The 56,588-nt window shown below is 69.0% G+C and carries 51 protein-coding genes and 6 pseudogenes (2 of these 57 running past the window's edge); 24 read left to right on the top strand and 33 right to left on the bottom strand.

All coding sequences use genetic code 11. The features are described 5' to 3' along the window. The 4 genes from AB0D85_RS38025 to AB0D85_RS38010 all read left to right on the top strand — a co-directional run. Nucleotides 1-780 carry the 3' portion of a cyclase family protein gene (locus AB0D85_RS38025; RefSeq protein WP_362330776.1) on the top strand. Its footprint begins 231 nt before the window's first position, so 780 of the gene's 1,011 nt are visible here — the last part of the coding sequence; its start codon lies beyond the left edge, outside the window; the stop codon is at nt 778-780. Nucleotides 781-1,183: 403 nt separating this feature from the next. After that, nucleotides 1,184-2,092 carry a methyltransferase domain-containing protein gene (locus AB0D85_RS38020; protein ID WP_362330773.1) on the top strand — a complete coding sequence of 303 codons (909 nt, stop codon included), beginning with the start codon at nt 1,184-1,186 and terminating at the stop codon, nt 2,090-2,092. A gap of 650 nt (nt 2,093-2,742) precedes the next feature. Next, nucleotides 2,743-2,967, top strand: coding sequence for a hypothetical protein (locus AB0D85_RS38015; protein ID WP_362330770.1), 225 nt, complete (start codon nt 2,743-2,745; stop codon nt 2,965-2,967). 285 nt (nt 2,968-3,252) lie between these two features. Next, nucleotides 3,253-3,969, top strand: a complete 717-nt coding sequence (locus tag AB0D85_RS38010; RefSeq protein WP_362330767.1) for a G1 family glutamic endopeptidase — start codon at nt 3,253-3,255, stop codon at nt 3,967-3,969. Nucleotides 3,970-4,167: 198 nt separating this feature from the next. Here AB0D85_RS38010 and AB0D85_RS38005 read toward each other — a convergent pair whose 3' ends face one another. Continuing rightward, a complete protein-coding gene (locus tag AB0D85_RS38005; protein ID WP_362330764.1) occupies nt 4,168-4,593 on the bottom strand; it encodes an HIT domain-containing protein in 426 nt (141 codons plus the stop codon). A 407-nt stretch (nt 4,594-5,000) separates the two neighbouring features. Here AB0D85_RS38005 and AB0D85_RS38000 point away from each other — a divergent pair, with 407 nt between their 5' ends. The 3 genes and pseudogenes from AB0D85_RS38000 to AB0D85_RS37990 form a co-directional block, all read left to right on the top strand. Next, a complete protein-coding gene (locus AB0D85_RS38000; protein ID WP_362330761.1) occupies nt 5,001-5,240 on the top strand; it encodes a hypothetical protein in 240 nt (79 codons plus the stop codon). Continuing rightward, complete coding sequence (locus AB0D85_RS37995) at nt 5,240-5,620, top strand: toxin Doc (protein ID WP_362330758.1); 381 nt, start codon at nt 5,240-5,242, stop codon at nt 5,618-5,620. The genes AB0D85_RS38000 and AB0D85_RS37995 overlap by 1 nt, the downstream gene beginning before the upstream one ends. Before the next feature lie 219 nt (nt 5,621-5,839). Then, a pseudogene (locus tag AB0D85_RS37990) lies at nt 5,840-6,221 on the top strand (IS630 family transposase); the annotation flags it as partial. Between the two features lie 34 nt (nt 6,222-6,255). On the opposite strand, the pseudogene AB0D85_RS37985 reads toward AB0D85_RS37990, so the two are convergent. The 3 genes and pseudogenes from AB0D85_RS37985 to AB0D85_RS37975 form a co-directional block, all read right to left on the bottom strand. Then, nucleotides 6,256-6,598, bottom strand: a pseudogene (locus AB0D85_RS37985) (DUF664 domain-containing protein); the annotation flags it as partial. Then, nucleotides 6,595-7,092 (bottom strand): SRPBCC family protein, encoded by a 498-nt coding sequence (locus tag AB0D85_RS37980; RefSeq protein WP_362330755.1) that lies wholly within the window; start codon nt 7,090-7,092, stop codon nt 6,595-6,597. The pseudogene AB0D85_RS37985 and the gene AB0D85_RS37980, both read right to left, overlap by 4 nt. Nucleotides 7,093-7,283: 191 nt before the next feature. Then, nucleotides 7,284-7,418 (bottom strand): annotated as a pseudogene (locus AB0D85_RS37975) (ATP-binding protein); the annotation flags it as partial. An 89-nt stretch (nt 7,419-7,507) separates the two neighbouring features. On the opposite strand from AB0D85_RS37975, the pseudogene AB0D85_RS37970 reads away from it, so the two are divergent. Together AB0D85_RS37970 and AB0D85_RS37965 are read left to right on the top strand one after the other, a co-directional pair. After that, nucleotides 7,508-7,918, top strand: a pseudogene (locus AB0D85_RS37970) (ATP-binding protein); the annotation flags it as partial. A 69-nt stretch (nt 7,919-7,987) separates the two neighbouring features. Further along, nucleotides 7,988-9,580 (top strand): ISL3 family transposase, encoded by a 1,593-nt coding sequence (locus AB0D85_RS37965; protein WP_362330751.1) that lies wholly within the window; start codon nt 7,988-7,990, stop codon nt 9,578-9,580. A gap of 252 nt (nt 9,581-9,832) precedes the next feature. On the opposite strand, the gene AB0D85_RS37960 is transcribed toward AB0D85_RS37965, so the two are convergent. Both AB0D85_RS37960 and AB0D85_RS37955 read right to left on the bottom strand, forming a co-directional pair. Next, on the bottom strand, nt 9,833-10,498 hold the full coding sequence (locus tag AB0D85_RS37960) for a nitroreductase (RefSeq protein WP_362330748.1): 666 nt from the start codon (nt 10,496-10,498) through the stop codon (nt 9,833-9,835). Nucleotides 10,499-11,284: 786 nt separating this feature from the next. Then, nucleotides 11,285-13,168 (bottom strand): DUF4157 domain-containing protein, encoded by a 1,884-nt coding sequence (locus tag AB0D85_RS37955; protein ID WP_362330744.1) that lies wholly within the window; start codon nt 13,166-13,168, stop codon nt 11,285-11,287. A 916-nt stretch (nt 13,169-14,084) separates the two neighbouring features. Between AB0D85_RS37955 and AB0D85_RS37950 the strand changes: the two genes are divergently transcribed. The 3 genes from AB0D85_RS37950 to AB0D85_RS37940 all read left to right on the top strand — a co-directional run bounded on the left by AB0D85_RS37950 (nt 14,085) and on the right by AB0D85_RS37940 (nt 17,427). Beyond that, nucleotides 14,085-14,594: a winged helix DNA-binding protein gene (locus AB0D85_RS37950; protein ID WP_362330741.1), complete on the top strand. Its 510-nt coding sequence runs from the start codon at nt 14,085-14,087 to the stop codon at nt 14,592-14,594. Further along, nucleotides 14,585-15,841, top strand: coding sequence for an MFS transporter (locus tag AB0D85_RS37945; RefSeq protein ID WP_362330738.1), 1,257 nt, complete (start codon nt 14,585-14,587; stop codon nt 15,839-15,841). The genes AB0D85_RS37950 and AB0D85_RS37945 overlap by 10 nt, the downstream gene beginning before the upstream one ends. 404 nt (nt 15,842-16,245) lie before the next feature. Next, on the top strand, nt 16,246-17,427 hold the full coding sequence (locus AB0D85_RS37940; RefSeq protein WP_362330735.1) for an IS110 family transposase: 1,182 nt from the start codon (nt 16,246-16,248) through the stop codon (nt 17,425-17,427). Here AB0D85_RS37940 and AB0D85_RS37935 read toward each other — a convergent pair. The 4 genes from AB0D85_RS37935 to AB0D85_RS37920 form a co-directional block, all read right to left on the bottom strand. Further along, nucleotides 17,388-18,155, bottom strand: coding sequence for a hypothetical protein (locus AB0D85_RS37935; RefSeq protein WP_362330732.1), 768 nt, complete (start codon nt 18,153-18,155; stop codon nt 17,388-17,390). The genes AB0D85_RS37940 and AB0D85_RS37935 overlap by 40 nt on opposite strands. A gap of 277 nt (nt 18,156-18,432) precedes the next feature. Continuing rightward, nucleotides 18,433-19,995 (bottom strand): MFS transporter, encoded by a 1,563-nt coding sequence (locus tag AB0D85_RS37930; protein WP_362330729.1) that lies wholly within the window; start codon nt 19,993-19,995, stop codon nt 18,433-18,435. A 570-nt stretch (nt 19,996-20,565) separates the two neighbouring features. Further along, nucleotides 20,566-20,973 carry a hypothetical protein gene (locus AB0D85_RS37925; protein ID WP_362330726.1) on the bottom strand — a complete coding sequence of 136 codons (408 nt, stop codon included), beginning with the start codon at nt 20,971-20,973 and terminating at the stop codon, nt 20,566-20,568. A gap of 266 nt (nt 20,974-21,239) precedes the next feature. Then, a complete protein-coding gene (locus AB0D85_RS37920; protein WP_362331000.1) occupies nt 21,240-21,407 on the bottom strand; it encodes a hypothetical protein in 168 nt (55 codons plus the stop codon). Between the two features lie 91 nt (nt 21,408-21,498). Here AB0D85_RS37920 and AB0D85_RS37915 point away from each other — a divergent pair, with 91 nt between their 5' ends. Next, a complete protein-coding gene (locus AB0D85_RS37915) occupies nt 21,499-22,161 on the top strand; it encodes a hypothetical protein (RefSeq protein ID WP_362330723.1) in 663 nt (220 codons plus the stop codon). A 116-nt stretch (nt 22,162-22,277) separates the two neighbouring features. On the opposite strand, the gene AB0D85_RS37910 is transcribed toward AB0D85_RS37915, so the two are convergent. From AB0D85_RS37910 to AB0D85_RS37900, 3 genes are all read right to left on the bottom strand, one after another. After that, nucleotides 22,278-22,412, bottom strand: a complete 135-nt coding sequence (locus AB0D85_RS37910) for a hypothetical protein (protein WP_362330720.1) — start codon at nt 22,410-22,412, stop codon at nt 22,278-22,280. Nucleotides 22,413-22,751: 339 nt separating this feature from the next. Then, nucleotides 22,752-23,831 carry an MBL fold metallo-hydrolase gene (locus AB0D85_RS37905; protein ID WP_362330717.1) on the bottom strand — a complete coding sequence of 360 codons (1,080 nt, stop codon included), beginning with the start codon at nt 23,829-23,831 and terminating at the stop codon, nt 22,752-22,754. 112 nt (nt 23,832-23,943) lie between these two features. Then, a complete protein-coding gene (locus tag AB0D85_RS37900; protein ID WP_362330714.1) occupies nt 23,944-24,723 on the bottom strand; it encodes an oxidoreductase in 780 nt (259 codons plus the stop codon). A gap of 85 nt (nt 24,724-24,808) precedes the next feature. Here AB0D85_RS37900 and AB0D85_RS37895 point away from each other — a divergent pair, with 85 nt between their 5' ends. Together AB0D85_RS37895 and AB0D85_RS37890 are read left to right on the top strand one after the other, a co-directional pair. Then, complete coding sequence (locus AB0D85_RS37895) at nt 24,809-25,243, top strand: MarR family transcriptional regulator (RefSeq protein ID WP_362330997.1); 435 nt, start codon at nt 24,809-24,811, stop codon at nt 25,241-25,243. Nucleotides 25,244-25,721: 478 nt separating this feature from the next. Beyond that, nucleotides 25,722-25,976: a hexameric tyrosine-coordinated heme protein gene (locus tag AB0D85_RS37890; protein WP_362330711.1), complete on the top strand. Its 255-nt coding sequence runs from the start codon at nt 25,722-25,724 to the stop codon at nt 25,974-25,976. 162 nt (nt 25,977-26,138) lie between these two features. On the opposite strand, the gene AB0D85_RS37885 is transcribed toward AB0D85_RS37890, so the two are convergent. From AB0D85_RS37885 to AB0D85_RS37855, 7 genes are all read right to left on the bottom strand, one after another. Beyond that, nucleotides 26,139-26,396 carry a hypothetical protein gene (locus AB0D85_RS37885; RefSeq protein ID WP_362330708.1) on the bottom strand — a complete coding sequence of 86 codons (258 nt, stop codon included), beginning with the start codon at nt 26,394-26,396 and terminating at the stop codon, nt 26,139-26,141. Beyond that, entirely contained in the window at nt 26,393-26,818 is a 426-nt protein-coding gene (locus tag AB0D85_RS37880) for a DUF1622 domain-containing protein (protein ID WP_362330705.1), read from the bottom strand. Before AB0D85_RS37880 ends, AB0D85_RS37885 begins: the two co-directional genes overlap by 4 nt. 79 nt (nt 26,819-26,897) lie before the next feature. Then, on the bottom strand, nt 26,898-27,125 hold the full coding sequence (locus AB0D85_RS37875) for a hexameric tyrosine-coordinated heme protein (RefSeq protein ID WP_362330702.1): 228 nt from the start codon (nt 27,123-27,125) through the stop codon (nt 26,898-26,900). Nucleotides 27,126-27,248: 123 nt separating this feature from the next. Further along, nucleotides 27,249-27,653: a tautomerase family protein gene (locus AB0D85_RS37870; RefSeq protein ID WP_362330700.1), complete on the bottom strand. Its 405-nt coding sequence runs from the start codon at nt 27,651-27,653 to the stop codon at nt 27,249-27,251. Between the two features lie 24 nt (nt 27,654-27,677). Continuing rightward, nucleotides 27,678-28,487 (bottom strand): MBL fold metallo-hydrolase, encoded by an 810-nt coding sequence (locus tag AB0D85_RS37865; protein ID WP_362330697.1) that lies wholly within the window; start codon nt 28,485-28,487, stop codon nt 27,678-27,680. 139 nt (nt 28,488-28,626) lie between these two features. Next, on the bottom strand, nt 28,627-29,571 hold the full coding sequence (locus AB0D85_RS37860) for a LysR family transcriptional regulator (protein WP_362330694.1): 945 nt from the start codon (nt 29,569-29,571) through the stop codon (nt 28,627-28,629). Nucleotides 29,572-29,919: 348 nt separating this feature from the next. Further along, nucleotides 29,920-30,789, bottom strand: coding sequence for an acyl-CoA thioester hydrolase/BAAT C-terminal domain-containing protein (locus tag AB0D85_RS37855; protein WP_362330691.1), 870 nt, complete (start codon nt 30,787-30,789; stop codon nt 29,920-29,922). A gap of 194 nt (nt 30,790-30,983) precedes the next feature. Here AB0D85_RS37855 and AB0D85_RS37850 point away from each other — a divergent pair. Continuing rightward, a pseudogene (locus AB0D85_RS37850) lies at nt 30,984-31,172 on the top strand (hypothetical protein); the annotation flags it as partial. On the opposite strand, the gene AB0D85_RS37845 reads toward AB0D85_RS37850, so the two are convergent. Beyond that, nucleotides 31,169-32,974: a protein kinase gene (locus tag AB0D85_RS37845; protein WP_362330688.1), complete on the bottom strand. Its 1,806-nt coding sequence runs from the start codon at nt 32,972-32,974 to the stop codon at nt 31,169-31,171. The pseudogene AB0D85_RS37850 and the gene AB0D85_RS37845 overlap by 4 nt on opposite strands. A 77-nt stretch (nt 32,975-33,051) precedes the next feature. On the opposite strand from AB0D85_RS37845, the gene AB0D85_RS37840 reads away from it, so the two are divergent. Then, entirely contained in the window at nt 33,052-33,600 is a 549-nt protein-coding gene (locus AB0D85_RS37840) for a TetR/AcrR family transcriptional regulator (RefSeq protein WP_362330685.1), read from the top strand. Between the two features lie 8 nt (nt 33,601-33,608). On the opposite strand, the gene AB0D85_RS37835 is transcribed toward AB0D85_RS37840, so the two are convergent. Beyond that, nucleotides 33,609-35,042: a serine/threonine-protein kinase gene (locus tag AB0D85_RS37835; protein WP_362330682.1), complete on the bottom strand. Its 1,434-nt coding sequence runs from the start codon at nt 35,040-35,042 to the stop codon at nt 33,609-33,611. A gap of 93 nt (nt 35,043-35,135) precedes the next feature. Here AB0D85_RS37835 and AB0D85_RS37830 point away from each other — a divergent pair, with 93 nt between their 5' ends. After that, nucleotides 35,136-35,729 (top strand): TetR/AcrR family transcriptional regulator, encoded by a 594-nt coding sequence (locus AB0D85_RS37830; RefSeq protein WP_362330679.1) that lies wholly within the window; start codon nt 35,136-35,138, stop codon nt 35,727-35,729. 200 nt (nt 35,730-35,929) lie between these two features. Here the strand turns inward: AB0D85_RS37830 and AB0D85_RS37825 are convergent, their stop codons facing one another. Both AB0D85_RS37825 and AB0D85_RS37820 read right to left on the bottom strand, forming a co-directional pair. Next, the gene (locus AB0D85_RS37825) at nt 35,930-39,229 is read right to left on the bottom strand and encodes a tetratricopeptide repeat protein (RefSeq protein ID WP_362330676.1); all 3,300 of its coding nucleotides are present in this window, start codon (nt 39,227-39,229) and stop codon (nt 35,930-35,932) included. A 39-nt stretch (nt 39,230-39,268) separates the two neighbouring features. Beyond that, nucleotides 39,269-39,595, bottom strand: coding sequence for a trypco2 family protein (locus AB0D85_RS37820; protein ID WP_362330672.1), 327 nt, complete (start codon nt 39,593-39,595; stop codon nt 39,269-39,271). A gap of 639 nt (nt 39,596-40,234) precedes the next feature. On the opposite strand from AB0D85_RS37820, the gene AB0D85_RS37815 reads away from it, so the two are divergent. After that, the gene (locus AB0D85_RS37815) at nt 40,235-41,470 is read left to right on the top strand and encodes an acetylhydrolase (RefSeq protein WP_362330669.1); all 1,236 of its coding nucleotides are present in this window, start codon (nt 40,235-40,237) and stop codon (nt 41,468-41,470) included. Between the two features lie 542 nt (nt 41,471-42,012). Here AB0D85_RS37815 and AB0D85_RS37810 read toward each other — a convergent pair. Then, nucleotides 42,013-42,498 (bottom strand): annotated as a pseudogene (locus AB0D85_RS37810) (GNAT family N-acetyltransferase). Between the two features lie 446 nt (nt 42,499-42,944). Between AB0D85_RS37810 and AB0D85_RS37805 the strand changes: the two are divergent. Together AB0D85_RS37805 and AB0D85_RS37800 are read left to right on the top strand one after the other, a co-directional pair. After that, nucleotides 42,945-43,760 carry an aminoglycoside phosphotransferase family protein gene (locus tag AB0D85_RS37805; RefSeq protein ID WP_362330666.1) on the top strand — a complete coding sequence of 272 codons (816 nt, stop codon included), beginning with the start codon at nt 42,945-42,947 and terminating at the stop codon, nt 43,758-43,760. A 103-nt stretch (nt 43,761-43,863) separates the two neighbouring features. Next, nucleotides 43,864-44,349: a hypothetical protein gene (locus AB0D85_RS37800; RefSeq protein ID WP_362330663.1), complete on the top strand. Its 486-nt coding sequence runs from the start codon at nt 43,864-43,866 to the stop codon at nt 44,347-44,349. 1,117 nt (nt 44,350-45,466) lie between these two features. On the opposite strand, the gene AB0D85_RS37795 is transcribed toward AB0D85_RS37800, so the two are convergent. Both AB0D85_RS37795 and AB0D85_RS37790 read right to left on the bottom strand, forming a co-directional pair. After that, nucleotides 45,467-46,426 (bottom strand): alpha/beta hydrolase, encoded by a 960-nt coding sequence (locus AB0D85_RS37795; RefSeq protein WP_362330660.1) that lies wholly within the window; start codon nt 46,424-46,426, stop codon nt 45,467-45,469. Nucleotides 46,427-46,703: 277 nt separating this feature from the next. Next, complete coding sequence (locus AB0D85_RS37790; protein WP_362330657.1) at nt 46,704-47,849, bottom strand: NAD(P)/FAD-dependent oxidoreductase; 1,146 nt, start codon at nt 47,847-47,849, stop codon at nt 46,704-46,706. A gap of 250 nt (nt 47,850-48,099) precedes the next feature. Between AB0D85_RS37790 and AB0D85_RS37785 the strand changes: the two genes are divergently transcribed. Further along, a complete protein-coding gene (locus AB0D85_RS37785; RefSeq protein WP_362330654.1) occupies nt 48,100-48,693 on the top strand; it encodes a TetR/AcrR family transcriptional regulator in 594 nt (197 codons plus the stop codon). A gap of 750 nt (nt 48,694-49,443) precedes the next feature. Here AB0D85_RS37785 and AB0D85_RS37780 read toward each other — a convergent pair. The 6 genes from AB0D85_RS37780 to AB0D85_RS37755 form a co-directional block, all read right to left on the bottom strand. Continuing rightward, complete coding sequence (locus tag AB0D85_RS37780) at nt 49,444-49,716, bottom strand: transposase family protein (RefSeq protein WP_362330994.1); 273 nt, start codon at nt 49,714-49,716, stop codon at nt 49,444-49,446. A gap of 217 nt (nt 49,717-49,933) precedes the next feature. After that, nucleotides 49,934-50,185, bottom strand: coding sequence for a hypothetical protein (locus tag AB0D85_RS37775; RefSeq protein WP_362330651.1), 252 nt, complete (start codon nt 50,183-50,185; stop codon nt 49,934-49,936). Nucleotides 50,186-50,227: 42 nt separating this feature from the next. Further along, nucleotides 50,228-50,671 (bottom strand): hypothetical protein, encoded by a 444-nt coding sequence (locus tag AB0D85_RS37770; protein ID WP_362330648.1) that lies wholly within the window; start codon nt 50,669-50,671, stop codon nt 50,228-50,230. A gap of 451 nt (nt 50,672-51,122) precedes the next feature. After that, nucleotides 51,123-53,951 carry a SpoIIE family protein phosphatase gene (locus AB0D85_RS37765; RefSeq protein ID WP_362330645.1) on the bottom strand — a complete coding sequence of 943 codons (2,829 nt, stop codon included), beginning with the start codon at nt 53,949-53,951 and terminating at the stop codon, nt 51,123-51,125. 144 nt (nt 53,952-54,095) lie between these two features. Beyond that, a complete protein-coding gene (locus AB0D85_RS37760; protein WP_362330642.1) occupies nt 54,096-54,521 on the bottom strand; it encodes an ankyrin repeat domain-containing protein in 426 nt (141 codons plus the stop codon). A gap of 287 nt (nt 54,522-54,808) precedes the next feature. Next, nucleotides 54,809-55,393 (bottom strand): 3'-5' exonuclease, encoded by a 585-nt coding sequence (locus tag AB0D85_RS37755; RefSeq protein WP_362330639.1) that lies wholly within the window; start codon nt 55,391-55,393, stop codon nt 54,809-54,811. Nucleotides 55,394-55,651: 258 nt separating this feature from the next. On the opposite strand from AB0D85_RS37755, the gene AB0D85_RS37750 reads away from it, so the two are divergent. Both AB0D85_RS37750 and AB0D85_RS37745 read left to right on the top strand, forming a co-directional pair. Next, nucleotides 55,652-56,233: a hypothetical protein gene (locus tag AB0D85_RS37750; RefSeq protein ID WP_362330636.1), complete on the top strand. Its 582-nt coding sequence runs from the start codon at nt 55,652-55,654 to the stop codon at nt 56,231-56,233. 44 nt (nt 56,234-56,277) lie between these two features. Continuing rightward, nucleotides 56,278-56,588 carry the 5' portion of an alpha/beta hydrolase gene (locus AB0D85_RS37745; protein ID WP_362330633.1) on the top strand. It continues 388 nt past the right edge of the window, so 311 of the gene's 699 nt are visible here — the first part of the coding sequence; it begins with the start codon at nt 56,278-56,280; the stop codon falls past the right edge of the window.

Below are 56,588 nucleotides of genomic sequence, written 5' to 3'. Positions count from 1 at the left end.
CCCGCGGAGCACCACATCTTCGAGCGGACCCCGTTCCATCGCGACGAATGGCTCGACCGCTTCTACCCTCAGTACGGCTCCCAACTCGACGGCCTGCGCCACATCGCGCATCCCGAGCACGGCTTCTACAACGGCGCCGACCCGGCCCGCCTCACCCCCGGCGACGACCTGCTGAGCATCCATCACCTCGCGGCGGTGCCGATCGCGGGCCGCGCGGTGCTGCTCGATGTCGACCGCTTCCTCCGGCGGGCGGGCCGTCCGCTGGACCAGGAGGGCGGTCACGCGGTCACTGCCGAGGACCTGGAGAACACGCGGAAGGCGCAGGACACGACCGTTCACCCCGGCGACATCGTGCTGATCCGCTTCGGCTGGCTGACCTGGTACCGCGAGTCGGCGGCCGAGGAGACCCGCGCCAACCTGAAGCACACCCTGGTGCACCCCGGCCTCGACCAGTCGCACGACGTCCTCGCCTGGCTGTGGGACCACCGCGTCAGCCTGGCGGCGGCGGACAACTTCGCCTTCGAGTGCTGGCCGGCCAGGCCCGACAGCCCGTTCTTCACCCGCGCCGAACGCGAGGAAGGCCACCGCGACCCACACTCCGGCATCATGCACCGGGCGCTGATCGGACTGCTCGGCATGCCGCTCGGCGAGCTCTGGGACCTCGACGCGCTGGCCGAGGCCTGCGCCGCCGACGGCCGCTGGTCCTTCCTCCTCACCGCCGCGCCGCTGTCGATCGTCGGAGGCGTGGGATCTCCCGCCAACGCGATCGCACTGCGCTGACGCACCGTCAACGGACCCAGGCCTGATGGAGGTTCGATTCCCCGAGAGGACCGAGTCATGGTACGTCGTCCCCCTGCCCACCCGAGGCTGTCGCAGCCAAGCCGCGGATCGATGCGGCTGAGACGGCGCGGACCTGAATCCCCAAGGGCGGAGCCACGGCGGCCGGCGGCCCGGACTCCACCGCGTCCATCGAACGGCAGCGGCGGCAGACCCGCGAGGGCCGCGGGGCGGACCCCGGAAGGTGGCGGCGAGGTCGATCCCCAAGCTCACTGCACAGGAGGGGCACACCGCGGGGTACTCAGCGCGAGGCAGGCTGCGCCTCACCTGGACCAAGACAGGGGGCCGCCCGAAGCGCCGGAAAACCGGTGGAACCGTCGGAGCATGTGTCCGTACCGTCCCTGGGGTGACCTACCTGAGTCCTCTGGGATATCTGCTGGGCATCGAGGGCGCCGCACTGCTGCGCGCCGTCCGGGAGGGAAGCGGCGACCGGGCGTTCGTCGAGGCCCGGATCGCCGAGATCCGCGCCCTCCTGGACACGCCCGCCCTGGCGCACGCCGAGGGCGTGACCGCGAGTGAGGGCACGATCAGCACGGCCGACGTCTACCGTTCCTGGGCGGCGTACTACGACGCTCCCGGCAACCGGATGATCGACGTCGAGCAGCCCGCCGTCCGCCGCATCCTGGACGGCCTGCCCGTCGGCACCGCGCTGGACGCGGCCTGCGGCACCGGCCGTCACACTGCCTACCTGCACGAACTCGGGCACCACGTGATCGGTGTGGACGCCTCGCAGGAAATGCTTGCCCTGGCCCGAAAGCGCCTGCCGGATGTCGAGTTGCACGAGGCCGATCTGCACCGGCTGCCGGTGCCCGACAACGCGGTCGACACAGTCGTCTGCACGCTCGCCCTGACCCACGTCCCCGACCTGGCCCCCGTGCTGGCCGAGTTCGCGCGCGTCCTGCGCCCCGGCGGACACCTCGTGCTCTCGGATGCCCACCTGCTGGTGTCCTATCTCAGCCCGACGCTGGCCCGCCGTCCCGGCCCGGACGGCAGCCCGTCCCTCCTCGCCGAGTACCACCGCCCGCTCAGCGCCTACCTCGCCGCGGCCCTCCCGCTTGGCTTCCAGGTCGTGCACTGCGAAGAACCCCGCCGCCCGCGCCACTCCTTCGACCCCGACACCGCCCCGGACCCGCTCCCGACCCACGTGTCCTGGGACCTGCTGCACTGGTGTCCGGAAGCGTCGGCCGCGGCCCTGGACGATTCCCCGATCGCAGTCATCTGGCACTTCCAACTCGAAGGCAACGGAAAGAGCTGAGGGGCGGGCGCTGACGGAGCAGCGTGGTGCGGAACTCCTCGATCACGGAACTCACCTGCCGCATCAGGGAAGTCCGTTCCAGCAGCCCGAGCTAGAGATTGCGGCGGGCCAGTCCGGGCAGGTCCACAATGGGGGGCTCCAGCAGGCGGACCGGACGACCATGCCATCGGACGGTCCCGCGGCGGGCTGACCACGAACAACCATCTCACGGCCAGGGCACCCACCACTCCGCCGCTTGGCGGGACGACCCGGCTACCGGCTCTTCTCGACCGCTCCGGCCTGCCCCAAGAACTGGAACGACTCCTTTCGGGTCGTCCCGGTGCTGCCAGTAGGCGCCTCTACCGGGCTCTCGAAACGATCACGACCCTGTGCCGGATCCCGTGCGCCGCGACCGCCGCTCCCGGCTTCCGCTCCGTCACACCGACTTTCACGTCGCCCTGTGAAACACCCACGACAGCCGTCGGCGCGGTACCGCTTCCCGGCGGCGCGCGACCAGGAGTGTGGGGCCCCGGACCGCGCTCCTGTTTTGTTCCGGTAGTTCTTCCGGTGGTTCGTCCGGCACTTCCTCCTGGTGTCCCTGTCCCTCTCGATGTTCTGCTGTACGGGGTCACAAGCCACCGCTCCTCGTCGAGTACGGGAACGTGTCGCCCATGAATGACCTCGGCTCCCGAACTCCACAGGAGATCTTCCAGAGCCACGGCAAGACGCTCCTCGCCGAAGACCTCGACGGGATCGTCGCGAACTACGGCCCCGGCGCCGCCATCACCCCGGACGGCGTCCGGCACGGCCGGGACGGCGTCCGGGAGGGTTCGCCGACTCCCATACCAATCGGGCTCAGCACGGCGTGGACACCTTGGTCTTCCGCGACGGGCTGATCCGGACCCGGACCGTCTGCTGCGCGCTGACCCCGAAGAATTGAGGAGGTCGGACTCACGAGTGGGAGGTTCGTGAGCTCATGCCAGTTTCGGGGCTCTGTTGGAGTAAGGCCGGATACTCGGCCAAGAGGTCGTCCGGGTACGACTTACGTTCGCTCATCCCGCCACACCGGCGGATCACCGGAAGCGGACCGGAAAATTCCGCCTGTGCCACACCATCGCGCGACGACAGAACCACTCAACACCTCGTGGACCGCCCTCACTCACTGCCCAAGGAGCACAAACATGTTAAGAACCCTGCGCATCTTCCTCGTCGCCCTCGGCCTCGCCGCCGCGGCAGCGCTGCCGCTGGCCACCAGCGCCAACGCCGCCGTGGCCATTCCCGACTCCGGGTACATCTCCATTAGCTCCACCACCAGTTACTACGCAGCCAGTGCCGAGTGGAACCAGCCGACGGGCAGCTGCACCTCTGTGGATTCGGCCGCCAGGTTCTGGGTCGGCGTGGGCGGCTTTGACAGCGACCCGGCCGCATGGGTCGGCACGGACAGCGACTGTTCGGGCGGGAGCCCGGTGTGCTACGGCTGGTACAGGCCCCCGGGCTCGTCGGACCTTGTTTCTTTCGGGAACGCGATCAGCGCACACGACGTGATGGTGGCGTCAGTCTCCTGCAGCAGCACCACTTGTACTCTCCAACTTGAGGACAGCAGCGCGAACTGGACCGTCAGTACGACCCAACCGCTCTCCGGCACGCCGCACAGCGCCGAAGCCATGATCTCAGCCGGCGCCCTGCCGCTGACGAATTTCGGCACCGCCACGCTCGCCAATGTGCTGTTCAACGATCAGCTGGCTACCTCGTTCAGCCCGGTCCCGCTGATCATTACCCGAGACGGCCGGGCTCTGGACTCCGTCAGCGATCTGCACACCTTCACCTACAGCGTCCCTCTCACCGGCTACTCCAACACCTTCAACTACTTCAGCGGCACCTGGGTCAGTGCCACCTAGGAGGTTTCGCTTTGATCAAGGGTTAGGGGCGGATCGATGGACAGTGAAGGGGCGTCCGACTGCAGGTTGATCTCGCCCCAGTCGCCCAGGATCCTGTAGCTGTCGCCGACCCTGGTCAGAGAGTCGACTGATCCGTAGTCGGCGGTGCCGCTAGCGTCGATCGCTGGCGTGATGACGCTCTGGCCCGTCCAGTGCAGGTCATGGACGGATGAGAAGACGACCGTGGCCTGCGGCGGCCAGTTGCGTGCCTGGATCGCCGGTGGGGCGGCGGCGGGACTGCCCGGTCGGCCATGTCGAGATCCCGTCGTCCACCCACCGAGGAACGACGTGGAAGTGTAGGTGGGGAACGGACTGTTCCGATCCCGGTCCGCTGGCGCTCAGGATGTTGACGCCCGAGGCGCCCAGGGCAGTGCGCATGGCTGCTGCCACACGCTGGACCAGTGTCATCGACGCGGTCAGGACATCGGGCGGGGTGTCGAACACGTCCGTGAAGTGGCTGGTGGGGACAACCAGGGTGTGCCCCGGCGCGAGCGGGTTCACCGGGATGAAGGCACAGCTCTCAGCCTCGCGGACCACCCAGCGTGCGGTGCCGTCACGGATGAGCCGGCAGAAGGCGCAGTCCACGCGGCCAACCCTGTCACAGTCCGCCCCGAGGTGCAGGACTGGGCAGGCGCGACCGTAGGCCTTGATCTCGCCCAGGCTCACATCCGGCGCCGCGACTTCGGCAGCGCGATCAGGGTGAGACGGGCCCGATCAAGGTCCGAGCCCTCCTCTCCTGCTGTCACGAGAGCTTGGCCCGGCAGGCCGCCGACCACGGGAGCACCAACGCCCTGGTCCGCCTGGCCGGAGGGGAGAGAGAAGGGGTGTTTTGACGCACGCGTTTCCTGTCAGGACGGGGCACGTCTGCCGTCGGCGGAGGCAACAGAGACATGCCCAGAAACTCGCGACGAACGCGCTCGGTCGGGCTCCCGGGAGCAAGGGTCCGGCTGCCCCGCTTCACGCGCATGGCACCTAGTAGGTACCATCACTGCATGCCATCCCTGAACGTGTCCTTCACCGAAGAAGAACTCGAGGGTGTCCGGGCTGCGGCCGCTGCCGAGGGCAAGAGCCTCAAGCAGTACCTGCACGACCTCGGAATCCGCGAGATGCAGCGCAAGCAGTTCGTCGCCGGCGCGGCCGACTGGGCTGAGCGGCTGCGCGGCGAGTTCGACGAGGCTTTCCCCGACGAAGTACCGTCCGCCGAGCGCGGTGACGGAGCTGCTGCAGCCTGATGCCGCCCCTGTACATCGATGTCTCCTGGCTGCTGGATGTCCAGGAGAACGCGCTCGGCCACGACGACCTGACCGTCTCGGACTACTCCGCGATGGTCGCCGCCGTCGCCCGCCACAAGACCCGCCTGCCCACCCTTGCGGCTGCTGACCCTGACGCGGCCTGGCGGGCCGCGGCACTACTGCACACGATTGTGCGCCTTGAGCCGCTCCCGCACCGCAACAGCCTGTACGCCGCGTTCATCGCCGCCCAGTACATGGCGCAGGCGGGTGAAGGCATCGATCCGCCGTACGGTGCGCTGTCCGACCTTGTCCGCAAAGTCCGCGACACCCGCATCGGCGTCCAGGACGTTGCTGAGCGGCTGCGCAGCTGGAAGCTGTAGTCCCGGCCCGCGCGGTCGCGAGGAGTCTTCAGCCGGGAGCGCCCCACGGCAGGCGGAGCAGCAGGCTGCGTCGGTCCGCCTCCTCTGCAGGATGGTCGACCTACGGTGCCTGTCATTGAGCCGGGGGACTCTGCCCAGGAAGGTTCACCGGGTAGGTGGCCGGAGCGGTTGGACATGGCGTGTCCTCCGATCCGACTGCTGGGGGTGTGGCGGCTGAGCCCGCTCGGGATCCGTCCCGCGGCCTGATCATGCTGGGCCGAGCAGGATCGGCCTGAGCGGCACCCCGCGACCTACTACCGCACCACGGGGTGCGCTACTCCCACGGCTGCTAGTCGGTCGGTGATGACACCCTGTGGGCGTCAACCGCAGGAAGAAGGGCGCTGCGAACACACTGGCCGCGCTGAGGTCAATTGGCAGTTCACCGTCGCCAACTCCCAATCACCGCAACTACACCGCGCAGCCCCAGGCCCTGCAGGCCTGCCTGCGCTGGCGCAACGCCAACGACGCCCGCCACCCCGACGTCCAGCGCCGTGAACGCGCCCGTATTCGCAGCCAGGGAGGCATCCGCTGGGGCGTACGCTCCCTCGCCACCGCCGCCTGAAGACCCCGGCGAACCTCATCCGGTCACAGAGCTGGCCGACATAGGGGTTGCCGCCGAGCCAGGTGGTGCCGTCGATCAGTTCGCGGACAGCGTCCAAGTGACCACTGTGATAAGCGACTTCGGTGAGCACGTGGATCAGGATGTGCCGCACGTCGGGCAGCCGCCAGGTCGGCCATATCCGGCTCGCCCGCGATCACCCCGGGGAACCAGAAGTGTTCGACATCCAGGGTGAGATGGCGCAGCAATGCCAGACTGCTCCAGCCGCTGGGCAGCACCGGCCGCCGTAGATCCTCCTCCGAGAGCCCTTCGAGGATCCCGACGACGTGGTTGCGCTGGCGGTCCACGGCGCCCTTGAGGGCGTCGAGTTCGGCGTTCACCGGGCGGTGCACAGTTCGGCGAGGCGTTCCAGGGTGCTAGCCATCTGCGTCTGCCACCAGGCGCGCCCGCTGTCCACCTCTGCGCGTTTGTCCTCCGGCATGCGCGAGCCGTCGAAGATCTCGGTCACGACCGTCGCCTCGGCCCCGTCCGGGAGCAGATCGAAGATCCACCGGTGGCCCCACGCGGCGCCGGGCGCGGTGGCGTCCGGGTGCCCGCGACCGGGCCTCGGCTCCCAGCCGATGCGGCGGGCCGGCTCATACTCGACGACGTGGTTGTTCATCTCGTAGTCGCCGTAGCGCTCGTAGTGCATCCGCATCACGAAGACATCCCCGACGCCCGAGACCACGGCGTCGAAGTCGCCACCACGTAACATGCCGGAGCCGTCGAGGTCGGGGTGCCGACCGGGATCGGCCAGGATCCGGAAGATGTCCTCCGCCGGAGCCTTGATGCGCCGGGACACCGTCACCACGGCCTCGCCTGTCGTCCCCGTCATCCGCGCGCCTCCGTCAACCGCAGAGCATGAGCCTGACTCCGACTTGGACGCTACACCGGGGGTACGACAACGCCTGGCCGCGCACGTACGAGCCTCGCCCTGCGCTCACTCCCACCGAACCTTCCGGGAGCACTGCCGCCGGCGTGTGGCCCGCCTCCGCCATCGGCTGCCGCACCCTGGTCAGCGGCCGGCTGCGGATCGCCGAACAGCGGGAGCATCCACTCATCCGGCATCAGCCACAGCGCGTTGTGCTCCTTGGCCAGCTGTCGAGCTCTCGTGCTCTTTCCGGCCCCGGGTAGGTCAACCGTCAGGAACAACGTCGTCACGCCCAGTTCTTGTCACGAAGGCCAAGTGATCACGGCTTGAGTCAAAGGCGAGGGAGAAGAGCCATGACCGTCAAACGTCACCGTGGCCTGACCGAGCAGACCGCCGGCGCTCCGAGCGTCGGAGCAAAGCCGAAGCCGCCTTATTCCCCTGGGAATGGTCCCTGCGTCAATTCGATTTGGACGCCAACCTGAAAATCCACTGCACCGTGATCGGCACTCTCGCTTCCTGTGAATGGGTGAAGAAGGAGATTCCGCTCTGCCTCATGGGAGGCTCCGGAACCGGCAAGTCCCACGTGTTGATCGCGCTGGGCACCGAAGCCGCGATCTCCTCGCGATCGATGAGCTGGGATACATGGAACTCGACAAACGATTCCGACCCCCGGCTCTGGGCAGCCGTCGTCGACCGTCTCGCCTACGGCGAGAACATCATCGAGACCGGCACCGACTCCTTACGTCCCGCCCAAACCCGAGCCCGCAACGAGCGTGTCGGCAACGGCTGAATTTGGGTTCTGGATCACATTTGGTGCCGGGGCCACGGAGGGTCACCAGCTCGGCGATCATGAACGGTCGTGACCCACGACCTGCTCCAGGAACTCTGGCTCCACCAAACCACCGACGTCGCGGTCAGCGCCGTCACCATCAGCGCCAACCACATCACCGTCCACGCCGCCACGACCAGGGCGGGTGCGGAGTGTCCGTCGTGCGGAACGTCCTCGGGTCGCGTCCACAGCAGCTACGTGCGGAGGCTCGACGACAGCGCCGCGGGCCAGCGCCGGGTCGTGGTCGAGTTACGGGTCCGCCGGTTCCGGTGCCGTCAACCAGCGTGCGAGCGGGCGACGTTCGTCGAACAGGTCGAGGGCGTCACCTTCCGGTACGGACGGCGAAGCCAACAGCTCCAGGCGGCGCTGCAGCGGCTCGGGCTGATGCTCGCCGGCCGGGCCGGCTCCCGCCTGGCCGAAGCGTTCGCCGTCCCGGTCAGCCGCTCCACGCTCCTCCGCCTCATACGCGCGCTGCCTGAGCAAGCCCCACCCACGCCGCGTGTGCTGGGGATCGACGAGTTCGCCCTGCGCAAGGGGCACGTCTACGCGACCATCCTGGTCGACATCGAGACCCGCCGACCGATCGACCTGCTGCCCGACCGAACCGTCGAGACCGTCCGCTCCTGGCTGGCCGCCCATCCGGGTGTGAAGGTCATCTGCCGTGACCGCTCCGCCTCTTATGCCGAGGCCGGGCGGCTCGGCGCCCCGGACGCCATCCACGTCGCCGACCGGTTCCACCTCTGGCAGAACCTCGCCGACGCCGTCGAGAAGACCGTGCTCCAGCACCGCGCCCTGCTGCCCGAACCACCGCCGCCCGCCGGTCCCGCCCAACCGGTGTCCCTGCCGGTCACCGCTGCTGAGCCCCGCCGGACCGGGCGCCTGTCGGACCGCGTGCGCGAGCAGTACGCAGCCGTCCACGCCCTGATCCGCGAGGATGTCAGCCTGCGCGCCATCGGCCGGCAACTGGGGCTGGCCCGCGGCACCGTCCGCCGCCTGGCCCACGCCTCGGATCCGGACGAACTGCTGGTCGGCCGCTGGACCGGACGCACCAGTGTCCTCGACCCCTACAAGCCCTACCTCAATCAGCGGTACTCCGAGGGCTTCACCGTCGCCCGGCGGCTGTTCGAGGAGATCCGGCAGCGCGGGTTCCCAGGCCAGGAGCAGATCGTCCGTGTCTACGTGCGGCAGCTGCGGGAGACATTCCCGCACCAGGATCCACCCCGCCGCAAGCCCTCCGTCCGGGATGTGACCGGGTGGATCACCCGCCACCCCGAGAAGCTGGCCGACGACGATGCTCTGCAGCTCAAGGAGATCCTCGCGCGCGTCCCGGTGCTCGCCCGCACCTCCGCGCACGTCAGGGCATTCGCCGAGCTGATAAACGACCGTCGAGGCCACGAGCTCAAAGACTGGATCACCCGTGTCCAACAGGACCAGGTCCCCGCGCTGCAGAGCTTCGCCACCGGCCTCCTGCAGGACCTCGACGCCGTCGTCGCCGGGCTGACCCTGCGCTACAGCTCCGGCGCGGTCGAGGGCCACAACAACAAGATCAAGATGATCAAGCGTCAGATGTTCGGCCGCGCCCACTTCGACCTGCTACGCAAACGCGTCCTCCACGCGGCATGAGACGGGTCGTGGCGGCGTGGACGGTGATGTGGTTGGCGCTGATGGTGACGGCGCTGACCGCGACGTCGGTGGTTTGGTGGAGCCAGAGTTCCTGGAGCAGGTCGTGGGTCACGACCGTTCATGATCGCCGAGCTGGTGACCCTCCGTGGCCCCGGCACCAAATGTGATCCAGAACCTCGTTTCGCCCGTTGCCGAGAGAGCGGATCGACAGGGACCGACGGACGTCTGCAGCAAGAATCACTGGTCAGCGGGTCACGTTCCGATGAAGCTCACTGTTTCAGCCATGTCCGCCCGCGCGGTACGCAGCCGCGGCACGCCTTCCTTCTCGAATCCCACAGCGACTCCGCAGAACAGTGCGAGCTTGTCATCGGCTCCGACTATCTGGCTGACGGTCTTGCGATACATCGTCCACATCACCTGGGGGCAGCTGTGCAGCCCTTCCGCCCTCAGCAACAGCATGACCGTCTGCAAGTACATCCCCGCGTCTCCCCACTGCCCGGGTCCCATCGTCCGGTCGAGGTAGCAGAACAGTACGACCGGCGCCCCGAACGCCTCAGAGTTCAAGGCGGCGATCTTCACGGGCCTGTCGGGGTCGTCGCGCTCGATTCCCAGCGCTTTGTACCGCTGGGCGGCCGCAGCGGAAAACCGATCGAGATACGGTGACGCCAGTCCGGCCGGGTACATCGGATACTCCCGCTCATCACCCGGGTCTCCGGCCCGTGCCCTGGCTGTCGCGCGTCTCTTCAGTTCGGCCAAGGGCTCGCCGGTCACGACATACGCATGCCACGGCTGGAGGTTCCCGCTCGACGGAGCCCGCGTCGCTGCGGCCAACACTCGTTCGAGCACGTCTTTGGACACGGGCTCATCGCTGAATGCCCGTACGGCTCTTCGGCTGTCCACGGCTTCATACACATCCACGTCTTCTCGTCCTCTCACTCCATGGCGGCAGCGAAGACACGGGGATGATCATCGCACCAGGCGAGCAGACCGGGCGGAGTGTTGGTGCGGCCAAAACTGGAACACCCGCCCACACTGCGGCCGATCCGGATGCCGAGACCTGGGGCGGGGCGGGGTCAAGACCGCCCGGACCTTGGCTGGCGACAGGCCCCCGCGTCGTCACCGGCATCCGCGCCCAAGCCGACCGGCTGGGTTCGTCCGCAGTTCAACGGGCCGCAGCCGACGAGGCCTGCCGCTACCAGGAGAAGGACGCCGCCCATTTCCAGCACGAAAGCGCTCTCACGGCCCGACGGTCGATTGCTGACGGCACCGTCGAAGAAGCGCGTAACCCGCGGAGCCGGTTGCTGCGGCACCGGCATGCGCGGCAGCAGAAGCAGAGCCGTACTGCGGGGCACCAGGCGCGACCACCTCTCCTGCCGGGCGGGCGCAGAACGGGCAGACCAGCCGCCGTATGCGCAGCCACGCGAAGACCCGGCGACCCTCTACCGGCAGGCTCGTCACGGTCCGGGCATGACAGCCGTGCACCTTCGCCGTCGGTGTCCCGGGCATCGGGCGGGACACCGGAGCGTTCAGTCCCGGAAACAGCATTGCCACAGGGGAGTTGGCGGTCTCGTCAATGAGATCTCGACGATCACGGTCGTCGGCCGTCATCATCGGCTACGGAACAGACCCTGCATTTGACGGACCGGCCAACGCCCATGCATCACCAACGGCATCCGTTTGTACGGGCCAAGAACCGCACCCTGGTTACTTCGTGGGCAGGGCGGAGAACGCCGCCAGGGTGTGGCTGACGAAACTGCGCAGTCGGCGGTCCGTGCCGAAGGCCGGGTCGTTCATCATGCCCAACAGCTTCAGCCAGGGGTCGATGTCACCTACTGGTACCCGTTTGTCCTGTACTTCCAGTCGGTGGGCGTAGAGCCAGCCCTTGCCCACGGTCCTGAGCTGGGTGAGCGGACTGACCGCCGCGGCGCCGGTTGCCGCCGTGTACGCGGTGCGCAGTTGGTCGTCGGTCTGGTTCGCGAACAGGCCCGGCAGTTGGACGGAGTAGCCCGGGCCGGTCAGGTTCGTCCGTACGGTCAGCGGGTTGGTGAAGGTCTTCACGCCGTTGGGCACCGGCCGGTGCGTGGTGCCCGCCGGCTTTGCCGCGTCGTCCGCGAGGACTGCGTTGACGGGGCGGACCGCGGCCGAGGTCCAGGAGCCGTGGAAGGTGTGGCCGAGCGGGGCCGCGGCATCGGTGTCGTACATCTGGAAGTAGTGGCCGATCCGGGCTCGGGCGTCGTCGCTGGGCGCGCCCTCCCTGTTACGGGCGTAGTTCTCCAGCGTGATCACGTCGTTGCCGTCCCGCGCGACCACGCTGGCGTAGTGGGCGCTCCAGAACGAGGTCAGGTCCAGGACCGGGGCTCCGATCCGGCTGTGGTCGGTGCTGAGTGCGGCGTGCGCCAGATCACTTCCGGGGGGTACGTCCTGCAGTGACATGGTCATGAACGCCTCGCCGACGTCGGGCTGCACGTACTGGTTCACTCCGAACCTGCGGTTGGCCGGTACCCCGGAGACCATCCGCCAGGTGCCGGTGCGCAGTGCGGTGCCGTATGCCACGGCGATGACCCGGGCGGCGTCGGCTTGCTGGGTACTGAGATTTGCCCCGGTGACCGCTGATGGAGCCGGGTTGACGAGGAAGCGGGCGATCTCGAATTCCGGCAGCTGTGCGGGCAGTGCGCCGATGCCATCGGGCGCGGCGATCTCCAGTTGGCCGGCGCCCAGGGCACTGTTGACGATGTCGTTGCAGTTCTGGGAACCCACCGCGGCGATTCCGCGCCCGCCCCAGTCGGCTTGGCGGGCGGTCACCCGGCGCAGGACCTGCCCGTTCACCGTGATGGTCTGGTTCTCGAGCGCTGAGTCGGGCACCAGCTCGACGGCCTCCTTCAGTGCGCGCCGCCAGGCGTTGCTCTCGTCGATGAGTCCCTGGGTCGCGTAGAAGACCTTGGGTTGGCGGGCTGTGAGCTGACAGTCCTCGATCGCCAGCCGGCCGTTCGCCGACACACGCAAGGTGACCCCGGCCGGGTCGGCCGAGACCAGGCGGAGCTGTCCGGCAGGGTTGAGGAACGACACCAGCGGATCGGCTGGGGCGGGGGCCGCGGTGTAATTGATGTTGTTCTGGCCGATGAAGGCGTCCTGCGTAGCCGTCGGGGACGACCAGACGGAGGCGCCCACGACCACGCTCGCGGCTGCCCGCTGGCCCGGCGTCACCTGGTTCCACCCCTGGACCGAGGGCGTCGGCACCGCCCTCGCACCGCCGGGACCGTCGGGTAGCCGTACCGGCAGCCCCCGGGCGTAGCGTCGGCCCGCAGTGTGTGCCTCCGCCTCCAGTGCCGCACGGTCACATCCTGGCCCGACCCGGCCCGCTCGTTGCTGCACCACGTGTGCCACCTCGTGCCCCAGCACCCGTCGGCCCCAGGCCGAGCTGGGCTGCCAGGCACCGGGCGTCAGGTGAATGTCGTCGCCCAGGGTCCAGGCCACCGGCCCGCCCGGGGGAGCCGTCGCGTGCAGATGCACCCGTACGCCTGCGAGCCCGGTCCCGAACGTCGCCTCCAGTTCCCCTTGTAGGCCGGCCGGTAAAGCAAATGCTGTCATCGGTCCCCCCTTGTTGTGCCTGTGGAGGCGCCCCACCGTGGCGCGTCCACCGATGGGTGGTCAGCCTAGAGTCGATTGGCGCGGTATGCCCCGCTCCGTCGCCAACAAGCCCCGAAACGGTTGCGGGCGCGGACTCGCGGTGCGGACAGTGCTTTCCGGGGCGAAGGGATTGATGACACTGACGGGCCAGGTGTTGGTGCCTGCGCTACGAGAGACAGCCGTCCGGCCACCAGGTGCCGATCAACGACAAGTCCGCATCGCCGAAGATGCCATCGCTCAGCCCGCCTCTGGCCTGACCCACCGTTCCGCCGCCCACCCGTCGGCGGCCAGGGCCGACAGTTCAGTTCCCTTGCCCTGTTCTCGGCGTCTTCCTCCACCCGTTCATGGGGCAGGGGCAGTGCTTCGGTACGGGAGAGGGAATCGATGAGACAAGTGAGGAAAGAAGTGGCTCGGTCGAAGGGATAGATCTCGGTCATCGTCGCGCGCGTGATCTCCGGCCGAAACGGCGCTGCCTCCCGGTCAGGGAGACGCCTGGTCAACTCCTCGATCCGGTCCCGCAGTCCGCCGATCTCCTCCCATGCGACAGCCTTCCGCCGATCGAGCTCCTCCCATCACGACACCATCGCTGCCTCGAAGACGACGCCCTGGGACACGACGATCCGCAGTCCGACCATGAACGGCAACGGCGCACGGCATCATCCGCTCTCTGCGGACGAGCCGCACCCAAACGAGCGCTACGCGGGGCCGCGGGTGGGCTGGTGGCCACGGCGGGTGGGCCGTTGTGGCCGAGCCTCACCGCATGCCCTCCGGACAGGCGCACTGACCTCGCCGCATATGTCGTCGACAGACTTGATGGCCTGGCGCTGACACAATCAAAAGCAACAGCGCTTATATAAGCGCTGTTACGATGCGTCTCATGGCCGACCCCGATGCACTCGACGCACTCGACCCGACGCGGCAGAGCCTCTGGCGCCCCCTGCGCCTGCTCCAGGCGTCGATGGACGCCGACATCGCCCAGATCTACTCCGAGCGGCAGATCGACGGGCTCAAGCCCAGTTTCGTCATGGAGTTGCTCCGGCTCCACGCCCGCGGTCCCATGACCATCGCGGAACTGGCCGAGTCGGTTCAGCGCACGCATTCGGCGCTCAGCCAGAAAGTCGCGGCGATGCGCAAGGCCGGCTGGGTCCAGGCCGTCGTGGGCGACGACGCGCGCACCAAGAAGGTGATGCTCACCGACAAGGCTCGTCGCGTCGTCGACCGTCTGGCGGCTGAATGGCGGGCCACCGAGGCTGCCGTCGCCGACCTGGAAGCCGAGGTTCCCTACCCGCTCTCCCGGGTCGTCACCGATATCGAGCGGGCTCTGGAGCGCAAGAGCTTCCATGACCGGATCGCCGAGAAGCTGGCGGAGGATCCGGCGTGGGGCTGAAGCGCACGCTGATGGACGTGACTCCGTTACGGTCGTCACCACCGTTCCGGCGGTTGTGGCTCGGCCAGACCATGTCCGGTTTCGGCGGCCAGATGACGCTCGTCGCTGTGATGTTCCAGGTCTGGCGGATGACGGAGAGCCCCACGTGGACGGGTGCCGTCGGGCTGGCCCAGGCGGTTCCGCTCGTCGCGCTGGGGCTGTTCGCCGGGTCGCTCGTGGACCGGGTGGACCGCCGGAAGGTCTACCTGCTCACGATCAGCGGACAGGCCGCGTGTTCGCTCCTCCTCGCGCTCCAGGGCTTCCTCGGGCACGTTCCTGCCGTCGGCGTGCTGGGACTGGTCGCCCTCCAGTCCTGCTTCGGCGCGGGCAGCGGCCCCGCCTCGCGCACCTTCATTCCGCACCTCCTGCCCAAGCACCAACTGGCCGCGGGGCTGGCGCTGCGACGCGTCGCCTTCCAGGGAGCCATGCTGCTCGGTCCCGCACTGAGCGGATTGATCGTGGGCGAGCTGGGAGTCGGCGCCTGCTACCTGATCGACGCCCTGACCTTCATCGCCGCGCTCTACGGTGCGTTCGGCTTGCCGCCGATGGACCCCGGAGATGAGCCCGCACGGCCCGGCCTGCGCGGAGTGCTGGACGGTCTGGCCTTCCTGGCGCGCTCCCCCGTCATTCGCGGGGCCTTGCTCACCGACCTGGCCACCACCGTGCTGTCGATGCCCATCAGCCTGTTCCCCTTGGTCAACACCGAACGATTCGGCGGCAGCCCCCGCACGCTCGGACTGTTCCTCACGGCCATCGCCGTCGGTGGCGTCGCAGCATCGCTGTTGTCCGGAACCTTCACACGGTTGCCCCGCCCCGGCCTGGTCATGCTCGGCGGATCCGCCGCCTGGGGCGCATCGTTGACGCTGTTCGGACTGTCGCGGAACCCCTGGGGCGGTTTGGCGTTCCTCGTCATAGCCGGCGCCGCCGACACCGTCTCCGTCGTCTCCCGGAGCACTGTCGTCCAGATGCACACCCCACACGAACTACTCGGCCGTGTCGGTGCTGCTGAACAGATCGTCGGGCAAGCGGGACCCGACATCGGCAACATGCGCGGCGGTTTCGTCGCAGATGCCACCTCGGGGGCAGTGGTCCTCGTCAGCGGTGGCCTGCTTTGCCTCGGTGTCGTCGTCGCCGTGGGCGCTGCCACGGCGGACCTGCGCAGTTCCTCCGCACCGCCTCATCGACGTACAGCCGAAGCCGGCCCGTGAGCTCTGGCCCCGAGGCGCGCAGTCACTGGTTCCAACACTCGTGACCAGGTTCCAGCCATCGTGTCCCGGCCCACCCTGCCAGCCACCTGAAACGCGCGCACCGGCCGCGTAGGCCGCTCAGGGGCCAATCGAAACACTCAGAGCCACAACAGCTGTGACGCGCAGCGATAGTTGGCCTTACGTTCCTGGGACGGGATGGCCGAGCCCTTCGTATGGTTGGGCCGCCCAGGGGTGCCGGGTGTGGCTTCTAGTTGGCTGCCGTCCGTGGCTGCAGTGGCTTGGCAGCCCGGCGCCCCACGACGACCCGGCCGCCAGATTGGGAAGTGCGACAAAGATCGCTGCGTAAGGCCATGCCGGCGAGGTCGTCTACGGCTGGACCTGCACGCTCGATCGTCTGGAGCACGATGAACCGGATCTGGGCCGGAATCGACAGCGGCAAGACCCACCACCACTGCGTCGTCATCGACCAGGACGGGACGAAACTGCTGTCCCGACGGGTGCCGAACGGAGAGCCTGAGTTACTCCAGCTCCTCCAGGACATCCTCGCTCTGGCGGACCACGTCACCTGGGCCGTCGACATGGCCGGCGGGGAACCCGCACTCCTCCTGGCCCTGCTGACCGGTCACGACCAGGAGCTCCTCTACATCCCCGGCCGGGTCGTCAATCGGGCCAGCGACGGATACCGCGGTGAGGGCAAGACCGACGCCCGCGACGCCCTCGTGATCGCGGACCAGGCCCGCATCCGCCGCGACCTCAAGCCGATGCGGCCCGCCGACGAGGCCACCATCGAGCTGAAGATCCTCACGAACCGTCGCACGGACCTTGTCCGTGACCGGACCCGGTCGATCAACCGCCTGCGTTCCACGCTGACCGACATGTTCCCCGCACTGGAACGCGCTCTCGCCCTCACCAGCACCGGCCCGCTCGTGCTCCTCGACGGCTACCAGAACCCGGCTGCGATCCGCCGCATGGGGATCGCCCGACTGACCCGCTGGCTCCGCGCTCGCGGCGTCCGCAGTCCGGAGGAGCTCGCGACGACGGCAGTCGAGGTCGCCGAACAGCAGCACACTGCCGTCCCCGGCGAGGCGGTCATCGCCCAGCTCGTGCGGACCCTCGCTGCAGACGTGCGGGTGCTGAACGAGAAGGTCGCGGAGGTCGACCGGCTCATCGAGGACCGCTTCCGCGCCCGCGATCTGGCGGAGATCATCACGAGCCTGCCCGGCATCGGACCTCTCCTCGGCGCCGAGTTCCTCGCCGGGGTTGGCAGCGACCTCACCGTCTTCGCGACCCCAGACCGGCTGGCTGCCTTCGCCGGCCTCGCGCCAGCACCGCACGACTCAGGAAAGAAGAGCGGCAACCTCCACTATCACCGCGGCCTCCAGCGCGTCTTCTACATGTCCGCCCTGACCAGCGTCCGCTACGACCCCAACTCCCGGACCTTCTACGACCGCAAACGAGCCGAGGGAAAACGTCATACCCAGGCGGTGATCGCTCTCGCCCGCCGCAGAGTAAACGTCTTGTGGGCCTTGATCCGGGACCGGCGCCTCTACGAGGTTGTGCCGCCGAGGGCCACGGCGTCGCTCTGATCGTGGTGCTGCCGTCCGTCCAGGACTGCCTGCACTTGACGGTGACCAGCTTCCTCGCGAGACCAGACGAGCGTCCGGCGGCGCGGATTCTGGTGGTCCCAGCTGTCGTAGTCCATGACGGCAACGCTGTCCGACAGCCGCCACCGCGAGGAATCCCACGAGGCTTCAGGTACCTCCACCAGGCCGTCGAGGAGTTCGATCGCCGAGGCGGCAAGACTGTCCATGGGCCATGGCCTCCACGTTGCGACGGCGTCAGTGAGAGCATGTGATTCGATCAGATGCGGGAGCGACGGGGCGATTGGGAGGTAGGGACTGCCGCCGTCGACGTCGGTGCCCACACTGCCGTCGGTGTGCATCAAGTCCCGGCACGGCTTCGACACACGCTCGCCGGTCCATTCGAAGTACCAACCCCCTCTTCCCGGGTCCTGCCATGCTGCCGTCTGCAGACCGAGGTGGTCGTACTCCCATCTGCGGGTGGTCTCGTACCGGTCCCCGTTCACAACCCAGCTACGGCGTACCTCGTAGCGCAGACCTCCGAACTTCTGCTCGAATCCCTCGCACCGGATGATGAGATCCATGGGGGCGGGGACGAGGTTCCCAGCGTGGTCGCGCACGCGCCAGAGCTCTATCGGCAGCCCGAACCGAGTGGGGCACTCACGACGGCCTGTTCGACGCAGAAGGTCTTGTGCGCGCGCCGAGAGCTCGGATGGATCTTCCAGGATGTGCATCCTGAACTTCTTTTCCAAAGGAAGGTCTGGCTGTCAGGCAGTCACGTTACCGGCCGTCAGCACGGGCCCTGCGGCTTGACTTCTCCATTGGGAAGCCACTCTCGCCGTGCTACTTGGCCACGATGGAGTCTTGGGCGGCACCGATAGAGTCGGCCGGTGACCGAGCGCATTGTCCAGCCGTCCCTGCCGACCCGAGACTCTGCAAGCGGCTGTTCGTCGAAATTCGACAATGGGCAGCGCTGCGGCGGGCCTGAGCCCGGGTTCTGCCATCGCACTCTCAGACGGAGCTGCGGGCCTCTTCGCAGTCCGGCTCCGGTATCGGACCCTTCCTCTTACCGACAGAGGGCAAGGTAATCAGCAGCACAGCTGCCCCGAGGAGTGTGATGACCGCGATCCAGCCCGCGCCAACGTGCATGGCATGGATGAACGCATTATCGGCAGCCTGAGCAAGGGCGGGCCGGTGGACAGCGGTGGCGACGTGGCGGGCCTGTTCGGCAGAAACTCGCGCCTGATCCTGCACCGGACCGGGTGCACCCTCCAGCGAAGGTTCGATCGCACGTCGGTACACGATCGACATGATCGTGCCGCCTACTGCGATGCCGATCACACTGCCGGTTTGTCGCATGGTGTTGGTGAGGGCCGATCCCGCACCGGCCTGTTCCAACGGCAGGTTGCTGATCAATGCGGCCGTAACGGGGCCGATCACCATGCCGACCGAGAGACCCTGTATCAACAACAGGATCTCGATCCAGACGAGTGGAGTTTGGAGCCCGAGGAACCCGTACCCGCCCATGGTCAGCGCAGCCATGGTTAGCGCCGGCACGGTGACAGGGCGTATCGACAGGCGGCGAACCAGGCGCGAGGCCAGGGGCGCCCCCACGAGCGCGCCGAATGCGGTCGGGATATTGGCCAAACCCGCCGTCATCGGCGAAAATCCGAGCGCGCCTTGCAGGTAAAACGCGTTGTAGAAGGTGATGGCGGCCACGGCGAAGAGCAGTAATCCGAGCGCGGCATTGCCGCCGCCGAATGTGCGTTGCGCGAGGAGTCGGGGATCAAAGCTGGGCGCCTTGGCCCGCAGTTCGACGAGTACGAAAACGGCCAGCAGAACCAGACCGACAACGATCGGCGCCCAGACGTCGGTAGGGCTCCACGCGGTCACCTGCCCCGCCCGGATCAACCCGTAGGCCAATGCCACGAGCCCGCTGATCGACAGCAACATTGCAGCGGGGTCCAGCGGTCGCGGAGTAGGGCTGCGGAAATTCGGAACCAGCACCGTGAGACCGACCAACGCCAATGCCGCGACCGGAACATTGATCAGAAAGACCGAACCCCACCAGAAATGATCGAGCAGGAATCCCGCCAGCACGGGGCCGACAGCCATTCCGACACCGGCTGACGTCGAGAAAATGCCGATCGCGGCAGCCCGCGCGGGGCCGTTAAAGGTCCACATAAGGATGGCCAAGTTGGCGGGCGTGATCAGCGCGCTGCCCACCCCCATCACAGCTCGAGCTGCAATCAACTGGCCCGCATCGCTTGCGTACGCCGCCCACAGAGAGGACCCGGCGAAGATCACCAACCCGCTGGAAAACACAGTCCGATGACCGAATCGATCGCCCAATGTGCCTGCGGTGAACATCAATGTGGCGAAGGCCAGAGTGTACGAACCGGTCGCCCATTGCAGCTGCGCGGGATTGGCCCCCAGTCCACGGACCGGGTCTGCAAGGGTCTCCAGTGTAGTACTCAGGACGGTATTGTCCAGCCAAATCAGCAGCGAACACAACATGAGAACGGAAAGAATTAACCGCTGCCTGAATTTGGGCAGCGTTGGAGGCGTGGTCATGAACACCTTCGGATATCGATCTGTGGGAACTTGGACGACTGGACCCTAAACAGACTCGGTGAGGCTGTCAAGCTTGAATTTTCTTGCCAAGGCTGTTGCGGTCGAGCGGACTATATGTCCTCCGCCGGATTTGCGTACTGAACAATTTTGTGCCCTCTGGTGGATTTACGATTTGAAGGATTTCGTGACTTGCGGAGGGTTGCGACTGAGCGCATTTCATGCCCTCCAGTGAGCTGTCGCACCGCGTCCTGCGCCCCCGGTTCGGTGCCCACACCAAACCGCAGCTCCTGCCCGCCCAAGACTGCCGGAACACCGGCACTTACCTGACGCATTGCCGGGCACCATTTCTGAGCCACTCACCATGGCCTTCAGAACTCAGTCCCGGCGTACGCGGTGCCGCGTAGTGGTCGAGCGGATCGGGTCGTGAGAGCTGGGACCATGTGCTGCTGCGCCGGAGGTGCCAGCCCAGCTGACACCTGGGGGTTGCTCCGCTTCGAAAGCGGACGCCTCCCGACGCTTGCGGCCGTCCATATGGGAGTGGATGGGGCCAGGGACTGGCGGCAGGGCAGTTCAGCGATGGTTCCGGCGGTGGGGCCAGGGCGCCCAGTGCAGTGCCGTCACCACCCGCTGGTCGGTGAAGTGGGAGAGCGCGTTCTCCGCCGGGCGATGTGTTGGCAGCCTGGCCTTCCCGTTCTGGAGCCCCGCTCCTCGCCGGTCCTCCATCTGCACGGTGCTGCCGACCTCCGGGCCGTCGCCGGAAACGGTGAGCGTCGTGCCGTCGCCGAGACGGACTTTGGCCGTGTTGTCGTCGTCGCTGGTTCTGGTGACTACGCCCGTGGCCGTCACCCCGCGGTCGTGCATGGCTTGCTGGTCGGCGTCGTGTCCGCCGAGACTGCTTGTGATCCAGTAGCCGACGCAGAGGAGAACAACACCGGCCCAGCTGGCCACGGGGTGCCGCGAGGTGTCCGAGAACAGCACGGCCCCGGCGATGAGGATGAGGATTTGCAGGCCGACCCCGAACAGAGAGGCCAGAATGGAGTGCCCACCGCGCCACAAGGCCAGCGTGAACCGTGGTCACAACAGCGAGGCCCCCGCCGGGACGGCTGCCGCCAGCCCGTACAGCACCGTCCACCGCAGCGCCCGCGCCGCCCTCTGCATCCAGGTGCCCCCCATCCCGCCAGCACGGCCGACAGCTGGGGCATCCGCAAGATCGCGACCTCCCGGGAGCCCGTCGCGCGTCACGCCTAGGCCGTGTTAGAGAAGTCCGTGATCTGTTTGGCTGGCCGTCCGGGGAAGTCGCGGGCGGCCATCCAGATGGTGAGGTCGCGGGCGATGTCGTTGATGCTGGTCGCGGTCAGCATGGCGCGCGGAACCGACAGTTCAGGCCGGTCATAACCCTTCGCCGCCGTCAATGAGCGGCTGTGAGAATCCGGCGAATCGCCAGGGCCGATGGGGCCCGACAAACCGGTCGAGAATGCCTTTGCGGGCTGTCGCCCTGGCTAGATGTTGCTCAAGCTGACCGGATCCAGCGGCGCGGGCAAGACCACGCTCGCCTTCGCCGTCACCGACCGACTGGACGGGGTCGTGGTGCACGACTTCGACGAAGTCGGTGTTCCGGACCCTCCGATCCCTCCCCACTGGCGCAACCGCATGACCGAGGTGTGGGTGCGCCGCGCGCTGGAGTACCAGGACCGTGGAATGGACCTGCTGCTGTCCGGGAACTCACCGCTGGGCGAAGTCCTGGCCGCCCCCTCGGCCCCGTCGCTGAACGGGATCGCCGTCTGCCTGATCGACGTCGCCGACCACGACCGGCGCGACCGACTTGCCGCACGCGACGGCGGCCGATGGGACCAGGCCGCCACAGACGCCTTCTGCGGCTGGGCCGCCTGGCACCGCGGGCACGCCCGCGACCCGCGTTTCCGGCCTGACATCATCATCGACGGAAGCTGGCCGGAGATGGCCTGGCACCGATGGACCAAGTGGACCGCCGAGGACCCGCGATGGCGCACCCACCTGATCGACACCACTGGCCAGTCGCTCGCGACATCCGTGAACCAGGTCGAGCGATGGGTCACCGAACAGCGCAAGGCGCACCGGTCAGGCCGACTGGCTCTGCCCCGAGGCTGGACGGACGAGACGCCCGGCCCAGCCGACCACGATGCTTGATCCACTTCTGAAACACGCCCAAAGCGACTTCAGTGGTCAGTAGTGATCCGCCAAGAGTCCCGACCAGGGCGTTCACAGCGTCTGATGAAGATTGCGTCCGTTCCAGGAGCGAACCCTCAGTCGCGTTTGGGGTGCTCGGGGTTCGACTGTTGTGGTGGAGGTGGTGGCGGGAACAGGTGGTCTTCCAGAGCGGGCAGCCCGAACAGCATGAGGAGCAGCACCACCGGGAACAGCAGAGCTATCACGATCACGGCGCCTCCCTGCGGGCCGGCGATCACAGCTGCTACCTGGTGGCAAGCCGGCCACGTTCACCGTGCGACTGAATGGGGGACGCCGCACACGGGGACGGGGCTCGCGTAGGCCGAACGGGTGATTTCTTGCCGTACGAATGCGCGATCGGGCGGCGGTGGACCGCGGCGGCTCATGCGCTGTCGGGTGTCAGCCGCCAGGAGTACCGGCACCCGACCCCTTCGCCCCGTTCGGTACCCGCTCGAAGGGGGATGGGGAGCGCCGTGAATCTGGCGTCGTCCGGTCCCCGGCAAGCCGACTGTGGTAGGGCCCGGCCGGCATGCACGGGCGGGCCGCGCTGGCTACTCCTGGTGGCCCAGCCTCACGATCATGGTCGGGTGGCGCTCGCTGAGCGACTTCAAGGCGAGCAAGCTCTTGATGCTGGGTTCGCGCTCCTGCATGTAGGTTCCGGGCTCGACGCCGTTGTCCCAGCCCCAGCGCGTGTGGCTGACGTCACCGGTCATGAGCACCGGACCCGCCGCGGTGCGGGCGAGGTAGGAGACGTGTCCGGTGGTGTGCCCCGGGGTGAGGATCGCGAAGAACGAGCCGTCGCCGAACACGTCGTTGACACCTTCGAGCCTTCCGCCCGAGTCCTTCGTGAACTGGAGTTCCTCGAGCGGCGGCCGTCCGGCCAGGAGATGGTTGTTCGTTCCCTGGGCGAACAGGTTCAGGAAGAGCGACGCCTCCGCCTCCTTGGCGCCCGTGTAGATGGGGACGTCCTTGGGAACGTCCGGGAGCCCGGAGACGTGATCGAGGTGGAGATGGGTCATGAATACGCCGTTCAGAGGAACTCCCTCCGCTTCGATGATCTCCGCAGTGCCCTGCTGGGGGCGCATGTTCTCGATTCCCCCGTATTTCCTCAGCAACATTCCGACCCCCACGTCTGCGGGGTCCTCCACCAGCCGCCGTGAAACACCCGTGTCCACCAGGAAGAAACCCTGCGCGGGGTGCCGCACGACGTGGGCGTAGATCTTGATCGGCTCCTTGTGGTCGGTGATCCCCGCCGCAACCGCCTTCGGGTGCTTGATGTTGAGCAGCCCCGTGATGGGGGCCTCCCAGTCCGCGCCGATCGTCTTGACCTCGACCGGCCCCGGCTCGTCGATCACGGACTCCATGGCCGCCGCGCTGATCGGCGCGCCGATACGGGCAGGCTTCGCCTTGTGGGTCGTGGTCTTGAAGGCCAGCATTTTCATGGTTGAGCGCCTATTCCTTGATGGCTGATGGCTGATGGCTGATGGCTGGTCCTGACCGTCCCGCACGCCGTGAGGCTCCGGGCCTCCGTTCGAGTCGACGTGCCGCTGCTGCCCGACGCGCTGCTCGCGGGCACGGGCGTCGAGCCCGGCGATGTCGGTCTCGCCGTCAAAGCTGGAGGTGATGTTCACCAGCGCCTGCTCGCCTTGCGGGGGCACGGTCAGCGTCGTAGCGGGGCCGGAGCTGTTGGTGTCGGGCTGGGCCAGGGGTCTGTCTGCCGGTGGGGCGGGCTTGATGGCTGGTTCAGACCGTCTTGATGGTGCCGCCGTCGATGACGTAGTCCGCGCCGGTGATGTTGCCGGCCACGTCGGACAGCAGGAATGCGATCAGGGCCGCGACCTCCTCTGCTTCGCTCATGCGGCCGGTCGTGATGTTCTGGGCCTTCGCGATCTGCTGGACGAAGTCGGGGAGGCTGACACCTGCCGCCGCGGCCAGCTGGGCGACCGGGCCGTTGGGGTCCTCGTATACGGCGGTGCGGACCAGGCCGGGGGAGACGGTGTTCACGCGCACGCCCTGGGGGCCGAACTCCTCGGCCAGGGACTTGCCGAGCGCGGTGACCGCCGCCTTGACGGCGCTGTAGCTGGCCGGGACGCCCAGGGGCATCCGGGCGACGGTGGAGGAGATGTTGACGATCGCCCCGCGACGCTCGATCAGGCTGGGCAGGGCCGCACGCGAGGCGCGGACGGTGGCGAGCACGTTGATGTCGAACATGCGGGTCCATTGGGTGTCGTCGGCGTCGAGGAAGCCCATGACGGCCTCGTCCCCGCCTCCCACGTTGTTCACCAGCAGGTCGATGCCGCCCAGCTCGGCGAGCGCGCTGTCGATCAGGGTGGAGACCCCTTCCGCGGTGCTCAGGTCCGCCGACACGGCGTGGGCCCCGGTTTCCTTGAGTTCCGGCGTGATGGTGCGGGCGGCGCCCACGACGCGGACGCCTTCGTCGGTCAGGGTCCGGACGGTGGCCAGTCCGATGCCCCGGCCGGCACCGGTGACGACGGCGGTCTTGCCCGTCAGGTTGAGGTTCATGAGGCTCCTCCAATGCTTATGACTTTAATGCTTCAAGTCATATCTATCATGGCTTGAATCAGTTTGCTAGCCTGGAGCCATGGCGATGACGGAGGCGCAGGCGGAAGCGCAGTGGGAGCTGGGCAAGCTGGTGCACGACCTGGACATGCAGAGCAATGCGCGCATGCGTGAATGGGTGACCGGGCTCGGTCTGACCGTCGCGCAGGCCTCGGCTCTGCGTGAGATGATCGGTCCGATGACCATGCGTGAGCTTGCCGGGCGGATGAGCTGCGAACCGTCCAATGCCACCGTTGTGATCGACAAGCTGGAGAACCTGCGGCTGATAGAGCGCCGTCCCCATCCGACCGATCGCCGGGCCAAGCAGCTTGTTTTGACCCCGGAGGGCACCGAGCTGCGGGAACGGCTGCTGACGGTCTTGACCGAGGAACCCCTGTTCACCGGCCTGACGCAGGACGAGCAGGACGCGCTGCAGGGTCTGCTCAAGCGGGCCCTCTCCCGCGCTGAAATCCTCCAGGCCTGACGGCGTCAGATGGCCTGGGCCTCGGAGCAGGCCTGCCGCCGAGCGCCGATGGCAGGGCGTGAATGAGTGGGGCGGGCAGGTGCTATGTCTCGGCGTCCTCTCCGTCCGTCGGCGGCTCACGCAGCGTGCGGTGCCCCGCCTGCGCGGGGCGGAAGCACGCGTAGCGCCCCAGGAAGTCGATGCGGTCGAACTGGCGCGGCGAAAGGCGCGGCGAGCAGGTCGTCGGTCACGGGGAAGCCGTCGGCCCCGAGTTGCATGGCGGCGCGTACCTGTAGCGCTCGCCGCGGTGTATCCGCAGGCGAGAGGCGGCGCGGCGACAGGCGCGCAGCTGCATGCCGTCTGCGTAGGGAAGAGATGCCGACGACGCAGGTGGACGCGTGCTCATCGCCTCCCCTTGCGGCTCCGGATTGGTCACTCCTTCGGCTCCGTGGGGCGTGTCAGGGAACCTCCGGGCTCAGGCCGAGGGCACATTGGCGTCATGAACCGAGTACCCGAAGAAGGCTTGGTCCTGGTCCCCGGCAACTCTCTGATCACCAGTTCGCCGGAAGAAGGACGTGCCCTGGCTCTGACGCTGGCCCGTCACACCGTTCACAACATTCAGCCCGACCTGGACGTCCTGAAGGGAGGTCGGCCGAACTACTCCACCACCCCGGACAGCCTTGTGCTCGCCACGCACGTGGTGGCCATCGAGTTCCAGACGATCGCGGCCGCCAACAACTACTGGCGGCCCTGAGGAACGACGAGCGGTCTGGGAGCCGATGAGGCCAGGCGTCCAAGGGCGATGAGGTCGTCGGCTTCGGACCGCCCGCCGTGCCTCGCCCTGTGGCCGCCGTAGAAGACTCACGAGCCACAGACCGACTCGACTCACATCGAGTTTCACCTTGGGTTTCGGGTTTCACATCGAGTGTTGCCGATCCGGTCGTACCCTGAGGCTGGTGTTGACCATCAGCCGTACGCCGATCACGGCGGAGGCGGTGGCGAGGGACGCCCAGGAGGGCTGGCCCGCGAGGCGGATGAGGCCGGCGGCTACGAGGAAGTCCGTCAGGACCGCCACGCCGGGCTGTACCCGGCGGAGCCGAAGGCTGACGGACACCGCGCTGACCAACCCGAACGCCGTGACCAGAACGGCGGCTTGCGTCAACAGCACGGTCACGGGGCGGTCCCCGGGGCCGTGGCAGTGGCCTGAGGGGAGAGCCGCTCGATCTCCCGGCGTTCTTGTTCGATCTCCCGGCCTAGGAAGTAGTTCAGCCCTGTTCGGATCGCGGCGATCGCGGCCAACTGGCCGATCTCCGTGAAGGACGGCGCGACGGCGGTGCGCAGGATGTCTCCGGCGAGCTGGAACTCAAGACCGAGCGCCAGGAAACGGCCGAGGGCCAGCCGGATCCGGTTGAAGCCGAAGACAGCTTCCGCGGCCCCCCGCCGCTTGCGCAGGCCGACTGCGCCGTAGCCGATGAACTGGACGAACGCCCAGGCCGCGCCCACGAAGATGATCAGAGCGCCGGCGAACTCGACCAGACGCACGGCCAGGTCGACGACGTCACGCAGCGTTGCTTCCCGCAGGAGACCCGTGTCCATGGGGGCATTGTCGGCTCACCTGGGCGCCGCTTGGCACTCGCCACCCCAGGGCTGAAGGGAACGTGCCGGATCGGGCGCGTCAGCGCCAGTAGTCGTTGGCGGCGGCGATGGTGGCGAACTCGGTGGCGACCACCTGGGCTATGACGATGAGGGAGTCGGGATTCTCCGCGTACACGGGGCGCAGCCGCGTGCGGACCTCGGCGTCGGGCTGAGTCGCCTTGATCACGAGACGGGCCATCTTGAGGGCGAGTTCACGGCCCTCCTGGGGAGTTGCGGTCTTGAGTGAGTTGTTGGGAACGAGTTCCATGACGGTGCTCCTGCGGGTGGGAACGGACGGTTGCGACCGTCCGGTCGAGGTGGGGAGGGTGGTGCCACCGCGCGCGGTCTCCCTGTCGGGTAAGTGACCACGCGCGGTCCGGGGCGGGCGCGGTCAGTGACCGGGGACCGGAAGGTCGCCCTCGACGTACTGGGCGCGGCCGTCGGCGAACGACCAGTCCTCGGGCCCGTTCTCGAAGTAGCTGATGAACAGGTCCTTGCCGTCGACGCCGACTGCGGCGAGCTGCACGGCGAGCGTCTTGTACAGGTGCTGCTTGTCCTTGGTGCCGCGGCCGCGCTGGGTGAAGATGTGGACGATGACGGTTCCGGGGGTGCGCTCGAAGCCGAGTCCGGCGTCGAGGGCGACGATCTCGTCCGGGTCGTGCTGGGTGAGGATCTGGAAGCGGTCGCGCTCGGGGATCTCCAGGACGTCGATGAGGGACTGCTGGACGGCGTCGGCGATGGCCCTGATGTTCTCGGGGCTGCGGCCGCGGATGAGGTCGATGCGTACGAGCGGCATGGCGGGGGTCCTTGGGGCGTGAGGTCAGGGCGTGAGGGGGAGCCAGGTGCCGTGGTCGGCGATGGCCAGGACGGGAGTGAGGCCCGCGTCGTCGAAGGCGTGTTCGATGGCTTCGCGGCCCTCGGTGAAGTGGGCCCAGCCCGTGTAGTGGGCGGGGATGTTGACAGGGGCACCGAGAACGGCGGCGGCCGCGGCGGCTCGGACGCTGTCCAGGCTGACGGGCCGTTCGCGGAACTTGCCCGGGACGCGGGCGGCGCCCGCGTGGAGCACGGCCGCAGCGATGCCGGGGATACGGCGGGCGATCTCGGTGACGGTGCGGATCGAGGCGTTGTCGCCACTGATGTAGACGGTGGGCAGGCCGTCTCCGGCGAGTACGAAGCCGATGACCTGGCAGTTGACGTCGCCGTCCGGGTCGCGCTCGCCGTCTTCAGGGCCGTGTACGGCGGGCACGGCGGTGACGGTCAGCTCGCCGCCGTCCGGGCGCCGGAGGCTGTGGGTGTCCCAGGCGGCCAGGCCCTTCGCCGGGGAGCCGAGGCGCGCGGCGCCACTGGTCGTGGTGAGCAGCAGCGGAGCGGCGAGCGCGAAGGCGCGGCCACGGTCGTCGAAGTTGTCCGCGTGGTTGTCGTGGCTGACCAGGACCACGTCGACGTCCCCGAGCCGGTCCTCGGTGACCGCCGGGCCTTCGGTCTTGGTCAGGTAGCCGTGCGGGCCGGGGGCGTCGAAGGTCGGGTCGGAGACGATGCGCAGCCCGCCGAGGTCGAGAACGGTCGTGGGGCCGCCCACCACCATGGCCGAGCCGGCGTGACGAGGGAGAAGGGGGGAAGGCGATCCCATGATGGTGCCGGGGCTCCTTGGTCTTGGACAGGGGGAGGGGCAGTACCGTGGGCGCCGGGTGGTCCGGCCGCTCCACATCCCTCCGCCGTCGACCGTAGGGAGAGCGAGTCGGTAAACGGAAATGCCGCTCCGGTTGAGGCTATGCCTCACCTGCATGGGTGCAGGTCGCGGCCGCGTCCAGGGCCGCATCGAGGAAGCGGCGAAGAAGCACACCCCCCGTTCCCGTGTCCGGGCGGTAGGCGAGGCGGACCGGACTGGGCGGTGCGCCGGTCACCGGGAGGAAGCGCAGCGCGGGGTGGTGGATGCGGCGTTCGGCGACCTCGGGGACGATGCCGATGCCGCGTCCCGCGGCCACCGATTCGAGCCACTCGTCGAAGTTCGCGGTCTCCACGTACCGGCGCGGACCGTCCCCGTCCGGCCAGCACCAGGGGCCGGTCGTGCCGCTGACGGTGTTGACGACCAGGGTCCACTCGTGGGCGTCCTGCCAGCGCAGAGCGTCGGCGGTCGGCTCCGCTGGATGACTGCGGGAGGTCTCCCGGCCGTCGCCCGCGGCTACTGCGCGGGCGTGGACGGCGACGCGCCGCTCGTCGTACAGGTGCACCGTCCGTACGGTGGCTGCGACCGCTCTGCCTCCGCGCACCAGAGAGATGTCGACGGCCTGGCGGTGGAGGGCGTCGAGCGGATCGTCGCAGCGCACGAGCTCTACCCGTGCGTCGGTGGCGCGCTCGAAGCCGGCGATGGCGCGCTGCGCCCAGGGGTCGGGCAGCAGCCAGCTGAAGCCGAGCCGGAGCACGGACTCGCGGCGCGCCGCGGCCACGGCGCCGTCGAACGCCGCGAGGGTGCGCTCGGCATGGACGAGGAACTCGGCCCCCGTGTCGGTGAGTGCGACACCGCGCGACGAGCGGTCGAGCAGCCGCACCCCGAGCCCCGCCTCCATCTGGGCGACGGTGCGGCTGAGCGCGGGCTGCGTGATCAGCAGCTCCTCGGCGGCCCGGGTGAACGAGCGGTGACGGGCCACCGCGGCGAACGCCCGCAGATGCCGTAGCTCGATGTTGGACGCACCCGCGTGACCGGAGACCGTCACCGCTGCCTCGCACTATGCAGGGGACACATGGATGCAGCGTAACCGGCATTTCCTGGCACCGTGTGCGCGGCCTGGCGTGGCTAGGGAAGCCCGGTGTACCGGATCGGCTGATCCTCGTCCGCCCTCCCGCGGGCGTTTCGCCAGCGGCGCCGGCACGCCGGCACTCGTCACCGCCACCGAGCGCGCCGATGGTGTGGGCTTCCTCGCTCCGCACCGTGCCCGCGCCCTCCAGCCTGAGGCTGGCCGCCTAGGGCCTCACCCTGCCCGCCGACGCCGCTCTCCGCTCCGGGGCAGACCATCGACGGACACCTCAGCCAGCTCGACGGAGAAGCCTCTCGCGGAGATCCGTCAGCAGTTGGGAGGGGCCGTGCTGCCGAGCCTGTCGAGGATGTGCGGCCACGCAGCCGCCCCCAGGAGCACGTCCGCTTCGGGCGTGCCTCCGTAGAGGAAGTGCGGGGAGGCCGGCGCGGGGCTCTCGCCGGGAAAGCGCGGTCGATGGCCGGCATCGTGGCGGGCGATCAGATGCACGTCGGCCCCAACTGAGCGTCTGCGTGCAGCCAGTTGTTCGGCGAAGGGGAGAGAGGGCCACATCGCGTCGTCGCCACCGGCGACGAGCAGCAGATCGGCCCGGGCCTTCTCCACGGGGATCTCTGCCATAGGGACCAGGTGAGCGAAGCTCCGCACGCTGAGCTCGTACCAACCGCGGATGGCGACCGGACCGCTGCCCGAGGCCACCGGGGTCCAGGAATCATCCATCGGAACAAATGGCAGGGCCTGTCCCCGCCACGTCCAGGAAGAGCGGTACGGGTGCTGTACTCCATCGCTGCCCGGACCCACATTGCACCAGACTCGCGACGTGGGTGACAGCGCGATGACAACGTCCACGCGCGGGTCGTGTACGGCCGTGAGCATTGCGGCTTCAGCCCCCTTGGAGACACCGAGGATGCCGATACGTCGTGCCCCGTTCGCTGCGAGGAAGTCGACCGCGCCGGTGAAGGTCTCCAGGGGGATCTCGCAAATTCCCGGGGACTGCCCCGGCCCGCCGAACCAACGGATGGACAGAGCAGCGATGCCCTGCTGAGCAAGGATGTTCGTTCTCTCGCGTTCGATGCGTCCGCTGGAACCGCCCAGGACCAGTAAGCCGACGTCACTACCCTGAGCCGGAGCGGCCAGGATGCCCTCCCAAGGACGGTCCAGCTCCAGCTCAACAACGTCCACGCGCTCTCCCCCCGTTCGCCACGCCATGGTCAAGAGATTTCCTGACAGCCTCTCAAATACGTTCGATGGCTTGACACCGAGGCCCAGATATTGGGGCGCGCAGAGAATCGAAGTCCAGCCGGTGATCAGCGAGGGCAATTTCAGGCGGCGTGCTGTCGGGCGGGCTGTCACCGGCAGAGCGCCGCCACAACCAGCTGCCGAAGGACGCCGAAGGCACCCGCGCCAAGCTCAAACGCCTGGTCGAACTCGGCATCCTCAGCGAGGCCGACACGGGCAACTCAGCCAGGAAGCAATGGCCGACGGAAGGTCCACCAGCGGCCTCGCTCCCGCCTCGGATAGAAACGGATATCGCCCTAAAAGTCGCCCCCTCAGGCACGGCCTAGCCGCGTGCCCAGCTCTGGGAGTCCGTGCCCGGGGCGCAGGTGGCCTCGGCCACTCCGCCGCCGAAGGCGAGGGCTAGGCAGCCGCCGTCGTAGATCGTGGCGAGGGTGTTGCCGGAGCCGGTTTTCCAGAGCCGGGCGGTGCTGCTGAGCGAGCAGTCGCCGATGAAGACGGCCTGGCCGTTGCCGTTCGCGCTGAGGCAGGTGCCGGTCGAGGCGTTGACGACCTTGACGCTGCCGCCCGAGGCGCTGCGGAAGGTCCACTCGGCAGTCGAGTCCGAGCAGGATCCGAGACCGGAGGAGCCGTAGACCTGGATCAGGCACTTGCCGTTCTCGCCGTTCTTCAGCGTGAAGGTGCCCGAACTCCCGGACGTGCTGGGGGTGGTGGTGACCGTGGTGCCGCCGGAGGAACTGCCGGACGTTGAACCGCCGGAGGAGCCAGAGGAGTTGGAGGAGGAGCCCGTGGTGGACGAGCCGCCGGAGCCTGCCGTTGCCGAGCCGGAATTGCCGGTCTTTCCCGTGCCGCCGATGGCCGTCTTCCCGCTCTTGTCCCCTTCCTTGTCACTGCCCTTGCCCTTTCCCGACGCCGTGGGCGAAGGCGTGCCGGTCGGGCTCGCGGGGGTGTGAGGGGAGGATGGTTGGGCCGAGGGGGAGGCGGACGCGGAGACGGAGGCGGCCGGAGTGCCCGCCGTACCGCCGCCGCGGTCGTCGCGCGAGCCCGTCGCGTACGGGAGCAACTGGAAGGTGACGGCCGCCACGATCACAACCGGCACGGCGATCGCCAGGACGCGGGTGTGGCGTCGCCTGGGTTGACGCTCACGTTCTCGCTCGGGCGGCACGACGACCACCTCGGGCTCGGCCGTCGTCACCTCCGGAACGTCCGCCGCGAACGCGGCCCGTTGCGCCAGACGCCCGTTGATCGGCTCGGGCCACAGCGGGGGCCCGGACGGGCCGCGTCCCGCGGTCAGTTCGAGGAGTTCGGCGGCGGTGGGGCGGCCCTCGGGGTCCTTGTCCAGGCAGGAGCCGACCAGCTCGGCCAACTCCGGCTCGGCGTCGCGCAGTTCCTGGAGGTCCGGCTGCTCGTGGACGATCCGGTACAGCACCCCGTGCCCGGACTCGTCCCCGAACGGCGGCCGTCCGGATCCCGCGAACGCCACCACCGAACCGAGCGCGAACACATCCACGGCCCCGGTCAACCGCCTTGCCCCCGAAGCCTGTTCGGGAGACATGTAGGCGGGCGTGCCCACCACCATCCCGGTCCGCGTCAGTTGGCTCTGCTCGGCGGCCCGCGCCACCCCGAAGTCGATGAGCGTCAGCCCCTGGGACGTCAGCATGACGTTGGACGGCTTGATGTCCCGGTGGACCATGTCCCGTTCGTGGACGGCGGCCAGTCCGGCCGCCGCCTCCCGCAGCAGCAGCCACAGCGACTCGGCGGGGAGCGGGCCGCCGTACACCTCGACGGCCTCGCGCAGGGTCAGGCCGGGCACGTACGCGGTGGCGAACCACGGAGGCCGGGCGTCGCGGTCGCCGGCCAGCAGCGGCGCGGTGGCTCCGGCGGGCAGCCGGGCGAGGTTGTCGAGTTCGTGTCCGAAGCGCCGTACGAAGTCCTGGTCCTCGGCGACCACCGACGGCAGCACCTGTTTGACCGCTGCGTAGCGGCCCTCGTGCACGCCGAGATAGACCCGCCCCATGCCGCCGGCCCCGAGCCGCCCGACCAGCGGGATGGGCCCGATCCGCCGGGGATCCTCGTCCTCCAGCGGCTCGACGCCCACCCCACTGCCCCCGTCGCCCCCGTTGTTGGTCACGAGAGGCAGAGTACTGTCGTATCGAATATTTTTCTAGAAACTCTTTCTAGAAGAACCATCCACTAGGCTGCCGCGCCATGACCCCCAGGCAGCAACGCGGTACGGCGACCGCCGAGGCGCTCCTCGACGCGGCGCTGCGCGTCCATGCGGCCGAGGGCGAGCGGGGGCTGACCGTGCACGCGGTCACCGAGGCCTGCGGGGTCAGTCCCGGCAGCCTCTACCACCACTTCGGCAGCATCGAAGGGCTGACCTCGGCGGTGACGCTGCGCTGGCTGGAGCGGCTGCTGGCGGAGATGACGGCGGCGCTGGCGGACGCGCGGACTGCACGGGACGGGATCGGGGCCGCCGTCGGGGCCTACCTCGCGTTCATCCGGGACCACCGGGAGGCAGCCCTGCTGATCCTCTCGCCGTCGGCCGACCTGAGCCCCTTCGTCCGGTGGGCCGAGGCGCAGGTCCGCTGCGGCGAACTCGCGCCACTCCCCACGCCGTTGATCGATGCCCTGGTACTCGGTCCGATGATCGGGGTGGCCCGGCGCTGGCTCTCCGGCAGCGACGACGTGGACCTGGAGGAGGCGGCACGGGTACTGCCGGACCGGATCTGGCGGGCCGTGGGCAGCACCGGGTGAGAGGGCGGTCAATCCTCGCCCCACCGGCTGATCCGCCTGAGGCAGAGCGTGATCTTCTTCGTCCCGTCGCCGCTCGTGTAGGTCATCACCTTGCCGTCGCATGCCAGTTCCTGGGCGTAGTCGAACTGTTCGGCGGCCTCGACGACCTTGTACGGCTCGTCCCAGGGGACAGGGAAGCCGCAACTCTGCCTATATGCGGTGTGGTTGCCGTAGCTCTCGATCCGTACGCAGTCGCCGGCCTTGGCCTGGAAGAGGTCCTTCGAGTCGACGTGGTTGTGGAGGTAGAGCCCGCTGAAGAACAGCACTGCGGCAATCACCTGGAAGCCGGTCTTCACGCAACCGCCGTCGCCGGTGCCGGTTCCGGTGCTGGTTCCGGTCTCGGGGGCCGACCGCGGCTCCGGCTCCGGCTTCGGCTCCGGTACCGGCTTCGGCTCCGGTACCGGTCTCGGTCGCGGCACCGGCCGTTCGGCCGCCGCTCTGCGCGCCGTCAGTGCGGTCATCGCGGTCGCGAGGTCGGTCAGGAGGGCCTTGCGTCCGAGCGGGGTGTCCGTCGGCAGGAGGAGGGTCGCGGCGGCGTTGCCGCGCTGGACGATCATCGTGGTGACCTGGTCGGGCGTGCGGCGCGCGGTCGGTGCGTACGACTCCGCTGCCCGCGCGAACCGGTCCAGCAGCTCTGTCGCGTCAGGCCGTTCGGCCGGGTCCTTCTCCAGGCACGGCAGGAGCAGTGCGGTGAGCGCCGGCGGGACGCCGGTCAGGTCGGGGGCCTCGTAGACGACGCGGTGCAGCACGGCGAAGGTCGTGCCGTCGCCGAACGGCGTCCGCCCGGTGGCCGCGTGGGCGAGCAGGCTCGCGAGGCTGAACACGTCCGACTTCGGGCCGACCTGGTCGTCCCGGACCTGTTCCGGGGACATGAAGGCCGGGGTGCCGATCACCCCGTGGGTGGTGAACCGGGTCGCCGCGTCGAGGGCGCGGGCGATGCCGAAGTCGATGATCCGGGGGCCGTCCTCGGCCAGGATCACGTTCGCCGGCTTGAGGTCCCGGTGCACGAGACCGCAACCGTGGATGGCGCCGAGCCCCTCCGCAAGCCCGGCGCCGAGCGCGGTCACGGTGCCCGCCGGCAGCGGACCGAAGGCGGCCACCGCCTCCTGGAGCGACGGCCCGGGCACGTACGCCGTGGCCAGCCAGGGCGTCTCGGCCGTGGGGTCGGCGTCCACCACCGGTGCCGTGTAGAAACCGCCGACCTTCCGCGCCGCCCCGACCTCGGCGGCGAACCGGCGCCGGAAATCCGGGTCCTGGGCGAGATGCGGCCGTACGACCTTCACGGCGACCAGCCTCCCGCCCCGCGACCGGGCCAGGTACACATCGCCCATGCCACCGCCGCCCAGCCTGCGCAGCAGGATGTACGGGCCGATCCGGGCGTCCGTTCTCAAGGCTTCTGGCATGCGGGAAGTCTGGACGACGAACGACCTGACCGAAACATACTTCTAGAAAACCATTCTAGAAATTCACGGGAGGACGGATGACAGTATGGAGTGGTGAGACGCAAACAGCAGCGGGGTGAGGCCACCTACGAGCAGTTGCTGGACGCCGCCTTGCGCGTGTACGCGGAGTCGGGCGACCAGGGGCTGACCGTCGGTGCCGTCACCAAGGCGAGCGGGGTGAGCCTGGGCAGCCTCTACCACCACTTCGGCAGCATCGACGGCCTGTTGGACGCACTGCTCATGCGCTGGCTCGGCCGGCTGCTGGAGGCGACGCTCACCTCCCTGGAGGGCACCCGGTCCGCCCGAACCGGCATCCGTGCGATCGTCACCGCCTATCTGGGCTTCGTACGCGACCACCACGACGCCGCCCTGCTGCTGCACTCGGCCGACGCCGACCGCCGGGGCATGACCGACGGCAAGGGCCTGAGGGACGCGCAGGAGGCCCGGCTGTCCCCGCTCGCGCAGTGGGCGCAGGGGTATGTGGACGCCGGTGAACTCGCCCCGCTGCCGCCGGGACTGATCGAGGTGCTGGTCCTCGGCCCGGTGATCGGCGTGGCCCGCCGTTGGCTGTCCGGCGTCGACGACGTCGATCTCGACGAGGCGGCGGAGCTGCTGCCGGAGCGGATCTGGCGGTCGGTGGCCGCCTGAGCGGCAGGTCCGCCGTGCCGGCAGGCGACCGTGCACGCCCGCCCACCGCGGCCGCGCCGCTCCCTCCGTACCACCACGTGCGCGCAGTCCGCCGTCGGCGGTTCGCCGAGCAGGTCCGGGTCGTCGATCTCCAGGTCTCCAGGTCTCCTGGTCGAGGAGGAAACTCGATACGTTCCAGGCGCTGCTGGAGGGAGTGGCGGCTACGCAGGTGGATTCTCGTCGAGCCAGAGGCGGAGTTGCTCCGCCTGTGACTCGCGCCCGAGACCGTCGAGCAACCGCACCTGCTGGCTCAGCACACCATGAAGTCGCCGGAACACAGAGGGCATGTCGGCATGACTGCGGAAGAGCTCCACGGCGTCCCCAGTTGCGCGCAGCGCTCCGGAGAGGTCACCCCTGTCCTCCAGGAGCACGGCGAGGACCTCCAGCGAGGCGGCGAGGCCGGGCTCGTGGGCGGCCGGGTCGGCGGCCGTGAGCCGACGGTAGATCCGCACGGCCAATTCAGCCGCGGCGAGCGCACTGTTCAAGCGCTCCACCATCGCCAGCCGGGTACTGAGGTGGTACAGAGAGGCGGCGAGGTCGGGATCATGAGCGGCGGGGTCGGCGGCCGCGAGTCGGCGCCGGATCCGCACCGCCTCTTCGGTGGCGGTGACGGCTTCGTCCTGGCGTCCCACCCGCTCCAACTGGTTGCCTAGGTTGTGGAGTGAGGTGGCGAGGTCGGGCTCGTAGGCGGCGGGGTCCGTGTCCGCGAGCCGACGCCAGATCCGTACAGCCTCTTCGGTGGCGGTGACGGCCTCGTCTCGGCGCCCCACCGCCGCGAGGGCGGCGCCGAGGTTGTGCAGTGAGCCGGCGAGGTCGGGCTCGTAGGCGGCGGGGTCGGCAGCCGCGAGCCGGCGCCAGATCCGCAGCGCTTCTTCGCTGGTGGTGAGGGCCTCGTCCCGGCGTCCCACCTCCGCCAGCCGGGCGCCGAGGTTGTGCAGCAAGGCGGCGAAGCCGGGCTCATCGGTGTCCGCGAGCCTGCGCCAGATCTGGACCGCCTCTTCGGTGGAGGCGAGGGCCTCGTCCCGGCGCCTCACCCCCGCCAGCCGGGCGCCGAGGACGGACAGCGAGTGAGCGAGGTCGCGCTCGTGGGGGGCAGGGTCGGCAGCCGCGAGCCGACGGTAGATCTGGACCGCCTCTTCGGTGGCGGTGACGGCTTCGTCCTGGCGCCCCACCCGCTCCAACTGGATGCCGAGGTTGTGCAGCGAGGTGGCGAGGTCGCGCTCGTGGGTGGCCGGGTTGGCGGTCGCGAGTCGGCGCCAGATCTGGACCTCCTGTTCGGTGGCGGCGAGAGCCTCGCTTCGGCGCCCCACTTCCGCCAGCCGGGCGCCGAGGACGGACAGCGAGTGGGCGAGTTCGGGATCGTGGGCGGCCGGGTCGTCGGCTGTCGATTGCTGGACGTGCTGGGTGGCCGAGAACAGGGCGGTGGTGAGCCGTACGGCGAGGGGGGCGATGACACGGGAGGGGAAGGGCAGGGCATCTGCCGCTGTCCGGAGGGCGCTGACGTACATGGTGGCGGTGTTCAGAGCGGTGTCGAGGGCGGTGAGAACGTGTTCGCTGTCGGTCCCGCGGCCGGCGTTGTACTCGCCGATGGCGGCGCGGGCCAGGACGGTGATGAGCTGTGCCTGCTGTGCGGCTTCGGCCGCGTCGAGCAGGGCGGGCAGCAGGATCCTGTCGCCGGTGAGGGTGCGGGAGGCATGGTATTCGGCGATACGGTCCGGTTGGAGCGACCCCCAGAAGCGGTCAGGCCCGGCCGGGTACAGCGTGGCCAGCCACGCCGCCGTCGCCGGTGCCTTGTCGGGCGGAAGGCCGGGGATCTCGCGGATGACACGGCGGGCGTCCTGTTCGGTGGTGGCTCCGCACAGCGCGGCCACGGTGACCGCTGCCCCCAAAGTACGGGTGGACAGGTTGAGTTTGAAGGCGGGGGCGTCGGCACTGTCCTGCCAGAAGCGTCCTTCGTGCTGTAAGAGGATCTCTTCGGGCGGGGTACCGGGCGGGGCCTGAGCGGGCGCCGGGCCCTGTTGCAACAGGGCGACCAATGCGGCCAGTTGCAGGGTGAGGGCGTTGTCGTAACGGGGATCGCTGAGGTCGTCGGGGGGCCGCAGGGTGTCGGCGAATGCTGTCCAGTCGTGCGCGGGCACCATGGGGACGTGCGGTAACAGGTCGGCCAGGTCGCGGGCTGCGCGGGCGAAGGCGCTGACGCGGTCCTCGGCGGGGCGGCCGCGGGGGATGAGCGGGGCGAGCTCGGTGACCGGTGCCGTGGTGAGCAGACTGCGGGCGGCGGGCGCGGCGTTGAGCGGGTCGGTGCGCCAGTCTCCGTCGGAGCGAGCCAGCAGCAGGATTCGGACGCGGTGACGGGAGCGGTGCAGGTGGGTGATCAGTCGGCGCAGGAGACGGGGGCGGGTCTCGGCGTAGTCGACGACGAGGAGAAGGGGCAGGCCGGCGGTGGTGAGGGGGGAGAAGTCCGGTGGGGTGTCGTGGTCGGTGAGGTCGGAGCGCAGGTGTCCGGTGGCCCAGCCCTGGTGGCTGAGGGTGTCGGTGAGGCGGCGGGCCAGGCGGGACTTGCCCTGGCCGCCGGGTCCGGTGAGCACCTGTACCGCGACGGTGGCCGGGTCGTTCTCGCACCAGGCGCGCAGGGCGGTGAGTTCACTGTCGCGGTCGTGGAAGGTGACGGCTTCGGCGTCGGCGCGCAGCAGTGCGGCCGGTGAATTGAGGTCGCGTTCGGGTGCGGCGGGGGTGAGCAGGCCGGCTGCTTCCGTGGGTTCGAGGGCGGGTTCCCAGCCGGTGTGCCGGGCGATCAGGGCGCGGAAGCCCTCGTCGGTGAGGAGGCGGGCGGCGGGGGTGGCGGTCAGCCGGGTGCCGCCGTCGGCCTGCCGGTCGCGGCGGACCACCCCGCACAGCAGCTCACCGCCGTGAGCGTCGTCGCTGAGAACGGCAGCCCCTGATACCCCCGACCAGCGGCTGCCGGTCGCGTCGGCGGGAGGCGTGGGGTCGGTGCTGGAGATCTCGTAGCGGCCGGCGAGAGAGCCGGTGCCGGGCAGGATCCGTCCGGCGAGCTGTTCGTCCAGGCGGTGCCCGTCGGGGGTCCTCTGCATGCGGGGGAAGCCGACCAGGGTGACCGGGTGCGCACGGGTACCGATGAGGCGTCCGAACCGCTGGGGCGGCCGGGTGTGCAGATCGGTGAGGGACTGCGGAGTCTGCCAGCCGTGCCCCTCATCGACCTCGACCAGCGCCGCATCCACCACTGCGTCGTTGCGCCGCCACCGCACGGTCGCGGGAAACTCCTGCTCACCGGCATCGGGCCGGGACACGGTCACCCTGTCCTGGCCCGACCCGGACATGCCGTCCAGGACATGAGCGGCCGTCAGCACCAGCCTGGGCGCGACCAGGTAGCCCGAACCGAACCCCCGCTTGTCCGAGCCCTGCCTGCTCACCCGGATCTGCACCCGGCGATCGAACTCCACACCAGCCCCCGTTGTGTGATGAACCCGCCCGGCCCGGGCCTACTCCTCGTCGCTGACGTCGATGTCACCACCGCCCGGCCGGTGCGGCCTGAGGTGCACGGTGACGGTGTGAGTCGCCTTGCGCGCGCTGTCCTTCCTACCGCCCAGAGAGACGACACCAAACCTCAAGCCGCCGTCCATCCCGCGGGTGTGAGTCAACTCCATGCCCAACTCCACCGTGATGTCCCCCAGGGAGAACAGCACCCCCTGGTCCTCCCCGTTCGCACCCGCGATCCGCGCCTGCGCTTGCGCGACCTGGCTGCGCAGCAGTGTGATCGCGTCAGCAAGATCCAGTCCCTCCACACCCGAACCGCCGGCATCGCCCACCACAAGCCCCCTCCGTATGGTCAAGTCCACCTTGGCAACGGGAATTTATCCTCCTGCGCACCGAGCCGGGCCGTCTTCGCCCTCCCTGCCGGACAAACACCTGTGTCCTCACCGTCAGCCACGAGGACTTGTCGATCAGGGTGCTCAGGTTCGGGCGAGGCGCACGACCAGGTCCCCGTTTCGAAGATCGCGAACAGGGCTGTGATCTTCGTAGCGATCCGGGCGGCGTCGTGACGGGTGGCCGGCTGTCGGTTCACCCGCACGGCGAACTGCACCATCGGGGCGCGACGGCCCGTTTCTCCTGGTGGGGGAGTGGCTGTGGGGTTCGCTTGTGCGGGGTGTCCGGGGGCGGGGAAGGTGCTCGAGGTCGTGGGGGCGGTTCGGTCGGCTTCCCGGCAGGGAAACGGTGCCACCCGATCGACGACGCCCGTTGGAGAACAACGTCTTCCGTGAAGACCACGCTGCCGAGCGGGTCATGCTGCGGATGTCATTCCGTAGGCCCATGGGTGCCCGGGTGTTCAACCGGTGGGCGGATGCGGCCCGGCTGGGGCGCGTGACAGCGTTCCGTCCGTGCTCACGGGCCGTCAGATCGGCTTCCGTGATGTATCCGAGGATCAGGAAAACCCTGGGGAGGGTCCCGTGTCCATCACACCGTTCACAAGCCGGGACGGGATGTCGCGCCGCCGCGTGCTGGGTGCCGCGCTCGCGGCCGGGGCGGTCGTGCCACTCGCCGCCGCGGGCCCCGCCTGGGCCGCCGCGGCCGTTCAGAGCAGTACGTCGGCCCCGGCGCGGTTAAGGCTGCCGGAGCCCACCGGCCCGTACCCGGTGGGCACGCTGGAGCTCCACCTCGTCGACACTTCCCGTCCCGATCCCGATGCCGGCCCCGGCCACTACCGTCAGCTGATGGCCGGCGTCTGGTACCCCGCCCGTGGCGACGCCCATCGGTACCCGCGCGTGCCGTGGACGCCCGCCGGCGTGTTGCGGGCGTTGCTTGCCTCCGCCGACTTCCCGCCCGACGCCGTTGTGGCGCCGCTGACGGCCGGCCACGAGTGCGCCCCGGTGTACCGCACGGGCAGGGGACTGCCGGTGATCGTGTACTCGCACGGCGCAGGCAGCCACCGCTCCGACCACACCGTCATGGTGCAGGAGCTCGCCAGCCACGGCTACGCCGTGGTGACGGTGGACCACATCAACGACGCGTTCAGCCAGTTGCCCGACGGCCAGGTCGTCACCCCGATCAGAGACGGCCGGCACGGGATGACCGCGATGGCCTACGCCACGGACATCCGTTTCGTTCTCGGCTGTGTCGAGCAGCTCGCCGCCGGCCTCAACCCCGACGCCGAGCGCCACCCGCTGCCGGACGGATTGTGCGAGGCCCTCGACGCGTCGCGCATCGGCATGTTCGGTTGGTCGAAGGGCGGCACGGCCACCGCCTGCGTCATGCTGGAGGACAGGCGCGTGCGGGCCGGGCTGAGCCTGGACGGGCCTATGCAGCCCGGACCGACGCCCACGATCACCACCGACCTGGACCGGCCGTTCATGATGATGACCGCCGAGTTCACCCGCGCCCTCGACCCGAACGTGGCCGTGTTCTGGTCCCACCTGAAGGGCTGGCGGCTCAACGTCCAGGCCGACGGCGCGATCCACCAGTCCTACGGCGACACCCAGGTGCTCATACCCCAGTTGTCGAAGCTGGTCGGCATGAGCGACGAACAGCTGAGGGCCTGGATCGGCACCCTCGACCCGGCCAGGGCCGTGAAGATCCAGCAGGCCTACCCGCTCGCCTTCTTCGACCGGCACCTGCGCCACGATCACCAGGGCCACCTGCCCGACGGGCCGGCGCGGGCCTTCCCCGAAGTGCAGTACCTGCCGTAGCGACCGCGTGCGGACCGCGGCGCCACGGGGCCTTGGGCAAGGGAGAGCAAGTTCGGGGGCGTCCAGTCCGTGGGGCGGGCCGGCTGCATGCCGGCGCGGTGCAGCAGGCGGCGCGCCAGTTGGGGGCGGTCGCCGCCGCACCGACCGCACGAGCGGCAGGACCACCGCGAAGACGGTCTACGCCGTCATCTGCTTGGCCGTCGAAGAAGCCGCCGCGCTCAACCCACGAAGCTCATCCACGACCACTGGAAGATCGATGCCCTGCAGCACGTCCGTGACGCCACCTGCGCCGGGGACGCCTCAGCTGCGAACTGGCCACGCACCACGCGCCATGGCTACCTGGGCGTACGGCGCATAGCCAGACGAAGCCGTCCTTGGCCTCCTCGCCAACGATTGGACAGCGCGGAGCTGAACAGCAGGATTTCGCGGCATCGTGATAAATGTATGCGGACAGACAGGGTGAGATGGAGTTTGGTGAAGTCCTGGGTGGTCTGGTCCGCCGTAGGTGCGCCCGTCGCATTCGAGTAACTGAAACGTGCTTCCTACGGCAGGGCGCGAGTGAGCCACACCAGTTCGCCCCGGTCATCTGCCGAGACGTGATCGCGCTCGAACCCGAGCTTCTCGAGGACGCGAAAGGACGGCGCATTCCAGGAACGCACCGTCGCCCAGAGCCGCTTCCGCCCGGTCATGATCGCGGCATCGAGTACCGCGGAGGCCGCCTCGGTCGCATAGCCCTGCCCATGGACACGCCGGAACAACTCGTATGCGATCTCAGGCTCGTCGACGGAAGCCCGCCCCACGGTGAGCCCGCAGTACCCGATGAAGTCACCTGCGTCGCGGCGGTTGATGACCAGCAGGGCAAGCCCTGTCAGCGCCGGCGCGGCAATCTAGGCTTCGATCACTCGCCGGTTGTCCTCGATCGACGGTATTCCATCGCCCCGTTCGGCAGCGAGCGTGCGATGGTCGTCGGCGTCGGTGCCGACCCACGGTCGCAGCGTCAGCCGGGCGGTCTCAAGATGAAGCGGCATCGGCGGATACGGCACGGCGACACTCTATCGACACCTCCTCGGACCGAACGAGACAAGGCGGGGCGCCTCCGCCATCCGTGAACCCGGATCAAATCAAGTGGAGTTGACGGCACCTCGACGTCTCAATCGATCTGTTCGCCACAGGTCAGGGCTTCGCCCCCGAACCAGATCACTTGAGACGGGACACGCCCGCACAGCCTGATGCCTGAAGTCCCAATAGCTCGCCCGGACTTGGAAGTGTCATGCGAGGCCGAACGCGGCGCTCCGGGTGTCGTCATCCAGCAAGCTCGCCTCTGCGGCCTTCGTATGAGAGGTGGTTCCGTGGCGGAACGCACGGTCATGTGAGAGCCGTCCGCCTGTCCGGTGCATCCCCAGCTGAGCGATCAAGTCCGAGCCGCTTTTCGAGTCAGCCCGTGCAAGCCTGAACCGACGGTAGCGTGATCGGTATGACGGCTGGAGACGCTGCGGCAGACGGCGAAGCACTGGTCGGTGGCATGCTGAACGCGGGCGCGGTCTTCCGGCGCGGCGCCCTGGTCGAACGCCCGGCCCCGCGCACCGCACGCGCCCTCCACACCCACCTCCTCGCGCTCAGAGAGCACGGCTTCGACGAGGCTCCGATGCCGGTCGGTCTCACCGCAGACAGGCGCGAACACTTGACCTTCATTCCCGGCGATGTCGCCCTGCCGCCGTTTCCACGCTGGGTGATGACGCAGTCCGCGCTGAGATCGGTGGGAGGTCTTCTGCGGCGCCTGCACGAGGCGAGCGCGGCCATCACGGTCGATACCGGTGTCGAGTGGCCGCGGGACCTGTCCGACCCGGAGGGAGGGACGATGCTGTGCCACAACGACGTGTGCCCGGAGAACGTCGTCTTCCGTGACGGTCATGCGGCTGCCCTGATCGATTTCGACCTGGCGGCCCCCGGCCGGCCTCTCTGGGACGTCGCCATGACCGCCCGCTACTGGGTACCGATGCTCGATCCCCGATCCGCGACGGCCTTTTATCCCACAGGGCTGGATGCCCCGACGCGACTGCGGATCCTCGCCGACAGCTACGGCCTTTCGCCGCAGGACCGCGCTGACCTGCCCGGCGCCATCGAACAGGCCACCGCATCCTGTCGGGCCTTCGTCGCCGGCCGAGTGGCCGATGGCGATCCCGGCTACACCCAGGCGCTGGCCGAGCGCGGTGGCTGGCAACGCTGGGACCGTATGCAGGAATGGCTGGCAGCGCACCACGAGATGTTCACGGCTGCCCTGCTGAACTGACGGACAGGAGGCAAAAGACTTCCCGATAGCGTTCGTCAAGCCGCCGTGGGGATCTGGCGCGTGATCCGATGGGGCGGCGGGCCGTTCTGGCAGCATGACGGGCATGAGGCGCGTCGTGATCCTCGGCCGTGGCGGCGCAGGGAAGTCGACCCTCGCGACCACACTGGGCACCGTAACCGGGCTGCCCGTCATCGAACTCGACAGGCACTTCTGGGGACCGAACCTGGAAGCGGCTTCCCCTGACCAGTGGGCCGCCGTCCAAGGCGAACTCGTCCGCACCGATCAGTGGATCATGGACGGGGATCTCGGCCCCTACGACGTCCTCGACATCCGCCTCCGCAGAGCCGACACCGTACTCCTGCTCGACTACTCCTTCCCCCGCTGCGCCTGGCAAGCACTGCGCCGCTCGCGGGAACGGGGCGACTTCTGGCTCTGGGTGTGGTCATGGCGTCGCCGCAACCGACCGCTCCTCCTCAAGGCGATCACGGCTCACGCCCCAGATGCGCAACTGCACGTACTTCGGAACCCGCGCGCAACTGCGCGCTTCATGGCGCAGGTTCGGGACGACCAGAACGGTGGACAACCGTGACGGTCCATAGATGTGGGCGTAGCTCTTGCCCTCGATTCGCTTGCGCGGGGACACGGACAGCACCGGACACTGGCCGTGGCTGCGGGACTGGGGCTGGGGCGGCAGAAGTCGGCCAGTCGGTCCGGGGTGCCGAGTGCCGTCGCGTCTCCGCCGGTGGCTGCGACTTACTCGGCTCCGAGACGGGCCCCATGCCGGGCAGTGTCTCGATCACCTTGGCATGCGGGTGCTCGTGTAAGCGGGCTGCGATGAGCGCATCCAACTCGTCGAACTCCGTATCCGGGACCAACACGTCCTGCGCGATCCGGGCCACCATGGCAGCGGCCACCTGCTCGCCAGGCAGCGCGATGCGCTGGGCTCAGTCCGCGGCCGGCGCCCCGAGGCGAAGCAGGCGGCGGCCAAACAGGACGTCTTTGAGGCCCGAACCGCCGTGCGCGAGGCCCTTAATTACCGGACTTCAGTTGCTCACCTACGATTCGCGCGTCCTGGAGCTCGCCGCTCAAGGGAATGCACGAGGGCACCGGATGGGCGCGAGTACGGCTCAGCACCTGATGCCGCGATGATGGTGCGGACCGGTGCAGGCCCGGTGACCGGGGGAATTCACGGAATCAGCGGCAACTGTCCCAGGCTCAAGTTTTCCTGCGGAGTAGGCCGACACGGGGTGTCGTTCGGGCCGCTGATGCCCTGCACTGAGCCTCCGCCAACTTGAAGACACAGGTCAAAGGGCTGGTGTGACCGGTTCTCGGGGTGCTCACGCCGGTCGTAGGCGGCAGTCTGAGGAGTAGAACATCTGTTAGGGGTTCACTTTGAGATCCGTCGGAACGAGTAGAGCGTGCGGGAGGTGAGCGGCGCGGGTGGGGTCGGTGCGGAGTTTGGAGGCGTTCTCCAGCTCTTGAGGTGGGTGAAGCCGTGCACGCTGGCGTCCACTTCCTGCATCTGGCCGGCTTGCCGGGCCGTGACCGGTCCGGCGGCCCGCCGTACGGCGGCAGGATGCGATGGTGATCCAGTGGGAGCATGGAATCCGGCGCGCCCTGCGGGGTCGGTTTCCCCCGTTCTCGATCCTGCTGAGGTAGCCCCTCCGTTTCCGGTGTCCGGCCCTGCTCGGTGAGGGTGTGCGAGGTCAGGACCGGCCGGGGGCGCGGGAGGTGACGTGCTGTACGGCCTGGTCGACGAGGTCGGGCTGGGCGACGTAGATGTAGTGGTCGCTCTTGGTGGCGACGCTCAGCCTGCTGTTGGTGGAGAGGGCGAGCCAGGCGCGCTCGCCGTCGGCCCAGGCGCGTTCCAGGGCCGGTCCATAGGTGGGGATGGACTGAGCCAGGTACGGCACCCCGTGCCGGATGACCTCCACCGGGATGTCACCGGCCGGGCGCACCCTTGCGTCGGCGAAGGAGAGCATCTCCGGGTTCTGTCCCTGGCTGACCGCGAGGTACCCGTCGCGAGCCTCGGCGCCGGGGCCGGTCGCGGACGCGGGGACGATGCGGGTGAGGTCGGCGGCCATGGTCGACGGGGTGGCATCGAGCAGGACCAGGCCCTTGACCCGGTCCTGGTGTTCGGGGGCGTAGCGGGCGGCGATCAGCCCGCCCAGGGAGTGCCCGACCAGGACGACTGGCTGGTGGCCGGCTACCCGGTCGAGCACAGCGGTCAGCACCTTTCCGGTGCTGTTCATGGTCTGCGGGCCGACCGGTGCGTCGCTCCCGCCCTCGCCGAGCCGATCGTAGGAGCAGACCCGGTCCTTCGCGCTGAGCGTCTTCTGTATGCCGCTCAGGCTGTCCAGACCGTCACCCAGGCCGGCCATCAGTACGACGACCGGCCGATGCGGTGCCGGCCTGCCCGTGCACGACACGTTCACCGACCGGTCGCCGACCTTGATCTTCCCGGTACCGGTGAACAGGCTGCCGCTGCGCTGCGCTGCGCTGCGCTTCGTGACCGTGGCCGCGGCGGCCGGTTCCGGGCTGCCCAGGCGGTTCTGCTGCCCCATGGCCGCAGCAGAGGACGCCTGGGGAAGGCCGGTGAGAGCGGCCCCCGTCACCGCGCAGAGCAGGGCGGTCGTGGCGGTCGCGGTCCTTGTTGTGCGGAACACGGGGCTCTCCAGAGGATCGGGGGAACGGCATCGGATGCCAGCAGTCACACCGCACTTGAGACGGCGGCGTTTCTGGCGATGCGCCAGAGACTAGACTCGATGCCTGCGGTCGCCCCAGCGGGCTGACTCCAGTCCGTTCCCGGGGGAAAGCCCCCCTCCATCAGGGGTCTAGTACCACCTGCTTGGCACCCGTGGAGGAGGAGCGCGGTCTTGGTGGAGGGCTTCCGACCGCTGGGACTCACCCAGACCGTCCGTTGACCAAGATCCGATCCACGTCTTAGGGCTGGGCGTCGTTGTCGCCGCCGAAGTCGGGTATGTCGGCCGACAGCAGGTGTTCGGCGCCGTGTTCGATGGCTTTTGCCGTCTCGGTGGAGCGGGGGAGCATGCTCTTCTCGTAGGTGCGGAGGGCGTCGTCGACGGTGGCGGCGTCCGCGAGGGCGAGGGCGAGTTCGCTGGCGTCGAGCATGGCAAGGTTGACGCCGACGCCGAGCGGGGGCATGAGGTGGGCGGCGTCGCCGAGCAGGGTCACTGTCGCGTTGTGTTCCCAGGTGTGCGGGACCGGGAGAGCGAGGATCGGGCGGTCGATGTAGGGGCCGTCGTTTTCGGAGATCATCTGGCGCATGCGGGGAGACCAGTGGGCGAACTCGTCGAGTAGCACGGCGCGGATCCGGTCGGTGTCCGCGGCGGTCAGCCCGCGGGCGCTGATCCAGTCGAGGGGGACTCGCTGGATGATGTAGACGCGTATGTGGTTTCCGCTGTTCCGCTGGGCGAACAGGCCGCGCTCGCCGTCGGCTGCGTGGGCGCCGCCCTGGCCGACCAGCTCGGCAATCTCGGGGTGTCGGTTCTCGACGTCGGAGAACCATGCTTCCAGGAAGCTGACCCCGGAGTACTCGGGGACAGCGGGAGACACGGCCGGGCGTACCCGGGAGAAGGCGCCGTCGGCACCGATGACCAGATCGGCCTCGGCGCTCGTGCCGTCGGCGAAGTGCAGTTGCCGCGGCCCGTCGACGGGTCCGCTGATCGTGTCGAGGGCGCGGCCCCAGTGCACGGTTCCCGGCTCCACGGAACCGAGCAGCAGGTCGCGCAGCTGGCCGCGGTCGATTTCCGGCTTGAAGAGCTCGTCGGGCGCCGGGACTTGATGGGACGTGATCGTGCCGGTCGGGTCCATCTGGCGCATTTCCTGCCCTTCGGGACGGGCGAGGGCGAAGAACTCGTCGAGCAGGCCGGCTTCACGCAGGGCGATCTGACCGTTGTCGGCGTGCAGGTCGAGGGTGCCGCCCTGGTTGCGGGCGTCGGGGCCCGGGTCGCGGTCGTGGACCGTGACCGCGATGCCGTGCCGCTGGAGGATGCGGGCGCAGGTCAGTCCACCGGGTCCGGCTCCGATGATGCTGATCCGGGCGTTGGCGGGTTCCGGGGAGTTCATGGTTGCTCCTTTTGGTCGGTGAAGAGGAGGTATCGGGCGAACAGGGCGGGGCAGCGTCGGCCTCACTCACACGCACGCTTTGCGGATCTCGTTGATGAACGGGAGGTCGGCGGGCGGTGCGGCGCGGACGGCGGCCATGCCGGCAAGGAGGTGTTGCTCAGGTGCTCGCAGGTCTCATAAAATCAGAACAAGAATAAAAGTGCAACAACTCTACTTAGTGAGGGGTTCGACTGTCGGATATGCTCTATCTATGACCGTGTCCCCCGTCAGTCGCCGCGACCGCAAGAAGGCGGCCACCAGGCAGGCGATCGCCGATGCCGCACTACGGCTCTTCCTGGAACGCGGCTACGATCAAGTGGGCATCCGTGACATCGCCGACGCCGCCGACGTATCGACCGCTACGGTGTTCAAGCACTTCAGCGGTAAGGAAGCGCTGGTGTTCGACCAGGACGAGGACCGGGAGTCGGAACTGATCGCCGTGGTGCGGCAGCGCCCCGCGGGTCAGAGCATCCTCGAAGCCCTTCGGCAGCACGTCCTTGACACCTGGCCTTTGATCGACGGACATCCTCAGGCGGCCGAGTTCACCAACCTCATCGACTCCACGCCGGTGCTACGCGCCTACGCCGACCGCATGTGGACCCGGTACACCGACAGCCTCAGCACAGCCATCGCCGACGAGATCGGCGTGGACCACAATGACCTGGCTTGTGTGGCTCTTGCTCGATTCGTACTCGACATCCCGGCCGTCGCTCGCGGTCGGCAGGACCGCCGAGCCGCCGTCGAGACGGTCTTCGACATCCTCACGCACGGCTGGGAACCGTCCAGCAAGCCGCAGACGTCGTAGCCCCCACCATGCCTTCCGCCGCACTCATCCACCGGCCCGGCACCAAGAACTGACGCCCCTTCACTCTCAAGCAGGGGGCACCTCATGCCGAACGGTGTCGGGCAGCTCGCGCGGCCAACCGCGATCGACTCTCAGCACTTCGCCGAACTGTCGGGCCGTGGCCCGTCGAACAGCGGCAGGGATCCGCGCTGGCAGTTCGGCGGGAGCGCAGCCGCTCTTGGCGGCGGTCTTGGCGCCATGGCTCCTGGTCCAGCAGTGGCAGCGGGACGCGACCCAGGTACGCGCAGCGACGCCGCAGCGTGTCGTGGTCGAAGGTCATGATCGATCCTTCTCTGCAGCAGTTGGAGGGTCTGCCGCCCGAGTGGCGTAGGTCCTGCAACTTCCCACTACACGCAGGCAAGGTATAGGATGCGGCTGCTCGCCCTGCCGCTGCCCGCGGAGCTGCCCGAACTCGCGAGGGTCCCGTACGTCGTCGTCCGGAAGGCATGGTTCGGGTCACCGGAGTGGTGCTCGCAGGTTGCCGCTGGGGTCGTCGACCGCAGCGGAGGCGCGCACTTGGACTGGCGCGCGGTCCCGATCGTCATCCGCTGGTTGGAGAAGTCCTTGTGGGGCCGACAGCCGCACCACGGAACGCCGGGAATCTCCAGAGTCGTTGTCTCAGCGGTTGACTTCGAGGTTTGTCAAGACGAGCAGGACACGCAGGAGACGCGTCGCGCGAGCGGGATCGGTACGGAGCTTGGTGAGGATCCGTCAGTTCTTGAGGTGGGCGAAGCCGTGTTCGACCGGTGCGCGGCCGACGGCAAGGACCCGGTTGGCGGTCTTCTGGCCGGGGGTGAGCTTGTGAGTGCGGCTGGTGTGGAAGCCGGCGACGATCACCCGGTCGAGTACGTCGTTGTCCAGGCCGCGGAAGCCGAGGTCTGCCAGTGCCCCGAGGCCGGCGGCACGCAGGTGGGCCAGGATGTGGTCGTGGCGGGCGGCGGTGTTGTCATGGGTGCGGCTGGGCCGGGCGGCAGATGTCCAGATCAGGCGGCCTCTCTCGTCAGTCAGGGGCGAGGAAGTGCAGGCCGTGATGGTGGTGCTTACCGGAGTAGTTCCGTCGGTCGGCCTTTCCGGTGCGGCGCTGGGTGGGGATGAGGGTGCCGTCGATCAGGACCACCTCCCGGCCCTGCTTGGCGACCTTCTTCAGGGCGCGGTCCAGGCGCGGCGCTTGGGCGGCGAGAAGGGTGACCAGCTCGTCGCGCTAGCGGCGGACGGTGGACTCGGACACGTTGTTGCCTCCGGCCATGTCGGCCAGGCGCTGGTCGTGGCGCAGCACGGCTAGGACGACCACCGCGATTTTCCCGGGCTGCAGGATCCGCCACTTGGAGCGGATCGCCTTCAGATGGCGACGCAACAGACCGGCGAGGTGGTTGACGGTCTGCGTGGACAGCGGTAGGCGGCATTGGTAGACACGCGGGCAGGTGTCCTCGGCGTGCTTTTTGGTTTTCGTCACACAATTCCATTCGCGACACATTCTGGGCGATAGCGGCCCCGGTCACAGGCGGGTGGTGAACCGGCCGTCGGGCAGTTTGCGCAGCCAGCCGCGATCGACGAGGCTGACCAGCCTGCCGCGTAGCGGTGCCAGCCTGGCCCGCACGGTGACGTCGACTCCCAGCATCTCGCCGACCTGCCGGGCCATGACTGGCCCGGCGGCCTGCCGCACAGCGGCGAGAATGCGCTGATAGTCCGGCGGGAGCATGTTCTCCTCCATGTCCGGCGTGCGGTGCGGGAGCAGCATCACCGCCCGGCTGCCCACCTGCCCCGGCGCCGACGCGACCAAGGCGCGCTCGTCGGAGATTTGCTCGCTCACACGCTCAAGGACCCGCTCGGCGACGACGAGCTCGTCCCGCACCTCCGCCAGCTGCTTGGCCAGCTGTTCTTCGAGTTCGTCCAGTTCCGCACGCCGCGCGGTGATCTGTTCCAGCCGCTCGGGATCCATGCAGCGGATCGTAGATGGCCGCCCGGCCCCAGCGAGCAGGAACCGGCGAACCATCTGGCTCCGTCAGACGATCTACTCCACGGACTGCCGCCGACGACCAGCGTGAGCACCCCGAGAACCGGTCATACCAGCCGTTTGACCTGCGTATTCAAGTTGGCGGAGGCTCACGGGGGGAAAGGACCGCATGCAGTCGGGCAGATCCGTGATGCGGTATGTCAGCTCGCTCGCGTCCGCGGACGCGAACATCGTCTCCCGGGCGACGCTTTGCACCAGGGAGGTGCGCTGCGTGTGTGTGCGGTGAGAAGGGTCGGCCGCACGGCGTCCACGCCGCGGGCCGCCGTACCGACTTCGGCGAAGCCACCGTCCACGTCGCCGCCACCGGCCGGGCAGGGCCCCATGGGCCGGTCGAAGGAGCGACTCTACCGGCACGCGGCGCTGGTGGAGCAGGCCGTCACGGCAGGGGCTGTTCCGTCCAGATGATCTTGCCGTCGGTGGTGTAGCGGGTTCCCCAGCGTTCGGTGAGCTGGGCGACGAGGAAGAGGCCGCGGCCGCCTTCGTCCTCGGTGCGGGCATGGCGCAGCCGGGGTGAGGTGCTGCTGCTGTCGGAGACCTCGCAGATCAGGGCGCGGTCGCGGAGCAGCCGCAGCTGGAGCGGGCCCGTCGCGTGGCGGACGGCGTTGGTGACCAGTTCGCTGACGACGAGCTCGGTGGTGAAGGCCAGGTCGTCCAGGCCCCAGGCGGCCAGTTGTCGTACGGCTGCCGCGCGGGCACGGGAGACGACCGCCGGGTCGCTGGACAGGTCCCAGCAGGCCACCTGTTCCGGGCCCAGGGCGTGGGTCCGGGCGACGAGCAGGGCCACGTCGTCGCTGGGCCGGGCCGGGAGCAGCGCGTCGAGGACGGCCTCGCAGGTGTCCTCCGGCGTCCCGTCGGCGTGGGCCAGGACGGAGCGGAGCCTCTCCAAGCCGGAGTCGATGTCCTGGTGCCGGTCCTCGATCAACCCGTCTGTGTACAGCACGAGCCGGCTGCCCTCGGTCAGTTCCAGTTCCGCGGTCTCGAAGGGCATGCCGCCCAGTCCCAGAGGCGGCCCGGAGGGCAGGTCGACGAACTCCACCGTGCCGTCGGGTGCGACGACCGCGGGCAGCGGGTGCCCGGCACGGGTCAGGGTGCAGTGCCGTGACACCGGGTCGTAGACGGCGTACAGACACGTGGCCCCGATGATTCCGCGGTCCGGGTCGGTGGCCCCCTCCGCCCAGCCTTCGCCGCGGTCGAGTCCTACGACCAGGTCGTCGAGGTGGGCGAGGAGGTCCTCGGGCGGCAGGTCCAGGGAGCAGAAGTTGTGCACGGCGGTGCGCAGCCGGCCCATGGTGGCGGCGGCGTGCAGACCGTGACCGACGACATCGCCGACCACGAGGGCGACCCGGGCGCCGGACAGCGGGATGACGTCGAACCAGTCGCCGCCCACTCCGGCCTGCGCGGGCAGATAGCGGCAGGCGACCTCGACGGCACTCTGCTCGGACCGTCCACGGGGCAGCAGGCTGCGCTGGAGCGCGAGGGCGGTGTTGTGCTCACGGGTGTAGCGGCGGGCGTTGTCGACGCAGATCGCGGCACGGGCGGCCAGCTCCTGGGCCAGGGACAGGTCGTCGTCCTCGAACGGGGCGGGCTTCTCCGAGCGGTAGAAGCTGACCACGCCGAGGGTGGCGCCGCGGGCCCGCAGCGGCACCGTGATCAGGGAATGGATACCGATCGCGAGCACCTGTCCGCCGCGTACCGGATCGTTGGCGAGCCAGCCGCCCGCGTCGGCCAGGACGGGTTCGAGGACGGGCTGCCCGGTCTCCAGGGCGCGGGCCTGCGGTGTGGAGGTGACGTACTGGACGGTGGTACCGACCCCGTACAGGAACGACTCCTTATGGATGGTGCGCATGGCGACCCGGCGCAGGGGAGTGTGCTCGCCGAGTTCTCCCGGTTCGTCGCCGAGCAGCACCGGATCGGGCAGGTCCACGGCGGCGAAGTCGGCGAAACGAGGCACGGTCACCTCCGCCAGTTCCTCCGCGGTGCGGGTGACGTCCAGGGTGGTGCCGATCCGGACGCTCGCGTCGTGCAACAGCTCCAGACGCCGGCGGGCCAGGACGGCCAGCCGGCCGACCCCGGGCTCCCCGACGAGCAGCAGCCAGCCATCGGCGGTTCCGGCGCCGTCACTGTTCGCCGCCGCCCGGTCCGGCGGTACGACCGTGTGTGTGACGGTGGGGTGCGGTGCGGGGGACCTGGGCAGGGTCGTCGCCATGGCCGGAGACGTGGGCGTGGGCGTGGGTGCGGGTGCGGGTGCGGGTGTCACATGGCGCAGTCGCGGGCCACCGAGGACACGCGCCTCGACGACGACACCGGACTCGCCCGAGGCCCCGGTGACCGTGCGGCGCAGCAGGGTGGCGGTCCGGCCGCCGGAGAGGGTCACTTCGTCCAGGGTCTGGTGCGCGGAGGCGAGGAGATCTTCGGCCTTCTCCCTCAGCACGGCCAGGTCGATCCGGCCGAGACCGCGGCCCTCGGGACCCGCCCAGTCCCCCGGAGACCCCGACTCGGGCCGGGACATCCACCCCGTGGAACCGGCGGACGCCCGCCGGTACGCGGTGAGCAGCGCCCGCTCCCGCTGCGTGGCCTGCTCCAGCAGCCCGGCTTCTATGTCGTGGACGGCCTCCCGCACCAGCCGCAGCATGGCGGGGTCGCCGTCGTCCCGCCGACAGGTGAGGTCGAGGACGGCCTCGACACGCCCGCTGAACGGGTCGCGCGCGGGCGCGCCCGCGCAGGCGTACGGCTGCAGGCAGTCGGCGAAGTGCTCACGGCCGATCACGTAACACGGGCTGCGCCCGGCCAGTGCCGTACCGACGCCGTTGGTGCCCGCGGCCTGTTCCGAAGCGTCGAACCCGGGAGCGAACCGCACCTCGTCCAGACGCGCGCACAGCTGCTGGTCGCCACCGAGCCGCTGGACCATACGGCCCCGCGCATCGCACAGGGCGACCGTCATGCCCGCCACCGCGAGCGAGTCGACCAGTTCCTTGAGCACCGGGTCGGCCGCGCGCAGGAGCCCGTCGTCCAGCACCAGGTCCGCCGCGTACGGAATCAGCAGCCGGTGCGGCTCCAGCCCCGCGGCACGGCACCGCTTCCACGAATCGAGCACCGAGCCCCGGACATCCGCCTCGACCCGTGCACCGGCCAGAAAACGCTCATGGGCATCGACAAGCCCGCCGATGTCGTCCCATGCGACGGTCAACAGGACCACTTCCCTCATCAGGAGGCAACCCCGTAGCACACCACCGTTCGGCCCGTCCCGGAGAAAACCTCCCTGCAGATAAACGGTAGATCCACCACGGCACGCATCACAACATCCGATATATCCCGACCTGCCGATCCCCGGCGCGCGGGCTGCCGTGGCTCATGGCGTCGGTAGTGCTCGTGCCGCCCGGAGGATTTCGGCGGTGGCGGGGTGGGGTCCGCCATCCGCCCACTCCAGCGGGGTCCTGCCTGTGCCATGGTCTTCGCGGAGGCTGGGATCGGCGCCATGCGCCAACAGCTGCCGGACCGTTTCGGCGTGCCCCCAGCACGAGGCTGCGCACAGTGGTGTGCCCTCCGAGCCCGGACCGGCGCTTTCCGTGTCGGGGGAGGCGCCGGCTTCCATGAGCAGGCGGGCTATTTCGGCTTCGCCCTGCACGGATGCCAGATACAGCGGAGTCGTGCCGTCGATGTTCCTTCTCTCCGGACATGCTCCACTGCGCAACAGCGCCTTCGCGGTCCTGGCGTCACCGGCCAGGACCGCCTCGAAGAGACGGCGCGAGAGCTTCTTCTGGCGGCGCTGCTTCATCACCGGCGAGGTTAGCGATCACGGACGCGCCGGTGCCACTCATATCCATCCGTTGATCACCGCGACCAGCACCGTGGCCTCGTAGCGGACGGCGAGCCCGTCACTCGACCGCGTGCCGTTCGATGCAGTCGGCCTTGCCGCACCTCGGAGGCCAGCCTCCTCGGGAGCCGAGCCTGTGGCGGTTGCGGTTGCGGACGCGGTCCGAGGGGATGGCGCGCTCGGACCTGGGGCGCGGTGGATGCATGGGGGACGGTCGAGGCCGGCTTCCCCAAGGTGAGAACGGTGCGTTAGGCCGGGTGCTCAACCGCGGTCGGCCAGAGTCCCCGTTGGGAGAGGTGAAGCACGAGAGCCGCGATGTTCCAGGCGTCGTCCTCGCCGCGGTGGTGACGGCCTTCGAGTTGCTGCCCGGCGATCTCCAGGGCCTGCGCCATTCCAGGGCGTTTGCGCAGGCCGTACGCCTCGGTGAAGACGGCCTTGGCGTTGGTGTGGCGGCGGCCGAAGGGATAGGGCGTCTGTGCGGCCTGACACTGCCGGGTGAACTGGTGGCGGTCGTAGTCGCCCCAACTGACCCACGGTCGGGCGCCCGCGCGGTGCTCCGCCGCAAGCAGTCGGCACGCCTCGGCGAAGGTGACCCCCTGGTCGACCTCGTGTTGGGTGAGGCCGGTCAACTCCGTGCAGAACTCGCTGACCGCGGACCGGGCCGGCCTCACCAGGATCCGGTGCCGGGCGAGCCGCTCGCCGGCGGCCAGGTCGACGACGGTCAGTCCGACCTCGATGATCTCGCTGACCTCCCCGGGCGGCTGGGAGCGGGCCCAGCAGGTCGCTTCGACGTCCACGACGTTGACGAGGTCCTCGGCCCAGGGTCTTTCCATGGCGGACAGCGTAGGGAAGCGCAGTGACTGGGGCACGTGGATTCCGAGGCCGCACCGTCTACGCCGTCCTCGGATTGGCAGGGCATCAGACTCCGCTCCCACCTGGGCGAGTACTACCGGGCTGCCCTCCAGGCGTCTCGTCGTGATGCCGGGCGCCCGTATGTGACGGGCGTCACATGTCAGGGTTCGAACTTCCGTGCCCGCCCTGCATCTAGTCCGCGTCGACCACGTTCGTTCTGGCTCACCAAGGAAGACTCAATGGGTTATTTTCGGGGATTCATCCCCTGGATCGTCGCCGGCTTCGTGTCGGGCTTCGTCGACTGGCGCTGGGGTGCGGTCAGCGGTTTCGCCTCGGGGCTGCTGCTCCTGCTCCAGGACCGCCGTCGCGGGGTCGACCTCGACGCGCTGATCCTGGAGGCCAGCACCATCGTGTACTTCGTGGTGGTCGGTACCGTGGCCGTCGCGCGGCCGAACGCGTCCCTGTCGCATCACACCGACGTCCTCTCCTTCGCCTGGCTGGCCGTCACGGCCTGGGGGACGCTGGCGATCCGCCGCCCCTTCACGCTGGGCATCGCCAAGCGCCAGACGCCGCGCGAGTTCTGGGACATGCCGGAGTTCGTCCGGGTCAACAACCACATCACCGCAGCGTGGGGCGCCGGCTTCACGTTCATCGGCGTCAGCCTGGCCGTCGCGAACGCGGTTGACGCCCCGGCCTCGGTGGGCATCGCCGCCCATGTCGTCGGCCTCGTCGGGCCCGCCGTCTTCACGAAGGTCTATCCCGCCCGCGCCCAGGCGCGTCTGCAGGCCGCCCAGCCGCAGGTCACGGCTCTGCCGCAGTAGTCCACCCCGGCATCAGCTCACCCACCCAAGAGGAGCGCGTACACATGAGTACTGAAGCAAGGAACGTCGTCCTGGTCCACGGCGGGTTCGTCGACGGTTCGGGCTGGAAGGGGGTCTACGACCTGCTGACCGCCGACGGCTACACCGTCACCGTCGTCCAGAACCCCACCCTGTCCCTGGACGGCGACGTCGCCGCCACCAAGCTGATCCTGGACGCCCAGGACGGGCCGACCGTGCTCGTCGGCCACTCCTACGGCGGCGCGGTGATCTCCGAGGCGGGCAACCACGAGAAGGTGAGCGCGCTCGTGTACGTCATGGCGTTCGCGCCCGACAAGGACGAGTCCGTCAACACCCT

The organism is Streptomyces sp. NPDC048277, assembly GCF_040652235.1.
Lineage (GTDB): Bacteria > Actinomycetota > Actinomycetes > Streptomycetales > Streptomycetaceae > Streptomyces.
Note: the sequence above shows the minus strand (reverse complement) of the source record. Positions and strands in the feature narration are given on the sequence as shown.

Bases quoted from the DNA above. Each gene is read 5' to 3' on its own strand.
- AB0D85_RS37765 (WP_362330645.1), bottom strand. From the start codon at position 53,951: ATGAGGGAAGTGGTCCTGTTGACCGTCGCATGGGACGACATCGGCGGG.
- AB0D85_RS37955 (WP_362330744.1), bottom strand. From the start codon at position 13,168: ATGACAGCATTTGCTTTACCGGCCGGCCTACAAGGGGAACTGGAGGCG.
- AB0D85_RS38010 (WP_362330767.1), top strand. From the start codon at position 3,253: ATGTTAAGAACCCTGCGCATCTTCCTCGTCGCCCTCGGCCTCGCCGCC.
- AB0D85_RS37890 (WP_362330711.1), top strand. From the start codon at position 25,722: ATGAACCGAGTACCCGAAGAAGGCTTGGTCCTGGTCCCCGGCAACTCT.
- AB0D85_RS37785 (WP_362330654.1), top strand. From the start codon at position 48,100: ATGACCGTGTCCCCCGTCAGTCGCCGCGACCGCAAGAAGGCGGCCACC.
- AB0D85_RS37750 (WP_362330636.1), top strand. From the start codon at position 55,652: ATGGGTTATTTTCGGGGATTCATCCCCTGGATCGTCGCCGGCTTCGTG.
- AB0D85_RS37900 (WP_362330714.1), bottom strand. From the start codon at position 24,723: ATGAACCTCAACCTGACGGGCAAGACCGCCGTCGTCACCGGTGCCGGC.
- AB0D85_RS37760 (WP_362330642.1), bottom strand. From the start codon at position 54,521: ATGAAGCAGCGCCGCCAGAAGAAGCTCTCGCGCCGTCTCTTCGAGGCG.
- AB0D85_RS37835 (WP_362330682.1), bottom strand. From the start codon at position 35,042: ATGCCAGAAGCCTTGAGAACGGACGCCCGGATCGGCCCGTACATCCTG.
- AB0D85_RS37755 (WP_362330639.1), bottom strand. From the start codon at position 55,393: ATGGAAAGACCCTGGGCCGAGGACCTCGTCAACGTCGTGGACGTCGAA.
- AB0D85_RS37935 (WP_362330732.1), bottom strand. From the start codon at position 18,155: ATGCACATCCTGGAAGATCCATCCGAGCTCTCGGCGCGCGCACAAGAC.
- AB0D85_RS37895 (WP_362330997.1), top strand. From the start codon at position 24,809: ATGACGGAGGCGCAGGCGGAAGCGCAGTGGGAGCTGGGCAAGCTGGTG.
- AB0D85_RS37995 (WP_362330758.1), top strand. From the start codon at position 5,240: ATGCCGCCCCTGTACATCGATGTCTCCTGGCTGCTGGATGTCCAGGAG.
- AB0D85_RS38000 (WP_362330761.1), top strand. From the start codon at position 5,001: ATGCCATCCCTGAACGTGTCCTTCACCGAAGAAGAACTCGAGGGTGTC.
- AB0D85_RS37805 (WP_362330666.1), top strand. From the start codon at position 42,945: ATGACGGCTGGAGACGCTGCGGCAGACGGCGAAGCACTGGTCGGTGGC.
- AB0D85_RS37790 (WP_362330657.1), bottom strand. From the start codon at position 47,849: ATGAACTCCCCGGAACCCGCCAACGCCCGGATCAGCATCATCGGAGCC.
- AB0D85_RS37770 (WP_362330648.1), bottom strand. From the start codon at position 50,671: ATGGATCCCGAGCGGCTGGAACAGATCACCGCGCGGCGTGCGGAACTG.
- AB0D85_RS37980 (WP_362330755.1), bottom strand. From the start codon at position 7,092: ATGACGGGGACGACAGGCGAGGCCGTGGTGACGGTGTCCCGGCGCATC.
- AB0D85_RS37800 (WP_362330663.1), top strand. From the start codon at position 43,864: ATGAGGCGCGTCGTGATCCTCGGCCGTGGCGGCGCAGGGAAGTCGACC.
- AB0D85_RS37930 (WP_362330729.1), bottom strand. From the start codon at position 19,995: ATGACCACGCCTCCAACGCTGCCCAAATTCAGGCAGCGGTTAATTCTT.
- AB0D85_RS37875 (WP_362330702.1), bottom strand. From the start codon at position 27,125: ATGGAACTCGTTCCCAACAACTCACTCAAGACCGCAACTCCCCAGGAG.
- AB0D85_RS37950 (WP_362330741.1), top strand. From the start codon at position 14,085: ATGGCCGACCCCGATGCACTCGACGCACTCGACCCGACGCGGCAGAGC.
- AB0D85_RS37840 (WP_362330685.1), top strand. From the start codon at position 33,052: ATGACCCCCAGGCAGCAACGCGGTACGGCGACCGCCGAGGCGCTCCTC.
- AB0D85_RS37915 (WP_362330723.1), top strand. From the start codon at position 21,499: ATGTTGCTCAAGCTGACCGGATCCAGCGGCGCGGGCAAGACCACGCTC.
- AB0D85_RS38015 (WP_362330770.1), top strand. From the start codon at position 2,743: ATGAATGACCTCGGCTCCCGAACTCCACAGGAGATCTTCCAGAGCCAC.
- AB0D85_RS37865 (WP_362330697.1), bottom strand. From the start codon at position 28,487: ATGGGATCGCCTTCCCCCCTTCTCCCTCGTCACGCCGGCTCGGCCATG.
- AB0D85_RS37940 (WP_362330735.1), top strand. From the start codon at position 16,246: ATGAACCGGATCTGGGCCGGAATCGACAGCGGCAAGACCCACCACCAC.
- AB0D85_RS37880 (WP_362330705.1), bottom strand. From the start codon at position 26,818: ATGGACACGGGTCTCCTGCGGGAAGCAACGCTGCGTGACGTCGTCGAC.
- AB0D85_RS37870 (WP_362330700.1), bottom strand. From the start codon at position 27,653: ATGCCGCTCGTACGCATCGACCTCATCCGCGGCCGCAGCCCCGAGAAC.